Origin of the sequence: Myxococcus dinghuensis (genome assembly GCF_024198235.1) — a bacterium.
GTDB lineage: Bacteria > Myxococcota > Myxococcia > Myxococcales > Myxococcaceae > Myxococcus > Myxococcus dinghuensis.
Map to the genome: position 1 here is coordinate 1 of NZ_JAKCFB010000030.1, position 57,671 is coordinate 57,671.

Sequence of the window (57,671 nt, forward strand, 5' to 3'; positions counted from 1 at the left end):
CCCTCGGAGCCCCCCGCCGCCGGAGCGGCGGCCGGAGCCGGAGCGGCCGCCGGAGCGACGGGCGCGGGGGCCGGGGCGACGGGCGCCGGAGCGGGCGCGGAACCGCCGCCCGCGACCTTCTCCCCCTGCGCGCCGATGTACGCGATGGGCGCGCCGACGGGGGCCGTCTGGTTCTCGCCGATCACGATCTGGATCAGGTAGCCGTCGTCGTAGGCCTCGATCTCGAGGTTGGACTTGTCCGTCTCCAGTTCGGCGATGGCCTCCCCGGAGGAGACCTTGTCCCCTACCTTCTTCAGCCACTTGACGATCTTCCCCTCCGTCATCGTCGGGGACAGGCTCGGCATCTGGATGGGCGTGGCCATACGGGTTCAGGCTCCCTGTCGGTACAGCGCCTTCTTGACGGCCGCGATGATCTTGGGCGCGTCCGGTTGGGTCGCGTTCTCCAGGTTCGCCGCGTACGACATGTTCACATCGAGTCCCGTCACGCGCTCCACCGGCGCGTCCAGGTCGTCGAAGGCCTTCGACTGGATGATGTCCACCACGGACGCGCCGATACCCGCCAGCGCCCAGCCCTCCTCGACGATGACCACGCGGTTCGTCTTGCGCACGCTGGCGAGGATGGCCTCCTCGTCCAGGGGACGCAGCGTGCGCAGGTCGAGCACCTCCGCGCTGATGCCCTCCTTCGCCAACTCCTCGGCCGCCTGCATGCAGAAGTAGTACATGCGGCTCCAGGTGATGATGGTGACGTCCGTGCCCTCGCGCTTGACGTCCGCCTTGCCCAGCGGGACCACGTACTCGCCCTCGGGGACCTCGCCCTTGAGCGCGTAGAGCCGCTCCCCCTCGAACATGATGACGGGGTTGTCGTCGCGGATGGCCGCCTTGAGCATGCCCTTGGCGTCCGCGGGCGTCGCCGGCGCGATGACCTTCAGGCCCGGGAAGTGCGCGTAGTTGGCCTCCAGCGCCTGGCTGTGCTGGCTGGACAGACGGCCGCCCGCGCCACCGGGGCCGCGGAAGACGATGGGGCAGCGCAGCTGGCCGCCGGACATGTGGCGCAGCTTCGCCGCGTTGTTGACGATCTGGTCCATCGCCAGGATGGCGAAGTTCCACGTCATCATCTCCACCACCGGACGCAGGCCCACCATGGCCGCGCCCACGCTCAGGCCGCCGAAGCCCAGCTCGGAGATGGGCGCGTCGATGATGCGCGCGCTCCCGAACCGGTCCAGCAGACCTTGCGACACCTTGAAGGCGCCGTTGTAGCGGCCGACCTCCTCGCCAATCAGGTAGACGTTGGCGTCGCGCTCCATCTCCTCGGCGAGCGCCTGGTTCAGGGCCTCGCGGTACATCAACTCGGGCATCGTCGGCTCCGACTCGGAATCAAGAAAGGGGTTGGACGGGGGGCGGGAGCGCTAGTGGCTCAGGCCCGCCTTCTTGTCGGCCAGCTCGGCCTGCGCACGGGGCTCCAGGTCCCACGTCACCTTCAGCTCCTGGCCGGTCGGGTACTTCGGCCAGTTCGTCACCTTGACGCCGAGCACGCGCTCGCGCGGGCGCACGTCCTCCTCGCCCGGCTCGACGATGGTGTCGCGCCACAGCTCCTCGAGGCTGGGCTCCGGGGACTCGTCCGCGAACTTCACCGCGGCGTCCACCAGCGCCTTCACTTCCTCGTCGATGCGCTCGAAGTCCGCGTCCACCGCCAGGCCCTGCTTCAGCGTGTAGTCGCGCAGCTTGGGAATGGGGTCGTTCTTGCGCTCCTCCTCCACCTCGCTCTTGCTGCGGTAGGTGGCGGGGTCCGCCATGGAGTGGCCACGGAAGCGGTACGTGTTCGCCTCCAGCAGCACCGGGCCCTTGCCCGCGCGGCACCACGCGGCGGCGTCCTTCACCGCCTCGTACATCGTCAGCACGTCCATGCCGTCCACCGGCTCGCCGCGCATGTCGTACGCGCTGGCGCGCTTGTAGATCTCCGGCACCGCGGACGTGCGGGCGATGGCCGTGCCCATGCCGTAGCGGTTGTTCTCGCAGATGTAGATGACCGGCAGCTTCCACTTCGACGCCATGTTGAACGTCTCGTGGAGGGCGCCCTGGTTGGCCGCCGCGTCGCCGAAGTAGCAGACCGTCACGCGGTCCTCGTTGCGGTAGCGGCTGGCGAAGGCCATGCCGGCGGCCAGCGGAATCTGCCCGCCGACGATGCCGTAGCCCCCGTAGAAGTGGTGCTCGATGTCGAAGACGTGCATCGAGCCTCCCTTGCCCTTGCTGTAGCCGGTCCCCCGGCCGAACAGCTCCGCCATCACCATGCCCGCGTCGCTGCCGCGCGCCAGGGGCTGGCCGTGGTCGCGGTAGGCGCTGAGCATGTAGTCGTCCGGACGGATGGCCTCGTTGGGACCCACCGCCACTGCCTCCTGGCCAATGTACAGGTGACAGAAGCCGGCGATCTTCCCCAGCGTGTACTGCTGGCCCGCGCGCTCCTCGAAACGGCGGATGAGGTACATCTTCCGGTACATCGTCAACAGCAGGTCTTTCGAGTACGGGCTGGCCACCGCGGGTGCCTCCATGCAGGCCGCCCCTCCTCTCCAGGGGCGGCGGACGCCGAGCGCCTCTTAGCGCGCGGCAGGGGGACTTCAAAGCCTTTCAAACCCTCTAGGACGCGCCGGACTCCTCAGGCGCGGTGCGTCAGGCAACGAGCGTGAAATGCGGCACGGTGATGATGCCGTCCAGCAGCGTGACGGGCCGACCGGAATGATCCGTCGCGAGATGAATGACGGTGGCATCCGGGAAGCGCCGACGGTAGTCGTTGGCGTGGGTGGGCTCGTTGTCGAAGGCGGCCACCACGGTGCCCAGCCGGCCCAGCCGCGCGTGGGCCTCTCGCTTGAAGGCGTCGTCGTCCTCCTTCAGCGTGGGCTTCATGATGAGGAGCACCTGCGAGTCGTCCGGCGTCACCAGTCCGTGGCGTTGCATGCACCCGACGGAGCCCTCGCGCATGCCCTCGTGGCGGCCGGTGACGTAGACGACCCTCGCCCCCGTGGTCACCACCGCGTGCGTGAAGGCGGCGGCCCCCTCGATGGCCCCGTCGTCCACGCAGTACTCGTTGGTGAAGAAGCGCTCGGCCCAGAAGCGGCGGGCCTCCGGGAAGTGCGCCTCCACCTGTCCCGCGTCCAGCCCGCACGCACGCATCGCGTCGCGCATGTCCCAGCCGGAGGACCAGTGGTCCGGCCCGCAGGCCGCCAGCAGCGGCACGGCGTGGGCCTCGCCGTATTCCCGGAGGATGCGGGCCTGGCGGTGGCGGTTGTCGAAGAGGGTGGAGTCCAGGTCGAACGCCAGGACGGCCTGCGAGCCGAGCGAGCGGGCCCGCGCCAGGATGGCGTTCAGGCTGTCGCGCCAGTCGTCGCGGATGCGCTTCTTGAAGTCTTCGTGGGACATGGGCGCGGCGAAGACTACCCGCGCCCGCCGGTCGATGCCGCCGAAACCGTCCGCCTCAGGCGGCCGACTGCCAGGGCATGGGCCCGGGAGGCATGCCCTGCGCGGATTCCGAGAAGCGCAGCATGCGCTGGATGCCGTTGCGGTCCAGGACCAGGCGCACCAACTGGACGGACTCCTGGCGCCGGTCCGTCTCCTCCTCCAGCACCGTGAAGCGGAACACCACGTCCACCGGATAGCGCTTGGCGCCCCGGATGTGCCCCACGGACAGGTCCGCCAGGTCCACGTACTCCAGCGCCAGCTCCGGCTCGTCCATGTCCCGCAGGAACCGCCCCACGTTGAGCCGCAGGATGTCCGTCACGCCGGACAGGCCCCGCTCCGAGCGCGGCAGCAGGCGCGCGTCCAGGTCGATGTTCTTGCGGTAGCGGATGACCGTCTCCGACACCTCCCCCTGCGACACCGTGAGGAGGTCGTCCTGGTGCCGCAGCGCGGCCACCGAGTCGGGCACCTTGGGGTTGTAGTCCACGCGCTCCTCGCACGTGCCGATGGTGCGCCCCGTCACCGGGTCCACCAGGTCCGCCGTGCGGTCGGAGAGGTGCGTGGCCGCGACCCGGCTGAGCAGCCGCCGCAGGCCCTCCTTGATGCGGTCCTTCATCATGTAGCCGACGACCGCGATGAGGAAGAAGTTGAGGCTCACCTGCGTGAAGCGGATCTGCGCCCACAGCGCCACCGCGGTCGCGAACGCCATGGCGATGCCCGCCGCCAGCGCGAAGAGGATCTCCTCCCAGCCCTGCCGCTTCTGCCGCCGCCGCGACGACAGGAACAGCACGTTCATGCAGAACTTCTTCAGCGCGCCCAGCCGCTGGATGTACTCCTCGTTGTCGCCCGTGGGGCTGAGCACGCTGCGCAGCCGGTGCTCCTTGCGGTAGGCCTCCTCGCGCAGCACCGCCTCCATCAACCCCTTGCGCAGCCCCAGCCAGGGCTCGCCGCGCGGCAGCGCCTTCATGTCCGCCACCGCCCGCCGGAAGCCGTTCTCCACCAGCAGGCTGACGTACTCGTCCACCAGCCGCAGCGACGCGCGCGACTTCTCCTGCAGCCGCAGGTCGCCCACCGCGCGCAGCCAGGTGCGGAAGCGCTCCATCACCTGCGTGACGCCCTTCTGCATCGCGAGGACGTCCGCCTCCAGCGTCGAGCAGGCCTCCATCGGCGGCGTCACCGGCCCCTCGCACCGTGTCTCCACGCCCGTCGCGAAGCGGCGCAGCGCCCCGCGCAGCACGCACGACAACAGCTTCGCCTGGTAGACGACGTCGCGCTCCGCGCCCAGCCCCGTGCGCAGCCACGCCTCCAGCCACACCAGCGGCGACGTGTCCGACGTGAGCAGCTCCTCCACGCCCATCACCGGCGTCTTGAAGCGCACGTAGTTGTGGATGTCCGCGTAGAAGTCCGCGCGCGGGTACGTCTCCGCGTCGATGTTCAGGCTCCCCGGGAGGAACAAGTGCGCCTCCACGAGGTAGCGCGTCTCGTCCGCCCCCGAGGGCTGGTACTCGAGCTTGATCTCGAACTGCTTCCGGTCGTGGACCTCGAAGCGGCTTTGCAGTGGTGCGGATCCCTGGGACACGGCTCCACTCTACGTCACAACGCCGTCACGGGGGAGTGACGCCCCCGTGACGTCGGACGGTCCACAGGGGTATCAGCCCCCGGTGCCGGTCCTGGGCGCCTGCTCCGCCACGGCGACCTGCGGGGGCGCCACCGGCTGCCCCTTGGGCTGCGGCTTGGCGTTCCAGACTCGTGTGGCCAGCAACAATCCCGCGAACGACAGAGGGAGCATCGCGAGGGGCCAGTTGCCCCAGTTGTTGGGGTCCTTGGCGGCCTCCTTCGCCGGGAGGATGGAACCCAGCAGGATGGCCTGGACCGAGGTCCCGCCGTAGACGGCACAATCGATGATGCCCACGGCGAGGCCCGCGTTCTTCTTCCCGCCGAAGTCCATGCTCGCGGTGCCGGACAACATGCCGTGCACGCCGATGACACACAGGGACATGAAGATGACCGTCCAGCCCAGCGCCGGGCTGTTGAGCAGGAACAGCGTGGCGACCGCGCCCACGGACATGCCCGCGTAGAGCACCGCGGACACGGGACCTCGACGCGAGTCGAAGAGCCGGTCGCTGATGACGCCGGCGAACATGCCTCCGGTGATGCCCGCCACGCACAACAGCATGCCCCAGTTGGCCGCGACGAACGTGTCCCCCTGCCCCGTCGCCTTCATGAACTTGGGGTACCACTGCATGATGGCGTTGCGCATGAAGCCGCTGCAGAACTCCACCAGCATGATGATGATGATCGCGCGGTTCGTAATCATCTTCACGAACACGGACCAGATGCTCGCGGTACCCGTGTCGCCGCTGGACGCGTCCGCCGTGTCGAAGTCCGGGTGGCCCGTCTGGCTGGGCGTGTCGCGGATGACGAAGTAGTCCAGCACCACGAAGGCCGCGAGGATGGCCGCGGGTACGAAGAACACCCAGTACGTGGGCGCAGCGTTGCTGATGAAGCGGCTCCAGTCGTAGGCGAAGTAGACGCCCAGCGAGATGAGGATGCCGAACACGCCGCCCAACTGGCCGCGCTCCCGCACGTGGAACCAGGACGCGTTCACCTTGACGATGGAGACCGCGCCGAAGCTCTGGAAGTACATGTTGATGGCGTAGAGCACGGACAGCGTCACCACGAGGCCGCCGGGCGGAACCCAGCCATCGGTCAGCACCTTGTAGACGACGACGCCCATCAACACGTTGGCCACCGACGAGCCCGCAGCCGAAAGGAGGATCGTCTTGCGACCTCCCAGCCGGTCCGTCAGCGGACCATTCAGGAAGAAGGAGGCCCCGTAGACGATCGTGCCCCAGGAGAAGATGGTGCCGAAGTCCGCGTTGGAGCTGAGGGCCTTCATCGCGCTGGTGGCTTCGTTGAGGTTGTAGCGCCCCATGTAGAGGAACGCGTACGTCATCCCCAGCGGGAACCAGTTGAAGAAGCGCCGGCGCCGGAACGCGTCGGTGTGACCCAGCTCGACCTTCGGCAGGCGCGCCAGCACGAGCGAGATGGCGCCCAGGAGGATGAGGATGGGCAACAGGTTGGCCAGCCACGGCGGCAGCGACGACATGCAGCGAACCTCGTCAGTGGAGAACGAAACCGCCGCGCACCCTACCCTGGCGCGCGGCCCGGCGGAACCCCGCGTCCACCCACGTCACCTCGGCTTCACCTTCACCCCTGACGGGCGAGCAGCCGCGTGAGCGCGACCTCCGTCTTCGCGTCCGGGATGTCGCCGCGACGGCACGCGTCCAACACCTCCCCGAGCGGGCGCCAATGCAACAACGTCCCCTCCTCCAATGGCGAGCCGTCTCCCTCCGGCTCCTCCTGCGTCACCGCCGTCACGTCCACCGCGGCCGGGAACACCTTCTCGGAGAGGATGCCCGGCGCGAGGAAGAACGCCCCGCCCAACAACTGGATGTCCTCCGGCCGCACCGGATACCCGGCCTCCTCGCGCACCTCCTCCGCCGCGCGCCGCTTGAGGCCCTCCTCCCCCTTGTCCTCCGGCTCCAGCAGCCCCGCGACGATCTCCTCCACCCGCAGGTAGCCCGCCGCCGGGTCCGGCACCGTCATCGCGTCGCGCTGGTCTTTCCGGAAGTACGCCGCGGGCCGCAGGTTCATCCGCGTCAGCACCTCCAATCCCGCCGCACCGCGTCGATAAACGAGCACCGCCACCGCGTCCAACCGGGGCCGATCCACCACGTCCACTCGATAGACGGGAGAGGAGGATCCGTCCGCGCGCCGGTTGCGGCACCTGAGGCGCTTCACCCGCAAGAAGCCCTCGTCGCAACGCGCCGTAGACGAGAAATCCTCGATGATCTCGATGTCAGTCACACTGGAATGGCTTTGACGCATGTCTTCAGTCTCTCATGGAGTAGGCTGCCCACGCTGAGCGAGTAGGGAATGCCATGGCGGCGTTGCTTGCCCACCAGTGTCCGATCCTCTACCTTGCGCGCGCTTAACTTCTGCCGTCCTACCGGAACACGGAATTTCCTGATGCGTCGCCTTCTGCTCGGCCTCATCTGCGCCCTGGCCTCTGCCTCGTGCATGCCAGTGGTGGAAGGCCAGGATTACAACCTCGAGGGGCAGGAGGTGCGGCTGACGCTCCTCCATACCTCCGACATCCACTCCCGCCTCATCCCCTACGACTTCGCTCCGCTGAAGACGGACCAGGACCTGGGGCTGGTCCCCGAGGCCGGCCCGTTCGGCGGCGCCACCCGGATCGCCGCGATCCTCAAGCGCGAGCGCGAGAAGGGTGAGCGCGTGCTGCACCTGGACTCGGGTGACTGCTTCCAGGGCGCGCCCATCTTCAACCTCAACACGGGTGAGGCGGAGTTCCGCTTCCTGTCCCAGGCGCGCCTGGACGCGGCGGTGGTGGGCAACCACGAGTTCGACGCGGGCGCGCTCAACTTCACCGAGCAGGCCAAGCGCTACGCCTCCTTCCCCCTGCTGGCCGCCAACTACCAGTGGAACGACTGGCGGCAGAACGGCAGCAACGAGACGGCGCTGGAGACCTCGCCGTACACCATCCGCAACATCAAGGGTGTGCGGGTGGGCGTCATCGGCATGGCCAACATCTCCTCGCTCAACTCCATCGTCGAGGGCGGCAACAGCCTGCAAGCCACGCCGCTGGAGCAGAACGAGGTCGTGCGCGCCTACGTCGCCCTGCTGCGCCCGGTGACGGACCTCATCGTCATCGTCAGCCACCTGGGCCTCACCGAGGACCAGGACGTCATCCAGGGCTACGAGGCCTATTACGAGTACGGCCGCGCGCGCTCCTTCATCCGCCGGGCGAACAGCCCGTGGCAGGTGCTCGAGTGGTTCGGCCCGGAGGGCGAGGAGAACTCCGTCGTCCGCGTGTTCATCCCCGGCGTGTCCGGCGTGGACGTCATCCTCGGCGGCCACCTGCACGTGGTGCTCAACCCGCCCCAGCTGCTCAACGACCCCAGCGGCCGCAAGGTCGTGCTCGCCCACTCCGGCGCCTTCGCCAAGTACGTGGGCCGGCTCGAGCTGGTCGTGAAGATGCCCGACCACAAGGGCGAGGGTGAGGGCGGCGAGGTCATCAGCCAGGACTACCGCGTGTTCCCGGTGGACGGCCTGTGGTGCAACGACGCCATGCGGAAGTACCGCTACGACTCGTCCATCTTCTGGGAGGACGGCCAGTTCATCTCCACCCCCTCGGTGCGCGCGGCCATCGACGCGTGCAAGACGCAGGAGGACCGGATGACCACGCAGCTGCTCCAGCCGTACATCATCGGCATGGACATGCGGCTGCAGCTCACCAACATCTTCGCCTACGCCCCCACGGACGTGGCGCGCCGCAACAACTCCACGGGTGGTGACTCGCCGCTGGGCAACATCGCCGCGGACTCCATGCGCAAGCGCCGCCGCGTCGAGGCGCAGATGGCGCTCACCAACTCGCTGGGCATCCGCGACAACCTCTACGCGGGCGTCGTGTCCCAGGAGTCGATGTTCAACGTGTTCCCGTTCGAGAACACCATCAACATCATGTACCTCTCCGGCAAGGAGATGCAGGAGATGTTCGACTTCGTGGCCGAGCGCTCCAGCGAGCGCGGCTGCGTGAGCCAGGCGCAGGTCTCCGGCGCGAAGTTCACCATGGACTGCGCCCAGGTGCAGCTCAACGACCTGCGCATCCCCTGCAAGCGTCCGCTCGCCGGCGCGGACTGCCCCGCGGAGAACCGCGAGGGCCACGCGGCCTGGCAGTGCATCGAGGACGAGTCCACCGCCCCCGGCGAGGGCCGCTGCTACGCCAACCCGGGCACGGACATCGAGATCGGCGGCAAGCCGCTCAACCCGTTCGGCACCTACCGCGTCGCGGTGAACGACTACATCGCCAAGGGCGGCTCGGGCTTCAACGTGCTCAAGCGCAACACCACGCGCCAGGAGACGGGTATCTCCCTGCGCGACTCGCTCATCGGCTACATGCAGGACTTCTGCACCTGCGACGACATCAACGCCGGCTACGCCACGCGCGGCAACAAGGCGGACGGCCAGCGCTGCGGCAGCCTCGTCAACGGCCAGTGGGTGGTCAACGAGCGCCTGCAGGCGGCCTGCCGCGAGATGCAGGACTACGAGAACGAGCTGAGCGCGCAGGTGGGTAGCTGCAGCTGCGGCGACCTGCTGCGCAACGGCTTCGACGCCAGCAAGTGCGGCGTCGCGCTCACCACGCCGGAGCAGGCCCGGGCGGCCTGCATCGCGGCCAAGCCGGTGGGTCAGTGCACCTGCGCGGACCTCGCCTCGCGGGGCTACAACCCGGCGGGCTGCGACATCCCCGGCGTCTCCACCGTGGCGGAGGCCCAGGCGGCCTGCGCCGAGTCCCCGGGCCCGTACACCGGCCGTTGCGGCTGCCGTGAAGTGCTCGCCGGGACCAACCCGACGTGCGGCACGGTGACGCAGCAGCTGCGCAACTTCTGCTCGAATCCGTCGGCGACGCCCATCGCCGATGCCGTGGAAGACGGCCGCATCGGCCGGAGGGTGAAGTGATGAAGCGACTGTTGCTGCTCTCGGCCCTCGCGATGGCCGGCTGTTACACCAAGGAGACCGAGCCGCCGTCCGGCGTGGGCTCCTTCCAGGTGACGGTGAAGGGATTCTACGCCGCGGACTCCAACCCGCGCGCCCAGCTCCCGGTGGTGGCGGCCTGCGCCGCGCGCTACGGGTCGCAGGGACAGGTGCCCCTGGAGGTGCGTGGTACGCAGGAGTGCCGTCTGGCCCTGCCCCGCGCGCCCGTGGACATCGACATGGAGGTCGTCGCGCTCGACGTGAACGGCCAGGTGATGGGGGACTTCAACAACCCCGTCTCCTTCCGCACCGTGCCGGGCAACCTCACCGGCGCGTACCGCTACCGCTGGTCCCAGCTCAACCAGGGCCAGGGCACCGGCACCGTGCGCAGCGGCCAGTTGTACGGCGAGGTCCACGTCTGGGTGGAGGACGAGCCCGTCGAGGTCGACTACTCGAACGGCGAGGTCATCGCGGGGGAGCTGCCGCAGGAGCCCGCCCACCGCAGCTACGCCACCGGCCTGTCGCGCTCCATCTTCTTCGAGGAGCCCACCATCGCCACGGTGCAGGTGCCGCAGAACGGTGACCAGCTCACCGCGTACAACGGCACGTTCATGCGCATCGGCGTCAACCCCGAGGCGGGCGCGGTGCTCAAGCAGAACTGCGACGTGGACGACCCGAACCACGACCAGCCGGTGACGCTGCTGGTGACGGGCACGGACCCGGGCGGCTTCTACGTCACGGACCTGACCGCCTGCCGCATCAAGGAAGGGTCGATCAGCGGCGGCAACACCCAGACGGCGGAGCCCAGCGGCTACTACCCGGGCCGCTTCAACTCCATCTACATCTACAACTACTCCTTCCCGGAGGGGTTGGATCCGGGCGACCTGCTGTGGACCATCGCGGGCTCCGTGCAGGAGTTCACCGCCACCACGCAGCTGACCTTCCCCTCGTGGAGCATCCGCGAGAAGGTCCGCCTGCTGCCCCAGGCCGAGTGGAACAAGTACCTGGCGCTGGCGCCGCCGGTGGAGATCAACGGCCGGCTGTGTGGCTACAGCGCGTCGCCGTACGTCACCGACCCGCTGTGCGGCTACAGCTACGGCAACTACAAGATGGAGAGCCTGGAGTCGTCGCTGGTGAAGGTGCGCCGGGTGAAGTTCCCCCGCGTCTTCAAGAACTGCGACGCCAACGGCAACAACTCCGTCCCCTTCTTCTGCCCGGACACGCGCAGCGGGACGTTCGGCGCCTGCGGCACGGACAACCCCTCCGACCCGGACGTGCCGGAGCGGCAGTGCAACATCGACTGCACGCTGGGCGTGGGCCAGTTCGCCAACCAGGTCTGCGCGGAGAAGAACACCTACGACAGCTTCGGCCAGTTCGTGGTGGAGATGAACCCGCCGGGCCTGGCCGCCGCGGGGTTGGATGCGTCGGTGCCCGCGCGGCTCCAGGCCATCGCCGCGGTGCCCCCGGTCTCCCCCGCCACCGAGGCGTGGACGCGCTCCGCCAACGGCTTCTCCACGGGCGTGACGGTGGCGCTGTCGTGCGACAAGGCGGTGAACGTGCGCTTCGGCGGCACCACCCTCCCCGCCGAGGGGACCACGGAGCTGGCGGCGCTCACGCGGCTGGACCACGCGATGCTCGCGGGCGAGTCCTACGTCTGGGTCTCCGGCAAGGACACCACCACCCAGGCCAACTGCAGCGTTTCGCAGCACCCGCGCAGCCGCATCAACGTGGTGATGAAGGACGCGGTGCCGGACCTCGTCGTCAACTGCAACGAGCAGGACGCGGACGCGGACCGGGCCCTCCAGTGCAAGCACATGCACGAGGCCACGTTCGACGTCACCGGCCACATGCGTCACGTCAGCGCGGCGCGGCCCCGCTGGGTGGTGCAGCCCCGAGACCAGGACGACGTGTGCTGCTACCCGGGTCCGAGCGGTGCGTGCCCGCGTCCCATCAAGCCTTGCGTGAATCCGTAACCAACTTTTTGAAAGAACTCGCTTCCCGGTGACCCCGGGACGCAGGGAGGAGCGATCCCGAGCGGGCCGCTCCGTGGAGAGGGAACTTGAAAACGCTGCAGACGCTGGCCCTGACCGGGCTTATCTCCTTGAGTGCGCCCGCTTGGGCCGGTGACTTCGTTGACACGCGCCTGTCGTTCGTCTTCGCGGACGACAACGTGCTCGCGGGTTCGGGTGAGACGACGCCCAACAGCCCGAACGCACGCTTCGGAGCGGGCAACCAGAACACCCAGTTCTACGACAACTTCAACACCCGCTTCTCCGGCTTCGAGTCGCTGTCGAACGTGGTGCTCTACAAGAAGGCCCCCGCCTTCTTCGAGGGGCTCACGACCGAGGCCGCCCTGACGCTGCTGATGCTGGAGCGTCCCAACGGTGGCGTGGCCATCCAGGACAACTCCAGCTACATCCGCCTCAACTACCAGCCGCCGGGCTGGGGTGAGAAGGAAGGCATCTCGCTGGTCGGCTTCCCGGTGTCCGCGGACCGCTTCCGTCTGGGCTACGCGTACCGCATCTCCTGGGGCGGCAGCGGCGTGTTCACCACGCGCTCCACCGCGAACGGCGTGCCGGGCGCGAAGCTGCAGATCACGCGCGACAAGTGGTACGCGTACATCGGCGGCAAGACGGCGCTGGTGCAGAACGAGCTCATCCTCGAGGAGGAGACGCTCTACGGTGTGATGGCGGGCGCGGGCTGGGACATCCTGGACACGCTGCGCGTCGAGGCCGGCGGCGGCTACTTCCAGAAGGGCCTGGTGCCGGGCCTCGCCACGCTCGGCGTCGAGGCGCCGGTGAACGCGGCGGGTCTGTCCGCGCAGGTCGTCTACCACGTGGGCGTGCCCGTCGGCACGAGCGTGGACTTCCGCCTGTACAAGAACGACCCGGAAATCTACCAGCGCTTCTTCGCGCCGGAGCAGTACCCGGGTGGCCTCTCCTACTCCGTCTCGCTCGAGGGCAGCTACCTGTCCCAGACGCTGGAGAAGCCGGACGAGTTCGGCGCGACCAAGCCCCAGGGCGCCACGGCCGTGGCGCTCCAGGCCCGCGCGAAGTTCGACTTCCTGCGCCTCAGCCTGCTCGGCCTGTACCGCAGCCTGTCTTTCATCCAGTTCGAGGTGCCGGGCTTCCCGCCGTTCCAGGACTTCCCGGAGGGCACGAAGCTGAACCCGGAGATGTTCCTGGCGCTGGGCGCGGACTACCACTTCCCCGCCATGCACTTCACGCCGGGCTTCATCGTCGGCGTGCAGCGTCCGGCGTCGTTCCGCAGCCCCACCACCATCCTGGGCGGCAACAACCCGCCGGACAACCTGGTCGGCACCCGCACCGTGGTGGTGCGTGACGTCAACCAGTTGAGCATCCTGCCGGAGACGTGCGGTGGCTCGGGCGCGTGCGAGGCGGAGCCCATCTACTCCGCCAAGGCGACGTTCCGCTGGGACCTGTCCGACTCCGTCGCCGCGGTGGGCGAGGTCTACTACACGTACGACACCAACCGGACCACGTTCCGCGACGACGTGACGGGCATCGCCCAGCCCACGTTCGAGAAGCCGCACGCGCTGGGCTTCAACACGCTGCTCCAGGCCCGCTTCTAGTCGACGCTCCACGTCACTCGTGACGTGGCCCGCGGCCCGGTCCCTCCCCAGGGGCCGGGCCGTTTGCGTTGCGGGCCCGCCAGGGACGGCATTCCGGGTGTGACGGCCCCGTGGGAGCACCGGACCGACCTGCCACCGCCGGGGAGCGGTGGCTCTCCCCTCCTCGAGGCGCCGAGAGGCCCCCGTCCTGGAGCCGGCCCTCTCGCCGCCCCGGTCGCCGCGCTGGCCACGGGCCGCGCCCCCTTCGTGGGGCTGGACCGCGGGCATCAGGCGGACGTCATCCGCACCACCTCGTCGAACGCGGTGAGCCCCTGGGCCAGCTTGCGAACGGCCGCCTCGCGCAGGGTGCGCATGCCCCCTCGCCGGGCCGTGTCCACGAGCGCCGAATAGGGCGCCTCGCGGGCAATCAGGTCGCGCAGCTCCCCGTTCGTCGTCACGATTTCGAAGACGCCCGTGCGGCCCACGTAGCCGGTGCCCCGGCAGCGCACGCAGCCGGCGCCCTGGAGCAGCCGGACCCCGCTCGGCAGCAGCGGCAACGGTGCCTGGAGCGCGAGCAGCTCGTCCGGCGTCAGCGTCGTCTCCTGCGCGCAATGACTGCACACCCGGCGGAGCAGGCGTTGGGCCATGACGCCGAGCAGGCTTTGGGCGAGCAGGAAGGACGGCACCCCCAGGTCCCGCATGCGCGCCACCGCCCCCAGCGCGTCGTTGGTGTGCAGCGTGGAGAGCACGAGGTGGCCCGTGAGCGCGGACTGAATGGCGTTCTCCGCCGTCTCCGGGTCGCGAATCTCGCCCACCATGATGACGTCGGGGTCCTGGCGGAGGATGTGCCGCAGCGCCCCCGCGAAGTCGAGCCCCACCTTGGGCTGCACCTGCACCTGGTTGAAGGCGTCCCACACCATTTCGATGGGGTCTTCGATGGTCGTCACGTTGACGTCCGGCCCGGCGAGCGCCTTGAGCGCGGAGTAGAGCGTCGTCGTCTTGCCGCTGCCCGTGGGGCCGGTGACGAGGATGAGGCCGTGTGGCTGGTCGATCCACGACTCGAAGGCGCCCTTCTCGTCCGGCTCGAAGCCGAGCTGGGCGATGTCCTGCACCAGCGTCTCCGGGTCGAAGATGCGGATGACCACCTTCTCGCCGAAGGCGGTGGGCAGCGTGCTGACACGCAGCTCCACCTCGCGCCCGTCGCGCTCCGTCTTGATGCGTCCGTCCTGCGGCTTGCGCTTCTCCGAGATGTCGATGCGGGCCAGCATCTTCACGCGCGAGACGATGGGCGGATGCACCGGCGCCGGCAGCGTGTACACCGGGTGCAGCACACCGTCGATGCGCAGGCGCACCACGCTCGTCGAGCGCTTGGGCTCGATGTGGATATCCGACGCGCGGTTGTCGAAGGCGTAGCGCAGCAGGTAGTCCACCGCCTGCACCACGGGCCGGTCGGACGCCTCCAGCTCCTGCGTGTTGCTGAGCGAGACCAACTGCTCGAAGTTGGAGATGGGCGCGTTGGCCCCACCGAAGTCGTCCGCCGCGGCCGCCAGCGTCTTCTTGAAGCCGTAGATGTCCGCGATGGACTTGAGGATGTCCGTCTTCGCGCACAGCACCGGCTCCACCGGCAGGCCCGTCAGCCGGTGGAAGCTCTCGAAGAGCTCACGGTCGAACGGGTTGGCCACCGCCACCAGCAGCCGCCCCTGCGCGGTGCGCTCCAGCGGCAGCAACACGTGCTTCTGCGCGTAGGGCCGCGACACGATGCGCGTGGCCAGCGTCATGTCCAGCTTGAGCGGGTCGATCTTCCGGTAGGTGACGCCCGCCGCGCGCGCGGCGACCTCCGTCACGCGGTCCTCGTCCAACACGCCCCGGCCGTTGGCCAGGGGGACCTGGAAGACCGCCACCACCTCCACCGGGGACACGTCATAGCGGGCCGCGTCCTTGCCCGCGGTCGCCGTCTGGGACTTGAGGACCCGCGCCCGCGCGGCGGACTCCCGCGAGAGCACGTCCTGGGCCTGCTGGGGTGAGAGCAGGCCCTGGCCGACGAGCGCCTCCAACACGAAGAGGGTGGTGAAGTCGTCCCGGCTCCTCGCCGGCCCACCGCTCATGGGGCTCAGTCCTTGTGCCACGTCCGTCTCCTTCCAGCCCACCACAGCAACATCGTCACTCCACCGAAGAACGCCGCCGACGCGGGAGCGCCCTGGCAACCGCAGCCCCCGGGGCCCCCCGTGGTGGGCGCCTTCGTGCCCGCGTCCGGGACGGGCGGCGGCGTCGTGCCGCCGTCGTTGCACAACGCGCACGACCCGGCGTCCGGCTTCGCCTCCGGATCGTAGCAGCTCCCTCCGCTCCCACAGAGCATGCCGGGCGCGCAGTCCTGGTTGGACAGACAGGCCGGCAGGCAGGCCGCGGTGCCCGTCGCCACCGCCGCGCAGCGCAGCGTCGAGTCGCAGGTGCCGGCGGTGCAGTCCCTCACGCACGCCCGCTCGCCCTCCTTGTTGACCGTCTGGCACGTCGTCCCGGAGGGGCAGAAGCACGCGGCCACCGAGCACGTCTGCGCGCACACGCCCTGCGTGCCACCCTCGGCGAAGAGGCAGGACTGGTTGGTGCCGCACTGCGCGTCCGCGGTGCACGCATCGCCAATCTGGCGGCCCACCGTGCCACGCGCCACGCAGACCCGGTCGCAGTTGCGGCACACCGTGTCGCCGTCACAGTCCGCGTTGCCCGCGCAGCTGGGGACACACATGTCGCCCTCCGGCATCGGAGAGCAGGAGTAGCCGGGCCGGCAGTCGCCGGTGCCCGACGCGCACGTCTTCAGGCAGATGCGGCCCTGGCCCGGGACGTCCGTGCACTCCGCGCCCGTGGGACAGGTGCCGGGACCAGCGCAGTTCTCCGTGCAATAGCCCTTGTCCCAGTCGTTGAACTCCGTGCTCCCCGACGGCAACTGCGTGGGCAGGATGCAGCGCCCCAGCGCCGAGCCACACGAGCGGGCCGACGCGTCGCACGCCTTGCCCACGGGCGTGACGCTGTTGGGCGCGGCAGGCAAGCACGCCCGGGAGGAGCCGCTCACCAGCGTGGAGGCGCGGCACACGTAGGGCGCCGGACATTCGCCGTCGGTGGTCCCGGTGCACCCCTTGGCACAGACGCGCACCGGGCGGCCCGTCACGGTGGACTCGGTCGTCACGCACGTCAGGCCACTGCCGCACGTCGTGGTGCAGGGCGAGCCGACGGCGCCCGTCTGCGGATAGAAGCGGCACAGCGCCGTGCGGTCGTAGGAGGCGATGGCGCGCCGGGACTCCCCGGGCTTGAGGTTGAGCGCCATCACCGCGTCCAGCGCCTCGATGGTGTCGCCCAGGCCCAGGCAATGCCCCACCTCGTGGGTCAACACGCTCTGCAGGTCCATGGTCCCCGCGGGCGTGGGCGTCAGCGTCGACCAGCGGAAGTCGCTCGACACGCCGTTGAGGTAGATGTCGCACTGGTACACATAGCCGTTGAACGTCAACGGCCGGGCGGCCCCGGCGCGCTCGCCGCCGTTGAGCGTGTCCAGGTAGCGAGGGTCGCTGCGGTCCGTCACCCAGATGGGGACGACGTTGAAGGCGTCGAAGGGGTCCGCCACGTCCACCATGGGCGAGCCATTGGTGGCGACGCCCGCGTCGGCGACCTGGAACGTGGGCCACGCGCAGTCCACGTCCTGCCAGGCCTTGAACGCGGCGGCCGTCGCCGAGCGGACCAGCGCCAGGTCATTGCCAGCGGGCTGCGCGCTGCGGCCATCCACGTAGTAGATGAACGGATCATCCGGCGTGGCGAGGACCCGGTGCCCCAGGTCCTTGTAGTAATCGCCGCTCTGCGCCGCGGCCGTGGTGGCGGTGGCCACCAGGAACAGACCGAGAGTCACCGCGCACCGCTGAAATCCCCGCGTCATCGAAGGTCCCTTCACGTCGGCTCGGGCGCGACCACGCGGACGTGGCCCGGGCGCCGAGGGAAGGGACAGTCTAGCCGCGAACCGCTCGGACCGTCGCATCCACCAGCGACTCCGGCGTGGGCCGCTCCGCCACCGCGGTGGCGGGGATGCCGAGCTGCTCGAGCGCGGTCGCCGTCGTCGGGCCGATGGCCACCACCCGCGCGGCGCCCAACCGCTCACGGCCCGCGGCCTCCAGGAAGGCCTCCGCGGTGCGCGGCGAGGCGAACACCGCCACGTCCGGCGGCGAGGACTCCAGCGCCTCCAGGGCCTCCGGCGGCAGCGGCGTGGGCGTGGAGCGGTACGCCGTCACGCGCGTGACGAGCACGCCCGCCTCGCGCAGCGAGTCCTCCAGCTCGCGCCTGCCCTCCTCGGCGGCGGGCAGCAACACCTCGTCGCCAGACTGGAGCCCGTCCTTCATCAGCTCGAAGAGCGCGGCCCCCGTGCCCTCCTCGGGCTCGGCGGCCACGTCGAAGCCATGCCCCTTCACGGCGCGCGCCGTGCGGGGCCCCACCGCCGCCAGCTTCAACCGGGACAGGCGGTTCACCGTCCCCGCCTCGCGCAGCGCCTCCATGAGCGCGTCGACGGCGGAGGGGCTGGCGAACACCACCCAGCGGTAGCGCTGGATGTGCTCCGCGGCGGAGGCCAGGGGACGCGGGTCCTCCGGCGGACGCAGCTCCATCAGCGGGAGACCGAGGACCTCGGCCCCCTCGTCCTCCAGGAGGAAACACAGCTCCTCGGCCCGCTCACGCGGGCGAGTCACCAAGACTCGGATGCCTTCCAGTCGCCGTTCCACGCGCGCGGCACTCTAGGGCGCTTGTGCGCCGGGGCGGCGAGCGAAATCGCGGAGGATTTCCGCCGCGCCCCGCGACAGGAGGTCGTCCGCGAGCGACTCGCCCAACGCGTGCGCCCGCGCCACGGGGCCGCGCACCTCGCCCCGCACCACGCGTATCCCATCCGGACGGCCCACGAGTCCGCGCAGGTACACCTCGCCCCCCGACACCGTGGCGTGCCCGGCGAGCGGCACCGTGCAGCCGCCCTCGAGCTTCGCCAGCAGCGCGCGCTCGGCCGTGACGGCGATGCGGGTGGTGGCGTCCTCCAGCGGCGCGAGCAGCCCGCGCACGCGCGCGTCGTCGCCCCGGCACTGGATGGCCAGCACGCCCTGCCCCACCGCGGGGAGGCTCACCTCCGTCGGGAGGACCTCCGTGATGACGCCCTCCAGCCCCAGGCGCTTGAGCCCCGCGTACGCCAGCACCGCGCCCGCGAGTCCCAGCTCCTTCGTCCGCTGCAGTCGCGTCTGCACGTTGCCGCGCAGGCTGACGATCTCCAGGTCCGGCCGGCGCGAGCGCAGGATGCAGCTGCGGCGCAGCGAGGACGTGCCCACGCGCGCGCCCGGCGCCAGCGTGTCCAGCGTCTGACCCGCGGTGCCACAGAAGGCGTCACGCGGGTCCTCGCGGGGAGGCACCGCCGCGAGCACCAGGCCCTCCGGCAGCTCGGACGTCATGTCCTTGAGGCTGTGCACGGCCAGGTCCGCGCGGCCGTCGATGAGCGCCTGTTCGATCTCCTTCACGAACAGGCCCTTGCCCCCCACCGCGGACAGCGGCGCGGACAGGAAGCGGTCTCCCTCGGTGGTCATCTCCACCAGGGACACCTCCAACCCCGGATGGTGTGACATCAGGAGCGCGCCCACGTGGCGCGCCTGCCACAGCGCCAGCGGGCTCTGTCGGGTGGCGATACGCACGACGCTCATCGCTTGGCCCCCGTGGCGGCCTGCGGCGCCAGGTCCTCCGACAGGCCCGCGGCGACCTGCGCCTCCTGCTCGATGAGGCCGAACAGTTCGGCGGCGGCGCCGGCCAGCCGGTTGCCCTCGCCCTCCGGTCCCACGGCGCGCAGCCGCGCGGTGGGCTCGTGCAACAGCTTGTTCACGATGGCGCGCCCCATGGCCTCGATGCTCTTGCGCTGCTTGTCGGAGAGCCCGTCGCCGAGCGAGGCGAGGGTGCGGTCCACCTCCGCCTTCGCGATGGCCTCCGCGCGCTGACGCAGCCGCGCCAGCACCGGCATTCCCTCGCGCAGGGCGCGCTCCTTGACGAAGCGCGCCACCTCCTGCGCCACCAGCACCCCTGCCTTGTGCGCCTCCTCGGCGCGGGCCGCGGCGTTGTCCGCCACGAACTTCTGGATGTCGTCCACGTCGTACGCGTGCACCCACTCGAGCGTGCCCACGCCCGGGTCGATGTCGCGCGGTACCGCCAGGTCCACCATGAACAGGGGCCTTCCCTTGCGCGCCTTCCCCACGGCGCCCACGTTCTCCCGCGTGAAGAGCGGCACGGGCGAGGCGGTGCTGCACACCACCACGTCCGCCGCCGTCAACAGCGAGAACAATTCCTCGAAGGGCCGGGGCGTCCCGCCCACCTCCGCCGCCAACGCCTCCGCGCGGGCCAGCGTGCGGTTGGTGATGAACAGCTTCGTCGCGCCCGCCTGTTGCAGGTGCCGCGCCGCCAGCTCGCCCATCTCCCCCGCGCCCACCACCAGCACCGTCTTGCCCTTCAGCCCGTCGAACACCTTGCTGGCCAGCTGCACGGCCGCGGAGGCCATGGACGTGGCCGCGCGACCGATGGCCGTCTCCGTGCGCACGCGCTTGGCGCAGCCGAACGCCGCCGCGCACGCGCGCGTCAGCTCGCCACGCACCGCGCCCGCGCCCTGCCCCCGCTCGAAGGCGTCCTTCACCTGGCCCAAGATCTGCGCCTCGCCCAGCACCATGGAGTCCAGGCTGGAGGCCACGCGGAACAGGTGCACGAGGGCCGCCTCGCCCCGGTGCTCGTACAGGTGGTCGCGCGCCTCGGCGCCGCCCAGCGACTGCAGCTCCTCCACCACGCGGTCGCGCGCGGCCATCGCGTCCGGCGCGGACAGGTACACCTCCACGCGGTTGCAGGTGGACACCCAGAGCACCTCCACCGGTGACTGCGCCAGGCGCTGGAGCACCTCCACCTGTCGGGTGTCGGAGAGCGCGAGCCGCTCACGCACCCCCAGGGGCGCCGTCCGGTGTGACAATCCGATGCAGACGAGCTCCATGGTCAGGGCATCCTCATGACGGCCGCGGCGCTCGACGCGGGTTCATACGAGGTCAGGAAGGAGACCAACACCAGGCAGAACCCCGCCATGGTCAACAGCGCCACGCGGCGACCGCGCCACCCGGCGAAGATGCGCGCGTTCACCAGCGCGGCGAACACCGCCCACGCCACCACCGTGGCGATGGACTTGCCATCCCACGCCCACCCGCGCGTGGTGGTGACGAAGAACGCGCCGGTGGCCAGGGTGATGGACAGCGCGATGAACCCCCACACCACCAACCGGCGGTTGAGGGTGTCCAGGAACTCGAGCGACGGCAGCCGCGAGAACAACAGCCCGAAGCGCTTGGCGCGCACCTGCCGCTCCATCAGCAGGTACATGACGCCCACCCCCGCGGCCACCGCGAACGCCGCCAGCCCCAGCAGGGCCAGGGTGATGTGCAGCGGCAGCAGCGGCTGTCGCACCCCGGGGGGCAGCGGGGACTGGCCCCCGTGCATCAACAGCCCCGGCAGCAGCACCGCCACCGCCAGCGGCGTGAGGAACGCGCCGATGACCGGCCGGCGGTAGCGCACGTCCAGCGCCAGGAAGATGGCGAGCAGCAGGAAGGCCAGCGTGGAGAACCCCTGCGCCATGCCCACCGGGCGCCCCGCCTGCACGTCCAGGAGCTCGAAGAGCGCGACGCCGTGCAGCACCAGCCCGCCGCCCACCAGCACGCGCCCCGCCATGGCCAACGCCTCCGACTGGCGGACGAGGTAGGCGAGGTACACCACGGCGGCGATGCCGTACGCGTGACAGGCGAGCGAAACGAGCGAGTGGCTCATGGGGTCGGGCACATAACCGCGGATGACGGGCGAATCAGCCCATCTTGTTGAGGAGGAAGGCAGCCAACAGGTCGGTCTCCGAATCCGGCTTCTTGCCCGCCACGCCTTCGGGGCGGGGCACGCCCGCAGGGACGTCCGTCACATACCCCGGAACGACCTCGTAGGCCGTCTCCCCCACCAGGACCGAGTCGGCCATCTGCTCGGCCCCCAGCCGGGAGAGCTGCTCCTCGGTCTTCACCCGGGCCACCAGCCCATGGGTGTCCTCACCCGTCACGAGTTGCACGAAATGCACGGCCGGAGAGACGGAGAAGGTCGTGCCCCCCTCCGCCATCACCACCAGCTTGCCGTCGCGCACGTCCGCTTTGTCGGCCAGGGCCCACTCCTCGAGCTGGGCCTGGGGCAGGAAGAGCTTCGTCACCCCTCCAGCCTACACCAGCCGCCAGGGGCCGGGGGACCTGTTCGGGAATCCGCGCGAAACCCCCGACACCTGTCCGCATCTTTCCGGGCAGAACGGCTGATGAACCACCGGTTCTTGCAGGCCCACGGGGCGCGTACTACACGACCCGCCGTGCAGGCCGGAGAGGGCCCCAAGGAGACACCATGGCAGGCGACCACGTGACGAATGTCGGAGATGGCGACTTCAACCAGGAGGTGCTGGAATCCTCCAAGCCGGTGCTGGTGGATTTCTGGGCGACCTGGTGCGCGCCGTGCCGCGCCATCGCCCCGTCCATCGACGCGCTGGCCAGCCAGTACGGCGACCAGGTGAAGTTCACCAAGCTCAACATCGACGACAACCAGGACACGCCCCAGCAGTATGGCATCCGCTCCATCCCCACCCTGCTCGTCTTCAAGGGCGGCAAGGTCGTGGAGCAGATCGTCGGCGCGGTCCCGAAGTCGCGCATCGAGGACGCCATCAAGAAGGCGCTGTAGGCAGCACCCGCTTCGCGCGTCCGGCTCGCGCGCACGACAGGCCCCCAGGCCTTGCGTGCGCCGCGGCCCGGCGCGGGACGCGGCGGCCCGGTGATTCACGCGCAAGGATTGCGCGACCCGCGCCCGTCCCCTTTCCGGACACACGTGGAACACCCCGCCGCCTCGCGCGGGCTCGTTGTCTCCCGGACACCAATGCGACTGGGTTGCACCCGTTTCCCGATGCCACGTCGCGGTGTCATGCCACGTCGCGGTGTTGCGTCCGGCTCGGGCGTGCGTGCGTTCGACATCCCCCGCTCCCCCAACGATTCCGACCGTCGCGGACAAATCCACCGCACCGGCGTTGCACTGTCCAGCGCGGCTACGGGAACCACGTATCCCTTTGCAGCCTTGTCATCAATTTGCCGCGAAGGTTTGCGAGTCATGAGAGACCCGCCTAGCTTGTATTGACAGCATTGACATCCACCGCCAAATAGGCACATTGGAAGTCTTGTTTGGTTTGACTGTTTTCACATGGAGTATTCATGGCACGGCCGCGTAAGGAGTTGTCGAAAGTCCCGTTGACCCCCGCGTTGGTGAATTGGGCGGAGGCGCTGGGAGACGCCATCGGGCGGGGCGTCCTCCGGGCGATGAATCAAGGCATTCCCTCGGTGGGCGGCACCAACGCCATCTCGGCGAACCGCCGTCGAGGCCGTCCGCCCAAGGCGCTGGTGGGCAATATCGTCGCCGCGGACCGGCGCTGCACGGTGCCGGACTGCATGCGCGAGCTGCGCTCCAAGGGTCTGTGTTCCGCGCACTACCAGGCGGAGCGCCGCCGGCTGCTGGCCGGAGGCAAGCCCGCCTGAGACAAGATGTCACGGTGACGCCCACGGCCCTGGGCGAGCCGGTCTTCCCGTCTTACTTCCCCTGCCAGGGGTTCGCTTCGGTGCCCGTCGCCTTGAGCAGCTCCCAGGCAGACAGCACATCCACCACGCGCTCCAATTCGTTGGGTAGTGAACGCGCCCGCTGGGACTTCAGGTATTCCTCCGCGAAGGCCCTCAGCCGCGCCCCCACGAACAGCCTCGCCAGCGCGACCTCCGTCTGACCGCTGAAGTCGAGGAAGCGGATGCCGAAACCGCTGCGTCCACCGGGGCCATCTCCGCGCTCCTCGCGCACGATCTGCGCGCGGGCCAGCACCGGCGCCGCGCCGGACTCCAAGGAGAAGCGCACCCCCAGCACCGTGCCCAGCGGCAGGTAGAAGGTGCTGCCCAGGAAGGCGCCGCTGACGCTGACGTTGACGGACGAGAGGCTCGCCGCGAAGCGCCGCGCCCCGTCCTCGTCGTCCACCCAGACGTCGAAGCGCGTGGACAACTGCGCGCGAGGGAACTCCCGGTGCTCCGGCTCCCCCTGGTTCATCTCGATGAGGGGCGCCAGCGCCGCGACGCTCGCGCGGGCCTCCTCGCGCTCCGGCTCGGGCCGCCGCACCACCACCGGCGCCGCCGGCTTCAGCTCCCTGGCCGCGGCCACGTCCGCCACACGGACACTCCCGCTGCCCTTCTGCCCACCCTTCCTCTGCATGACTGACCTCCACCGGCCCGAGAGGGACTCGCCCTCCCCCCGGAATTGGTGGGGTCGTTCATACACCAGCGCAGGGCGGTCGCCGAGCACCTCACGGCGGTCCCGACCTCGAGACAGGCTCGGCGCCCGTCTCGCGACGTCTCAGAACATGTGACGACGCATGCTGATGTTCACCAGCAAGCCAATGCTGAGCATCACGGACATCATGGAAGAGCCGCCATAGCTCATCAATGGGAGGGTGATGCCCGTCACGGGGAGCAGGCCAATCACCATGCCGATGTTCTCGAACACCTGCCAGAAGAGCATGGCCACCACGCCCACCGCGATGAAGGCGCCGAACCTGTCTCTCGCGTTGAAGCCCACGCCCAGTCCGAAGATGAAGATGGCGCCGTAGAGCACCAGCAGGAGCGAGCACATGATGAAGCCGTGCTCCTCCGCCCACACGGAGAAGATGAAGTCGGTGTGCTGCTCGGGAAGGAAGCGCAGGCCCGTCTGGGTGCCCTCGCGCCAGCCCTTGCCGGACACGCCGCCGCTGCCCACGGCGATCTTCGACTGCGCCGCGTGGTAGCCGCTGCCGCGCAGGTCCGCCTCCGGGTCCAGCCACCCGGAGATGCGCTGGCTCTGGTGCTTCTTCAGGTAGTGCCGGACGATGGTGGGCCGGGGCTCCGGCACGTCGCGGATGTAGTCGTTCCAGATGACGATGGCGCCCGCGAGGACACACGCCAGCAGCGTCGCCACCAGGTACCAGCGCACCTTGCCGAAGAGGATGACGGTGAGCGAGGACAGGCCGATCATCAGCGCGGTGCCCAGGTCCGGCTGCACCAGCACGAGGATGAAGGGCACGCCCACCACGAGCAGCGGCTTCCACAGCCGCACCAGGCCGTATGACGGCTCGTTGGGGCGGAAGTCGTCGTGGTAGACCTTGGCCAGCATCAGCACCACGCCGATCTTCATGAACTCCGCGGGCTGCAGCCGCAGCGGCCCGATGACGAACCAACTCTCCGCGCCCTTGGCGGTGTGGCCCACGAAGCGCAGGGCGATGAGCGCCAGGATGTTCAGGACGTAGATGGGCAGCGCCATGCGCTGGATCCACCGGTAGTCGACCAGGCACACCACCAGCACCGCGCCCACGCCCAGCCCCAGGTACGCGGCCTGGCTGGACCACACCGGCGCGAGCGGTGGACGCGACGCGGAGGCGAGGTTCCAGATGCCCAGCAGGGCCACGCCCAGCACGCAGAAGATGAGGCCCCACGGGACGTGGGGCACCATCCGTCGCTCAATCCGCAGTTGCATTGTTCAGGTCCTCGCCTTCCTCGTCCCCCGGCAGGTGGGACGGCGGCGGCACGGCCCGCGTCATCGTCCCCTCGTCGGGCGTGGGGGCGCGAGACAGCGACGGCGTATAGGGCTGGTTGGGGCGCGGCGGCGGCGCCGTGGCGTCCTGCTGCTTGAGGTCCAGGTACTTCTGGATGACGGCCATCGCCGTGGGCGCCGCGTCCGCGCCGCCGTGGCCACCGTGCTCGTTGAGCACCACCACGGCGATCTCCGGCTTGTCCGCCGGCGCGAAGCCCGCGAACCACGCGTGGTCACGCTCGAAGAAGCTCATCTGGTGCGTCTTCAGGCGCACCGCGCCCAGCCGCGCCACCTGCGCGGTGCCCGTCTTGGCGGCGATCTTCACGTCCAGGTCGCGCATGTACTTCAGGCGCGAGCGCATGGCCGTGCCGCCGGGCTCGTGGGCCACCTTCACCAGGCCCTCGATGACGGCCTTCAGGTGCGCGGGGGGCAGGTCCACCTTGCGCACCACCTCCGGCTGGAACTCCTGCACCACCTGGCCGTCCAGGTTCTCCAGCCGCTGGACGAGCTGCGGCTTGAACAGCGTGCCGCCATTGGCGATGGCCGCGTACATCAGCGCGAGCTGGAGCGGCGTGACGTTGTTGTCACCCTGACCGATGGCGCTGTTGAGCGCCATGCCCTTGGTGTAGCCGCCCGGCGAGGCTTTGTCGTGGTACGCGCTGGTGGGCATGATGCCGGGCACCTCAGCCACCACGCTGATGCCCGTGGGGCTGCCCAGGCCCAGCGACTTGCCCATCTCTCCGATGGGGTCCAGGCCGATGGTGTCCGCGACCTTGTAGAACCACGTGTCGCAGGAGCTCTTCATCGCGTCCAGGCCGTTCACCAACCCGTGGCCCCGGTCCAGGTGGCAGCGCCAGGTGCGCGCGCCGAGCCGGTAGCCGCCGGGGCAGTTGACCACCGTCTCCGGACGGAAGGCGCCGGACTTGAACGCCGCCAGCGCGGTGACGACCTTGAAGGTGGAGCCCGGGCTGTAGTGCTCGGCGGCCACGCGGTTGACCATGGGCTCCAGCGGGTCGCGCGACAACTGCGCCATCTGCGTGGGCGTCACGCGGCCCGTCAGGAGGTTCGGGTCGAAGCCCGGCCGCGACACCAGCGCGCGGATGAAGCCCGTGTGCACGTCGATGGCCACCACCGCGCCCGTCACGCCGGGGAAGGCCCGCTCCGCCTCCTCCTGCAGCCGCATGTCGATGGAGAGCACCAGGTTGCTGCCCGCCTTGGGCTGCACCACGGCGTTGTCGCCCAGCTTGACGTTGAGCTCCTCGATCTTCTGCCCGCGCGCGTTCACCACTTCCTTGCGCACGCCGTCCTCGCCGCGCAGGCGCTGCTCGAAGTAGCGCTCCAGCCCGCGCCGGCCGATGTAGTCCCCCAGCGCGTAGCGCAGGCCGTCCCCGTTGAGCCGCTCCAGCTCCTCCTGGGTGATTTCGTTCATGTAGCCCAGCACGTGCGACAGCACCGCGCTGGTCCGGTAGAAGCGGTGCGGGACGGGCGCGACCTCCACGCCGTCGAGGATGTCGCGCCGCGCCGCCAGCCGGTCGTACTCGTCGCGCGTCAGGTCCACGCGCACGGGCACGGGCTGGAACGGGGCGTTGCGCCGGCCCTGGCGCACCAGGTCCTCCACCTTCTTGCGCTGGTCCGCGTCCCACTGCAGCAGCTCCGCCAGGCGCGGGATGACCTGCTCGGCGCAGTCGGTGCAGAACGCCGGGGTGATGAAGGCGTCGAAGGACGGGCGGCTGTCGACGAGGATGGTGCCGCGCGCGTCCTTGATGACGCCGCGGTCGGCGCGCAGGCGCACCTCCTTGACGAAGTTGGCCACGCTCTTGGCGGAGTACTCCTCGCCGCGGGTGATCTGCAGGCGGTAGAGCTGGATGGACAACAGCCCCATGCCCAGCGTCATGGCCAGGCCCAGCCAGAGGAAGCGGCGCTTGAGCTCGCGTCCGGGCGTCGTGTTGCCCAGCGTGGGGGGCGTCACCGCAGCAACCCCGCCGGCCGGTCCTGCGCCGCCTCGAACCTGCGGAACAGCGGGAACAGCACCACCGCCGCGGCGCCCGTGAGCGCCACCTGCAGCGGCAGCCCCGCCAGCGCCTGGCCCGTGCCGCCGTCCTTCACCGTCAACCAGGTGAAGAACGCGGACAACAGGCCGTGGCCCACGTCCGCGCCCATGGCGAACAGCGCGAAGGACAGCGCGCCGCGCACGTCGACGAAGCTGGAGACCAGCCGCCCGACGAGGAACGTGAAGACGGCCAGGAAGGTGAACAACCCCGTGGGCTGACCGCTCATCAGGTCCAGGAGGTAGCCCACCGCGAACGCGGAGAACGCGCCCTCGAGCAGCGTCGCGCGCAGCGCGAGGAAGGCCACCAGCACCACGGTGACGTCGATGCGGCCGAGCACCAGCCCCGCCTGCTTGACGACCACGGACTCCAGCGTGAGCAGCGCCAGCGCGATGCCCACCGTCACCAGGAACTTCATTTCGCCGCGCCCTCCGCCGCGTTGCCCTGCGCCATGGCGCTGTAGGGGCTGCCCACCACCAGGACCTCCTCCAACTTGGAGGTGTCCACCGCCGGAACGATGTCCGCGCCCTGGAACATGCCGTGCTGCTTCTTCTCCAGGTTCGTCACCCGCCCCACCACCAGGCCCGGCGGATAGATGCCGTCCGTCCCGGAGGTGATGATGAGGTCGCCGTCCTCCACGTCCTCCGTGCGCAGCATGTTCTCCAGCTTCAAGGGGCCACTGCCCGCCCCCGCCGCCGTGCCGCGCGCCCGCGAGCGCTGCACCCGCACCGCCACCCGGCTCTGCGGGTCCGTCACCAGCGCCACGTCCGAATAGCCGCCCGTGGCCCGGATGACCTGCCCGACGATGCCGTCCGGCGTCACCACGGACATGCCCCGGAACACGCCGTCCTTCTCGCCACCGCTGATGCGCACCGACAGGAGCTTGGCCACCGGGTTGACTCCCACCACCCGCGCGGGAATCTCCGGCCCCGGCGCCGCCTCCGCGTACCCCAGGAGCTTGCGCAGCCGCTCGTTCTCCGTGCGCGACTCGCCCAGCGCCTGCACCGTGGCCCGGAGCTGGAGGTTCTCCAGGCGCAGGGCATCATTCTCCTGCCGCACCCCCCGCAGGTCCAGGTAGTGCCGCACCGCGGACACCGAGCCCTCGATGCCCGCGGTGAGCGCCTGCTGGACGGGCGAGCTGACGGCGATGACCGCCCGGTCGATGGGGTTGGGGTCCCTGCCCTTGCGCCCGCTCAACAGGAAGGCGAGCAGCGGGTAGAGCAGCAGCGCGCCCACGATGAGCGGGCGACGATATCGCTTGAGGAGCGACAGCACAGAGGGGAATTCCGGGGTGGGAGGGGCGTGCGGATGAAGGGGGTGCGGCTAAGCTCTCTAAATCGCTTGCATTTTCTGGTGCGTTATCCTAGGCAGTCAAGGCCCTGCGAGGGGGGTGGTCGCGGGTCAGCCACCCTCCGGCCGGGCTACCAACAACACCGCGTCGCGAGACCTTCCGCACGACTTTTCTCGGCGCGTTTGCTCCCGAAGTGACGACAATGGACGGACTGAACCCCCGGAAGGCTCTCTCCCTGCTGTTCATCATCGGCATCGCGGTGGTGTTCACGCTGCAGTTCGGCCCTGGCAGCTCCGGGTTCCGCGCGTCGGGCCCGAGCACGGCGCCCGGCTCCGTGGCCACGGTGAACGGCAAGGAGATCCCGCTGCGTGATTTCGCCACGGCGTGGGCCCGGCAGATGAGCTTCCTGCGCTCGCAGGGCAGCCCCATCCCCGAGTCCGTCGCGCGCCAGTTCGGCATGCACACCCAGGTGCTGGACCGGCTGGTGAACACGGAGCTGCTGGCCCAGGCGGCCGAGCAGCGCGGCATCAACCCGTCGGATGACGAGCTGCGCAAGCTCATCCACCAGAACTCGGACTTCCACAACAAGGAGGGCCAGTTCGACTTCGCGCGCTACCAGCAGGTGCTGCGCGACTTCTACCGGAAGACGCCCCAGGACTTCGAGGCGGAGCTGCGCCGCCAGCTCGCCGCCCAGAAGATGATGGAGGTCGTGCGCTCCAACGCCGCCGTCTCCGACGACGAGGTGTTCGCCCGCTACGAGAAGGACGGCAACACGGCCAAGGTCGTCTTCGCCCGCTTCCTGCCCACCATGTACGCGGACAAGGTCCCGGCGCCCACCGCCGCCCAGCTCGGCGAGTGGAAGAAGGCGCACGAGAAGGAGATCAAGGACTACTTCGAGGCCAACAAGTTCGTGTACCAGCAGCCGGAGCGCATCCGCGCCCGCCAGGTGCTCGTGAAGCTGCCCCCCGAGGCCACGCCCGAGCAGAAGGCGGAGGCGCTGAAGAAGGCGGAGGCGCTGAAGAAGGAGCTCGACGGCGGCAAGGACTTCGCGCTCGTCGCTCGCGAGAGCAGCGAGGACCCCGGCAGCAAGGCGCGCGGTGGCGACCTGGGCTGGGTGGAGCGCGGAAGCTGGGAGCCGGCGCTGGCGGACGCGGCCTTCGCCCTGAAGGCGGGCGAGGTGACGCAGCCGGTGGAGACGAAGTTCGGCGTCCACCTGGTGAAGGTGGAGGAGAAGCAGGCGGCCCAGGACAAGAAGCTGGAGCAGGTCCAGGACGAGATCGCCACCACGCTCTACAAGCAGGAGCGCGCCAAGGAGCTGGCGAAGGCCGAGGCCCAGAAGGCGCTGGCCACCACCCAGGGCGGCAAGACGCTGAAGGAGCAGTTCCCGCCGGAGAAGGAGCAGCCCGCGCTGCTGCGCTTCGAGACGGAGACGCGCCCGGAGGCCGTGGAGACGGACAGCTTCACCGCCGAGGGTGAGGCCGTGCCCCACCTGGGCCCCGCGCCGGAGCTGGTGAAGGCCATCTTCGCGGCCAACGGCCCGCAGGCGCTGGGCGAGGCCTTCCCCGTGGGCGAGGGCTTCGTGGTGGCGCAGGTGGTGGACCGCCAGAAGCCGGACGCCGCGGGCTTCGAGGCGAAGAAGGACACGCTGCGCGCCCAGGCCCAGCAGGCCAAGCAGATCGAGCAGACGGAGTCCTTCCTCAAGGCGCTGAAGAAGAACGGCAACGTGGTGACGAACACCGAGGCCATCGACTCGGTGGTGGGCGCCGGGTAGGTCCTTTTCCGCGCCACGACGCGACGTCCCCACGAGGGCCGGGCCGAGGGTCATCCCCTCCCCGGCCCTCGGCCTTTTTCGCGGGGCCGGGGCGCGGGCTCAGCGCACCGGGAAGTCGGAGCCGTTGCCGTCGTCCGGCACGGGGGCCTCGGCGACGCAGACGGCGTCGCGCCCCCGGGCCTTGGCCGCGTACATGGCGAAGTCCGCGGCGCGGATGAGGTCGAGCGCGGCGGAGGCGTGGTCCGGGAAGGTGGCCACGCCCACGCTGGCGGTGACGCGCACGTCCAGCCCGTGCTCCCGGAGGAAGGAGCGGCCCCGGAAGGCCTCGCACACGCGCTGGCCGATGAGGGCCGCGCCGTCCTGGTCCGTCTCCACCAGGAGGATGGCGAACTCGTCCCCACCGTACCGGAAGACGGCGTCCAGGCCGTTGCGGCCCAGGGACATGAGCAGGTCCCCCACCTCCTTCAAGGTGGCGCTGCCCATCAGGTGGCCGTGGTGGTCGTTCACGCTCTTGAAGTGGTCCAGGTCCAGGAAGACGAGCGACAGCGGGTGGCGGAAGCGCGCCGAGCGCTTCACCTCGTGGTCCAACTGCGCGCGCAGGTGCCGGGCGTTGTAGCAGCCGGTGTGCTCGTCGGTGATCGTGAGCTCCTGCACCCGGCGGAAGTTGCGCGCGTTCTCGATGGCGATGGCCGCGTAGTCCGCGATGGCGGTGAGCGTGGTGAGGTCGTCGCTGGAGAAGGGGGGATCCGTCGGGCCGTTGACCAGCTCGATGACGCCCAGCACGTGGCCCCGGGAGAGCAGCGGCACGGCGAGGATGGAGCGGGTGTGGAAGGCGGAGGCCTCGTCGAAGCGCGGAGAGAAGCTGGGGTCGCCCCCCACGTCGTGGACCAGCCGGGCCACGCCCGAGGAGAAGACGGCGCCGGCGATGCCCTCACCCGGGTTGAGCTGGAGGCCCTTGAGGACCCCGGCCCCCTCCCCCACGGCGATCTCGAAGTAGAGCTTGCCGGTGCGCTCGTCCTGCAGGATGAGCGACCAGTTGCGGGGCAGCAGCAGGCTGCTGACCTTCTGCATGACGAGCGCGAGCACCTCGCGCAGCTCCAGGGTGGAGGTCAGCGCCTTCGCCATCTCGTTGTAGGCGGCCAACTGCTCCACCGTCCGCTTCATGGCCGACAGGAGGTCCGCGGGATTCATCCGTAGAGTCCGCTCCGAGGCGCTAGTCTGCTAGGGCACCGGGAGCCGTAACATGCACACGCACGCTGATCAAACGTTGCTCGTCCTCGCCTCGTCTTCTCCGCGCCGACGGGACTTCCTCACTCAACTGGGCCTCACTTTTACCGTCTCCGCGGCGGACATCGACGAGACACCCCACGCGGGCGAGGAGGCAGCCCCCTACGTGCTGCGCCTGGCCCGTGAGAAGGCCCGCGTCGTGGCCGCGCGCCACCCCGACGCGTGGGTGCTGGCCGCGGACACCACCGTGGCCCTGGGCAACGAGCTGCTCGGCAAGCCCCAGGACGCGGCGGAGGCCCGGGCGATGCTCGGCCGCCTGTCCGGCAAGACGCATGACGTGTTCACCGGCGTCGCGCTCGCCGGGCGGCACGACGAGTCGCTGGTGGTCCACACGCGCGTCACCTTCCGCGCGCTGACGGACGCGGAGATCGCCTGGTACGCGGGCACGGGCGAGCCGTTGGACCGGGCCGGGGCCTACGCCGTCCAGGGCAAGGGCGCCTTCCTCGTGGCGGCGGTGAACGGCAGCCCCACCAACGTCATCGGCCTGCCGCTGGGCGAGACGCTCGCGCTCCTGGAGCGCGCGGGCGTGCCCCTGGCCTGGGGGGCCCAGCGGTGAGCACGTCCGTGGCGGAGCGGTTGGCGGCGGTGCGGCGGCGGGTGGAGGAGGCCTGCGCGCGCGCCGGACGCCCCGTGGAGTCGGTGACGCTGGTGGCGGTGTCGAAGCTCAAGCCCGCGGCGCTCATCCGCGAGGCGTACGCCGCCGGCCAGCGCGACTTCGGCGAGAACTACGCGCAGGAGCTGCGGGACAAGGCCGCGGAGCTGGCGGAGCTGGAGGGGCTGCGGTGGCATGCCATCGGGCCGCTGCAGACGAACAAGGTGAAGTACGTGGCGCGGGTGGCCAGCGCGTTCCACGCGTTGGACCGGGTGGAGGTGGCGCGGGAGCTGTCGAAGCGCCGCGAGGGCGCACCGCCCCTGCCCTGCTACGCCGAGGTCAACGTGGGCGGAGAGGCCACCAAGAGCGGGCTCGAGCCGGCGGCGGTCGGGGACTTCCTCGCCCGGGTCCGGGAGCTGCCCGGGCTGCGGCTGGTGGGGCTCATGTCGCTGCCCCCGCCCACCGACGACGAGGCGCTCGCGCGCGGCGCCTTCCGGACGCTGCGCGAGCTGGCGGCGCGACACGGCCTGCCCGAGCTGTCCATGGGCACCACCCACGACTTCGAGCTGGCCATCGCGGAGGGGGCCACCGTGGTGCGCGTGGGGACGGCCCTCTTCGGAGACCGCGCCTGAGCCGCGCGGCCCCCGCGGCGGACGTCACAGCTCCTTGAAGCGCACCCGACCCTCGGAGTTGATGACGACCTTGAAGTCACAACCGCAGTAGTTGCAGCGGACCTCGTCCTGATCCGCGAAGCCGTCATCCACCGGGTTGTTCGCGTTGCAGGACGGACAGTCGAACTCCTTGTGGGAGCGCCCCGCCGAGGACTCCTTGGCGTCGTCGTCGTCGAAATCGTACTCGCTGGCCATGTGTGTCGGGCTCCTCCGGGAGCGTCCAGGCAGGCAGGGCTCCCCACCCGAGGCTAGCAGCGCCGTCGACCGGTGCACACCCGCCAACCCGCCCGGGCGGCGTGCGGGTCCGGGGGCGGGAATGGGCAGTGTGGAGCCCATCGTGCGAGACTGGACACCCCGAGCCTCGCGCGCCACCCCGGCGGGCAGGTGGACGCCCGTTGAATGCCCCTCGGGCGTGCTCGTCCATGGGAAGTGTGGAGTGGCGGGAAGGGTTCGGGGGCGAAGCCTGGCGGGCAGCAGCCAGGCTTCCTAACGTCCAAGCGAGGGAGTCCGCTCGATGCGTGCGCAGTCCAGATGGGGGTTCGCGGCGGTGCTCGCGGGCCTGATGTGGTCGTCGACGGCCATGGCCCAGGAAGCCATCGCGAATCCCGCGTTCGGCCCCGGCGAGCAGGCCCAATACCGCATCAAGTACCTGGGCATGACGGCGGGCTCCGCGCAGGTGACGGTCGGCGCGCCCATGAAGCAGTGGGGCGAGGACGTGTGGCCCATCGTCGCGGTGGCGCGCTCGGAGGCGCTCATCGGCGTGTGGCCCATCAAGGACAAGTTCGTCTCCTACTGGCAGGCCAGCACCCAGCGCGTGGTGGGCAGCGACCTGCACGCGGACGAGAACGGCAAGCGGCGCCGCCAGCGCATCAAGGTCCAGCCGGACGGCAAGAGCGTGCTCGTCGTGAAGCAGAAGGAGGGCGAGACGCCCCGTGAATCCGTCGCCGAGGTGACGGAGGGAACGTTGGATGTCACGGGCGCCACGTTCGCTTTGCGCAACCGGGAACTGGTCGTGGGCGGCGAGTATGCCTATCCCGTGTTCACGGGAAGCAAGAGCTTCACCATGCGCGCGAAGGTGGAGGCGCGTGAGGTGCTGAACACGGAGCTGGGTCCGAAGGAAGTGTTCCGGATGCGCGTCCAGGCGGAGTTCGGGGGCAACCTGACGTCGAAGCGCGACATGGTCGCGTACTTCACCACCGACGCCCAGCGCGTCCCCGTCCGCATCGAGGCCGACTTCGCGCTCGGCACGGTGGTGGCGGAGCTCACGGACTACTCCCCCGGACGCGTTCCGGCGGTGGCGACCGCGGACAACGGCGGGTAGGGCCCGCCGGGAAGAGAAGGACCGACATGAGCGGAGCGGCCTGGGCGGTGCTGTTGTCGGCGGCGGTGTCCGCGGCCCGTGTCCCGGCGGCCGTGTCCCCGCTCGTCAAGGTGAGGCCGGGGGCGGTGCTGCCGGAGCAGCACGTCGCCCGCCTCAGCCTCGCCCGAGGCGAATGCGAGGGCCTCCAGGTCGTGGTCCCCGGACCGGTGGAGCACCTGGAGGTCTCGCCGCTGTCCCTGCGGGGACCCGGCGCCCCGCTGCGCGCCGACCTGTGGCGGGTGGGCTACCTGAACGTGGCCATCCCCTCCAACAGCCAGGGCGCCACCGGTCCCTGGCCGGACGCGCTGCTGCCGCTGGACGCCCCCGCCCCGGGCCCGCACCTGCCCGTCGTCGTCTACGTCGAGTTCTGCGCCCCGACCTCGCAGGGGGCCGGCACCTACCGGGGCCAGTTCATGGCGAGGATGGACGGCGTGGAGCAGACCAGCCTGTCCTTCTCCGTCGAGGTGCAGCCCTTCGTGCTGCCCATCACGCCCTCGCTGCCCACCAGCTTCGGCATCTCCCGCTACAGCATCGCCCGGGGACATCACCTGCCCGCCGCGAGCCCGGAGGCCCAGGCGCTGCTGCGCGACTACGCGCGCGTCCTGCTGGAGCACCGGCTCAGCGCGCACGGCATGGGCATGGACCCGCCTCCCGTCACGTTCGGACCTGGAGACGAGGCCGAGGTGGACTGGACGGACTACGACGCGGAGATGGCGCCCTTCCTCGAGGGCACCGTGCTCCCGTCCGGCGCCCGCTTCACCACCCTGGAGGTGCGCGACAGCCCCCGGGCGCAGACGGAGGCGCAGAAGGTCGCGTACTACCGCGCCTTCTCCCGCCACGTCCGGCAGAAGGGCTGGCCCGCGCAGCTCTTCTTCTACACGAAGGACGAGCCCAAGCCGGAGGACATCCCCATCGTGCTCGCGCAGTCCCGGCGCGCGCGCGCGGCCGGCGGCATCCTGGTGCTCGTCACCAGTCCGCTGGAGGAGGCGCTCCGGAACGCCGCGGACATCCTCGCGCCCCCCATCAACTGCTTCTACCCCCGCTCCGGCCCCCAGACGTGTCGCACCGTGGTGGAGATGGGCCCGCTGCGCCAGCGACTGCCGTCCGGCACCAAGGTGTGGTGGTACCAGAGCTGTATCTCCCACGGCTGCGGGGGCGGCGGCTCCAAACGCACCGGGTCGGACGAGGCGTACACGGGCTGGGCCTCGTACATGGTGGACCACTCCACCCCGACCAACCGCGCCATGGGCGTGCTCGCCTTCGGCAACGGGGTGGAGGGCGAGCTCTATTTCGACACCGTCTTCGCCTACAACACCAAGCGGGACCCCTGGACGGACCTGTTCGAGTTCGGCGGGAACGGCGACGGCACCCTCTTCTATCCGGGCACGCCCGCCCGCCTGGGACAATCCGGACACCACCCGGTCCCGTCCCTGCGGCTCAAGAACATCCGCGACGGGTTGGAGGATTACGAGTACCTCCGGTTGCTGGCGCAACTGGGAGACGCCACCTTCGCTCGGGACGCGGCATACCGGCTGGCCCGCACCGGTTGGGACATCCGTCAGGATGCGCGAGAATGGGAGCAGGTCCGACAGGTCGTGACGGCCCGCCTCAGGCAGCGGTGGACCGCGTCCGAATTTGCGAAGCGCCCGAGCCGTCACACGCCCGGGAGCACCCCGTAGTCCCTCTGGAAGGATGAAGGATGAGCTCGATGCGCCCCCTCCTCGCGGCCTGCCTGATGCTGGCCACCAGCACCGCCGCGTGGGCCCAGCTTCCCGACGTCGAGGCCGACAAGCTGGAGACGGACAAGCCCGCCTCCGAGCCCGGCCCCGCGCCGGACAAGACGCCGGACGAGCCGCCCATCACCGTGGCCCCCTGCGCCCAGGCCCTGCCGAACCTGCGCACCCCGCTGGCCTTCATGCCCGGCGAGGTGCTCGAGTTCGACCTCGACGCCATGGGCGCCCAGGCCGGGAAGATGACCATGCGGGTGCAGAAGCAACAGGATGGCCAGATCCCCGTCCAGGTGGAGGCGCAGACCAACTCCTTCTTCTCCAAGGTGCGGCGCGTGCACGGCACCGCCACGACCTACCTGCACCCGCGCACGCTCAGGCCCAAGCGCTACGTCGAGGACGCCACGGAGAACGAGATGCGCCGCAAGGTGGAGGTCGCCTTCACGCACAAGGAGCGCGCGGTGAAGGTGGACTACCAGGTCGGCAAGCGCGCCAAGGGCCAGTACAACTACACCTACGACAAGGACGGCCTGGACGTCGCCGGCTCCATCTACCTGCTGCGCCAGCTCCCGCTCGAGGAGGACATGTCCGTCTGCTTCGACGTGTACGGCGTGCGCCGCATGTGGCGGATGCAGGGCCAGGTCCTCAAGCGCGAGGAGGTCACCACCCCCCTGGGCCAGTTCAAGGCCTGGCACCTGAGCGGCACCGCCGTGCGCCTGGACCGCCCCAAGCAGAAGCGGGAGATCCACGTCTGGCTGTCCGACGACGCGCGCCGCCTCCCGCTCGCCGCCGTGGGCACCCTGGACCTGGGCGCCGTGCGCGCCACCCTCACCGGCGTCACCCGGCCCGGCGAGAAGCGGCAGCAGGCCGCTGGCGGCAAGGAAGACATGAAGTGGTGAGGGCCCCACCCTCCGCGCGTGGGTGAAACCCGGTGAGCGCTGCTCCCGGGTTTTTCGTAATGAGCGGAAATTGAAAGTGGTTTGCAAAATCAGAATCGCGAGCGTAGGGTGCGCGGCGTTCCGATGCATCCACTCACTCGATTCCGCTCCTGGACACTGTTGCTGAGTGCCCCGTTGTTGTTCTCCGCCGTGACGGCCCGGGCCGAAGCGCCCGTGACGCCCGAGCCCACAGTGGCTCCCGAGCAGGCGCCTCCGGCGGCCCCCGAGAAGACGCCCGAGCCGCCCGCGCCCGTGGCGGCGCCGCCCCCGGTCCCGGAGAAGGCGGTGCTGCTGCCCAGCCGCCCGCTCCTCGAGACGAAGCTCGCGGCGTATGGCGACCTCCAGTTCGCCTACTTCAACTACGGCCTGAACCAGAACCGCGCGGGGGGCTCGCAGCGCGACTCGCGCGTGGAGTTCGACACCTCGCGACTGGTGATGGAGCTGAAGGGCATCCTGCCCGAGTACGGGTTGGAAGCGGAGATGGAGGTCGAGTTCGAGCACGGCGGCACCGGCACCGCGATGGAGCTCGAGTACGAGGAGTTCGGCGAGTTCGACCAGGAGCTCGACAAGGGCGGTGAAATCCTGGTGGAGGAGCTGTTCCTCCAGAAGAAGTTCGGCCCGGACCTGGCGGTCGCGGTGGGCCGCTTCTACGTCGCGGTGGGCACGTTGTCGGACTGGTCGCGCCCCACCGACTACCTGGGCACGCTCCGCGACGAGGCGGAGACGGCCATCATCCCCAACACGTGGGACGAGATGGGCCTGCGCGTGCGCTGGCGGATTCCGTGGGGCCTGCGCCTGACGGGGCAGATCGTCAACGGCCTGGACTCCACCGGCTTCAGCTCCCAGATGTGGGCCGTGGGCGGCCACCAGCGCCGCTTCGAGGTGCAGCGCGCCACCGACCTGGCCTACGTGCTGCGCGCGGACATCACCCACTTCGAGGGCATCAGCTTCGGCGCCTCCGCGTACTACGGCAACACCTCCCGCAACCGCCCCAAGCCCGACCTGGTGAAGCAGTGCGAGGCGGCGAACGACAGCGTGGTGGCGCCGTGTGGCTACGTGAACGCGCCGCTGACGCTGCTCGACGCGCACCTGTCCGTGAACAAGGGCCGCTGGAGCGCCAAGGGCCTGATGATGTACGGCCACCTGGAGAACGCCGAGCAGGTGTCCCAGCGCAACTCGCGCCTGTCCAACCTGCTGGGCGTGATTCGCACGCCGGTGTCCGACAACGCGCTCGCCGCGTGGGCGGAGCTCGGCTACGACGTCGCGCCGTGGCTGGGCCTGCACGAGTCCCACCACCTGTACCCCTTCGTCCGGTACGACTACGTCGACTCGCAGTTCAAGCCCCGCAAGGAGCTGTTCGACAACCCGCGCTTCCGCCGCACCATCTACACGGTGGGCGCGTCGTACCAGTTCCTGGGCATGGCCTTCGCGAAGGTGGACTTCGCGCACCGCCGCCTGGGCTCCGACGAGTTCCGCCCGGAGAACGCCCTCCGGGCCTCCACGGGCTTCGTCTACTGAAGCCCCCTTCCCCCAACCTCCCCTTCCCAGAACGAAAGGTCTCATCATGAAGCGACTGCCTCTGTCCCTCCGCCTCGCGCTCGCCCCCGCGCTCGTCTCCAGCGCGCTGCTGCTCGGCGCCTGCGGCTCCGACGACGACAACTGCTGCGACACGAGCGACGACAAGGTGACGTCGGAGCTGGTCGCCGACTTCGCGGACAACGTCGTGGTGCCCACCTACGCCAAGCTCGCCACCCGGCTGACGGAGCTGGACGCGGCGTCCGTGGCGCTGCGCAACGCCCCGTCCGCGGCGAACCTGGCCGCGGCGAAGGCCGCGTGGCAGGCGGCGCGCATCCCCTGGGAGCAGAGCGAGGGCTTCCTCTTCGGCCCCGTGGACAGCTTCGGCTTCGACCCGGCGCTGGACAGCTGGCCGGTGAACCGCACGGACCTGGACGCGGTGCTCGCCAGCAACGACACGCTGACCCAGGAGTACGTGCGCAACCTCCAGGAGACCCAGAAGGGCTTCCACACGCTGGAGTACCTCATCTTCGGCGACGGCGGCACGAAGACGGTCGCGGACTTCACGCCGCGCCAGTACGAGTACCTCACCGCCATCTCCGCGGAGCTGAAGTCGGTGGGTGGCTCGCTGCACGATGCGTGGACGAAGACGGTGGACGGCCGCGCGCCGTACCGTGACACGCTGGCCAACGCGGGCAAGTCGGGCAACACGGCCTACCCGTCCGTGCACTCCGCCGCGCAGGAGATGGTGAACGGCGCCATCAACATCCTGGACGAGGTCGCCAACGGGAAGATCGCCGACCCGTACGACGCGAAGGACCCGGACCTGGTGGAGAGCCAGTTCGCCTACAACTCGCTGAGCGACTTCACCAACAACATCCGCAGCGTGGAGAACGTGTACCTGGGCCACCAGCAGGGTGAGACGGCGAAGGGCCACTCGCTGCAGGCCGTGGTGGGCGTGGACAGCGCGCTGGACAAGAAGATCCGCGAGCAGATCGCCGCGGCCGTCACCGCGCTCGCCGCCATCCCGGAGCCGTTCCGCCAGTCCATCCGCGACCCGAACTCCGCCGATGAGATCGAAGCCGCGCAGGCCGCCATCATCACCCTCCACAACACCTTCCAGGCCGAGGTGTTGCCGATCGTCAGCAACTGACGACGTGGCAGGATGAGGTCCTGAACGCCATGCGACGCGCATTCCTCCTGGGCACCTTGCTGTTGTGGACCACCGGATGTGGAGAAGACGCACCCGGGGCGCCACCGCCTCCGCCTCGCGCGGGGGGTGAGATGACCGTCGATGACCGCACGTCGCTGGCGTTCATGCAGCCCGCGGCCAACCTGCTGGCGGAGAACGACCGCAAGCACCGCGACGGAGATTCCGCCTTCGAGGCCATCTTCGTCCCCAGCCCCTCCCCGGTGAACCCGGGGTTGGGGCCCGTCTACAACAACACCTCCTGCAACAGTTGCCACCTGCGCAACGGGCGCGGCATGCCGGTGATGGGCCCCGGCCCCCAGCGCACGCAGTTGCTCGTGCGCGTGAGCCTGCCGGACGGGACGCCGGAGCACCCGGGCGGCGCGGTGCCGGTGCCGGGACTGGGCCTCCAGGTGCAGGACCAGGCCAACTACGGCGTGAAGCCGGAGGCCAGCGTCACGTTGAGCTGGGACGAGACGACGGGCAGCTACCCGGACGGGTCGCCCTACTCGCTGCGCGCCCCGCGCGTGGCCATCGTCCCCACGGACGGCTCGGCGCTGCCGGCGGGCATGCTCGTGTCCCTGCGCCTGCCGCCGCCGGTGTTCGGGCTGGGGCTGCTCGAGGCGGTCGACATCGCCACGCTGCAGGCCATGGCCGACCCGGACGACCGCGACAGGGATGGCATCTCCGGCCGCGTCAACGAGGTCTGGAACGTGGTGACGCGCACGCTGACGCCCGGTCGGTTCGGGTGGAAGGCGAACAGCCCCAACCTCAAGCAGCAGTCCGCCGAGGCCTACTTCAACGACATGGGCATCTCCAGCCCGCTCTTCCCGGAGCCGGATGGCACCCACGAGTTGGAGGCGAAGACGCTCGACGCGGCGGTGTTCTACGCGCAGTCGCTCGGTGTCCCCGCACGCACCGCGCTCGACGACGCCGAGGTCCAGCAGGGCGAGCGCCTCTTCCGGTCGTTGGGCTGCGTCCAGTGTCACCGCGAGGAGCTGACCACGGGCGAGCACGAGGTGAAGGAGGTCGCCCACCAGCGCATCCATCCCTATACGGACCTCCTGCTGCACGACATGGGGCCCGGGCTCGCGGACGGGAGGCCGGATGGCGCGGCCACGGGCACCGAGTGGCGGACGCCGCCGCTGTGGGGCCTGGGCCTGACGCACACCGTGCTGCCCTTCACGGGGTTCCTGCACGACGGCCGCGCGCGCTCCATCGAAGAAGCCATCCTCTGGCACGGCGGCGAAGCGGAGAAGGCCCGTGAGGGGTTCCGCGCGCTGAAGGCCGCGGAGCGCGCGGCGCTGCTGAGGTTCCTCGGTTCGCTCTGAGGACGCTCGGGCCCGGGTGTTCACGGTCCGGCGCGAGAGGCCCGTCACGCCGATGGCGGGCCCGCGCTGAACCGCATCACACGCGGCGCTCCTACCCCGTGCCGCACGGGTCGCGAGGCGCTTCGAGGTCCACGCTCGAGCGCGGCTCGCAATCACTCCCACACGGCGCGTGCCGTCGCGACGGCGGCGATCGGACGAGGCGGACACACCCTGTGTCGCCCCCCCTCGCGGCGAGTCCGCTCGGGAGGGAAAATTGACGGAGCGCTACAGGACTGTAGCGTCGAGGCATGCCCCCTCTCGCCCTCGCCGTCTCCGCGCCGTCGCGTCAGGCTGATCCGGTTCGTGTGGCCACCGAGAGGCTGGCCCGGGCGCTCCCCTCGCGTACGGACGCCACCGTCCTCGTCGACCTGCTCGAGGACGATCTGCGAGAGGGCATGGACGCGCTCGGGGACGTGGAGGCGCACTTCACGGACCTGATCGAAACGCTGCGAGCGGGCTCGCTGTCCCCCGCGAGTCTGGTGAACTCGGGCGACGATGTGCGCGTCCTCGAGCGGCTCGACGACCTCCACGACCTGGTCCTCCAGGTCCGCAAGCGGCTGTCGCAGGCCGCCGCGCTCGCGAGGCAGAGCCACACCGCGCGCCCGGTACGCTGACCGCCGCGGCACCCCCCTGCCCTGGCGGCACGCCGCGTGGAGCCACCACGCCCATCCCCCAAAGGGACCTTGGCTTCGCGGACCTCCATGCATCGGGGGGGGGAACGACCCGTTGCACTCTCCCCCCCCGTGGGCAGCCGGGCCCGTGACGTCAGTCACGAGTCCGTGCCTCGGCGACAGGGCCTGCACGCCCATCCTCGGCCGAGCCCCTGGCTTCTCGAGGCTCAGTTCGTCGGTGGGATGGCTCCTGGTGCCGTCACGCCCACCGAGGGCGCCGCAGGCGTCGCCGCGGGGCTCGCGCCTGGCGACACGTTGCCGGGCACTGGCGTCGCGGGGAGCGTCACGGCGGGCGTCGCGTTGAGTGGCGTGGGTGTGCCGAACAGCGGGCTGGCGGGAGCCGCGTTGAGCGGCGCGGGCGAGCCCAGCAGCGCCGCCGGGGGAACGCCCGGGTCCGTGTTCAGCGGCTGCGCCGTGGCGATGATGCCCGGGCTCACCTGCGCGGTCCCCAGGAACGCATCGAAGTTGCCCGCGGGCAGCGGCACCACCGCGAACGAGCCCGCCGTCACCACGTTGCTCTGCACGTCCGTCACCGTGCGCACCGCGCCCAGCGTGGGCGAGGTTCCGGGAGGCGCCGTCCCGGGGGTCAAGAACCCCTCGGCCGCCGCCAGGGAGCCGGGCGCGGGCGTCCCGGGAACGAACCCCGAGATGTTCACGGGCGGATTCGGCGCATCCGGCGTGGTGGGGAACGCCCCGCTCGTCACCACGGGCTCCACCGGCGTGGAGAGGACGCTCGCGCCCGTGGCAATCGTCGCGCCCCCCTCCGTCACCACCGAACCCGCGGGCCCGCCCACGAAGACGCGCTCACCGCCAGCGACCGCGACGGTATCGCTCGTCGTCGGCATCCCCAGGACCGTCGGAGGTGTCGCCAGGACTCCCGGACCGCTGCCTCCCGTCGCGGCCTCCACGGGCAACGGGGGCGTGAGCACGGGCGCCACGCCGTAGTAGACGGTGGGCGGCACCGGCGTCAGCCAGCGTGGATCCACCGTGATGTTGCCGGTGTTCTCCACCACCGCCACCCACGGCAGCGAGCGGCCATCCAGGTCGATGCCCACGTCCTCGAAGACGAACTGGATGAAGCCCCTCGGCTCCAGCCGCGCCGGGAGGTTGTACGCGAGCACCACCAACTCCGTGTCCTCGAAGCGCGCCTGCCGCAGGAGCCGGTGCGTGTCGTCATCCGCGAACGCCCCCGCGTCGAGCGCCGCCACGTGGATGAAGGCCGCGTCCGTCAGCAGCGTCCCGTTGCGCCACACACGGCCCACGCCCCACACCGCGATGGCCGCATGGCTCCGCGTCATCGCCGCCCAGCCCAGGCCGCTGTCACCATAGAGCGGCACGCTCAGGAGCACGCCCCCACCCACCGTGTGCGGTGGTGGCGCGGGGAGCGGCAGGGAAGGCGCTGGCTCGTAGCGCTGGAGGGGCGGGAAACCGGCCTGGGACAGCTCGACCCTGTACTCCGTCACCCCCAACCGGAACGTCGCGGAGAAGGTCGCCTGGTCGCCGTACGTGGCTTCGGGCGCGGACACCCGGTCGTCGACGCTGAGCGTGGCGCTCCCCGTGCCCGATTCGGCCAGGTCGGTGAACGGCAGAGGTCCCTGGATGAAGAAGCCGTCTGGCTGCTCGGTCCTCGCGCTGGCCTGACGGCCCTCGAACGTGAACCCGCCTGGCGCTGCGGCCAGCAAGCCGGACAACAGAAGCGTGGTGAGAGGTCCCGCCATCGACGCTGCCTCCTTGTGGAACAAGGTAGGCAGCGGAGCGGGGAACGGCAGTCCCCTCTCCCCAGAAGAACTAGATGAGACCCCGAGCGCGGCGGATCTGCTCCACCGTCTTGTTGTACTCGATGTCGAAGGCGCTCGTGCCCTCCTGCAGGTGCTTCAGGCGGGAGCGGGCCTCCTTGTCGATCTCGTCGTCCACGTCCAGGTGCTTCTTCATGACCTGGAAGATCTTCTGACGCAGCGAGTTGTCCGGCGAGAAGACCTCCTCGACGTTGCGGCTGATGAGCAGGAACTCGATCATCTGGTTGATGACGTACTCGATGCCCTCGTCCCCCATCTTGAAGCCGCGGACATCCGCCATCTCGCGCTTCACCTGGTTGAACTTCGAGTAGTCATATCCGCGACGCTCCAGTGCCTCGCGCGTCGCCTGGTTCACACGCTCTTCATTCGCAAGGTATTCGCGCATGATGGCCGACAGGTCCATCTCGGCGTCCGCCACGCGCATCGGCTCCACCTCGATGTCCCCATCCTGCATGAGCTGCTGAATCGCCTCTCGCGAGATGATCGGGATCACCTTCGGATACAGCCTCATGTCGGTCCCTCGCCCTCTTTGGACGTGCTCGAATCGTCAACCGCTATAAATCAGCGCCGAGCCCAGTCGCAATTAAAAACCCCAGGAACGTCGCGGTTCCAGCGCACTTCCCCCGCAGTCTGGAGCGGAAATTAATCACGCCGCTCCGGGTGGCGACCCTCCCTGCGATTTTTCGTTCACCGGTTCGGCGGCGTCGTCCAACGAGGCCTCCCGGACGGGGTCCTCCGCCTCCTCGTCCGGGTGTCCGTGGAGCCCCGCATGCACCCGCTCCGCGACGGCCGGGCCCACCACCTCCGCCAGCTCCTCGATGCTCGCCTCGCCCACGCGCTTGAGCGAACCGAAGTGCCGCAGCAACGCCTTGCGCCGCACCTCGCCCACGCCCGGGATGTCCTCCAGCGCCGAGCGCACCCGGCTCTTGCGCAGCACCGTCTTCTGGAAGGTGATGGCGAAGCGATGCGCCTCGTCGCGCATGCGCGTGAGCATGAACAGCTCCGCGGAGTTCTGCGCCAGGACGATGGGGTCTTTTCGCCCCACGACGAACACACGCTCGGGGCTGCGCGCGCTCTCCGCGTCCCGGTCGAAGACCTCCAGGTCGCGGCTCTTGGCCAGGCCCACGACGTCCACCGTGGAAACCCCCAGGTCCTTCATGGCCGCCTGCGCGCTGGCGAGCTGGCCCTTGCCACCGTCGATGACGAGCAGGTCCGGCAGGTCGTGCTCCTCCAGCCCGCGCTTGAGGCGCCGCGTCACGACCTCGTACATGCTGGCGAAGTCGTCCTGCTTCTCCAGCGTCTTGATCTTGTACTTCCGGTAACGGGACTTGTCCGCGTCGCCGTCCGTGACGGCCACCTGTGACGCGACGATGGCGGACCCCTGGAAGTGGGAGATGTCGAAGCACTCCATCCTGCGTGGAAAGTTGCGCAATCCCAGTCGCTGTTGGAGGCGGGAGAGGACCTGGTCCGTCTCGTCCTTGGTGCGGCGGCGTTCGATGAAGGCCTGCTCGGCGTTCTTGGCGCCCATGAGCACCAGGTCGTGCTTCTCGCCGCGCTTGGGGATGAGCACGCGCACGCGCTCGCCCTTGCGTTCGGACAGGAGGGACTCCAGGCCCTGGATGCCGTCCTCGGGCTCCAGCGGGAGGAGGACCTCCTCGGGCACGAAGCTGCCCTGGTCGTAGTAGAGGTTCACGAAGGACGCGAGCAGCTCCCCGTCCGGGAACTCCTGGCTGCCGAAGGGGAAGGCCTGGCCTCCGTTGATGCGGCCCTGACGGACCCACAACACGTAGAACAGGATGCGGTCCGCCTCGCGGTGGAAGGCGAAGACGTCCTGGTCCTTGAAGTCCGTCGTCGCGACCTTCTGCCGCTCCAGGCTGCGCTCGATGGCCTGGAGCTGGTCGCGCACGCGCGCGGCCTCCTCGAACTTCAGGTCCAGGGAGGCGCGCTTCATGCGCAACCGCAGGCCCTCCACCAGCTCCGACGCCTTGCCCTCCAGGAACATCACCACCTCGTCCACGCTGCGGTGGTAGTCCTCCTCCGGCACGGGGTAGACACACGGCGCCGGACAGCGGCCGATCTGGTACAGCAGGCAGGGCCGCTTGCGGTTGGCCAGCACGTGGTCCGTGCAGGTGCGCAGGCGGAAGTAGCGGTTGATGATGCGCAGGGTCTCCCGGATGGCGCCGGCGCTGGAGTACGGGCCGAAGTAGCGGGCACCGTCGCGCTCGTACTTGCGCACCACCTCCAGGCGCGGGAACGCCTGGGTGCGGTCCAGGCGCAGGGAGATGAACTGCTTGTCGTCCTTGAGCAGGACGTTGAAGCGCGGCTTGTGCTTCTTGATGAGCTCGTTCTCGAGGAGCAGCGCCTCCTTCTCGTTGTGGACGAGCACCGTCTCCAGGTCGCCGAGCATCTCGTCCAGCAGCGACACGAACACGCGCGTGTCGCCCGTGCGCGTGAAGTACGAGCGCACCCGGCTGCGCAGGTTCACCGCCTTGCCGACGTAGATGATCTGCCCCCGGCGGTCCTTCATCAGGTACACGCCGGGTTCGGTGGGCAGGGCGTCGAGCTTCTCCTGGAGCCTGGCGTCCATGGGCCGCGCCTCCTACCGACGACTCCGGGCGCGCGACGAGCGCCCGCCCTTGCCACCCCGGCCGCGCCTGGGAGGCTCCGCGTCCTCCGCCTTGGGGGGCGCCTTGAGCAGCGAGCGCGACGCGGGCTTGAGCCCCAGGTCCATGTCCTTGAGCAGTTGGACGCGGTCGCGGTACTCGGCGGCCTTCTCGAACTGCATCTCCTCCGCCGCCTCGAGCATCTGCTTCGTGTACTCCTCGATGAGGCGTTTGATCTCCTTCGTCTCGAGCGCGTCGTCCTCGCCCTCGGCCGCCATGGGCAGCGCGGCCGCGTCGGACGCGTCGTAGGCGATGTGCTCGGAGAGGTCGGTGATGTTGCTCTTGACGGAGCGCGGGGTGATTCCGTGCGTCTTGTTGTGCTCGCGCTGGATCTCCCGGCGGCGCGTCGTCTCCTCCAGGGCCTTCTTCATCGAATCGGTGACGTGGTCCGCGTACATGATGACGCGGCCGTTCAGGTTTCGAGCGGCGCGGCCGATGGTCTGGATGAGCGACACGTGGCTGCGCAGGAAGCCCTCCTTGTCCGCGTCGAGGATGGCCACCAGCGACACCTCGGGGATGTCCAGGCCCTCGCGCAGGAGGTTGATGCCCACCAGCACGTCGAACTCGCCCTTGCGCAGGTCGCGGATGATGGCGGTGCGCTCGATGGCGTCGATGTCCGAGTGCAGGTAGCGCACGCGCACGCCCACGTCCGCGAAGTACTCGGTGAGGTCCTCCGCCATGCGCTTGGTGAGCGTCGTCACCAGGACGCGCTCCCTGCGGCTGACGCGCAGGCGCACCTCCTCGAGCAGGTCGTCCACCTGGTTGCCCACCGGACGCGTCTCCACCTCCGGGTCCGTCAGGCCCGTGGGGCGGATGATCTGCTCCACCACCACGCCCTGGGACTTCTGCAGCTCGTACTCGGACGGCGTCGCGGAGACGAACACGGCCTGGGGCACCAGCTCCTCGAACTCACCGAACTTGAGCGGCCGGTTGTCCAGCGCGCTGGGCATGCGGAAGCCGAAGTTGACCAGCGTCTCCTTGCGGGCGCGGTCACCGCGGTACATGGCGCCGATCTGCGGCACCGTCTGGTGGCTCTCGTCGATGAGGACCAGCAGGTTGCGCGGGAAGTAGTCGATGAGGCACGGCGGCGGCTCACCCGGCGAGCGCCCGGAGAAGTGCCGCGAGTAGTTCTCGATGCCGTTGCAGTAGCCCACCTGTTCGATCATCTCCAGGTCGAACAGGGTGCGCTGCTCCAGCCGTTGCGCCTCCAGCAGCTTGCCCTCGCGCTTGAAGGTCTGGAGCTGGTCGGTCAGCTCGTCGCGGATGGTCTGGAGCGCACGCTTGCGCACGTCCTCGCCCGCCACGTAGTGGCTCGCGGGGAAGATGACGATCTTCTCCAACGTGCCCAGCGTCACGCCGCGCAGCGGGTCGAATTCGGTGATGCGCTCCACCTCGTCGCCGAAGAAGCTGACGCGCACCGCGCGCTCCTCCTCGTAGGCGGGGAACACCTCGACGGTGTCGCCGCGCGCGCGGAACGTCCCGCGGTGGAAGTCCATGTCGTTGCGCTCGTACTGGCCCTCCACCAGCCGGCGCATGAACGCGTCGCGGCCCATGTCCGCGCCCGTGTCCACGCGCACCGCCAGGTCCACGTAGCTGCGGGCCGCGCCCAGGCCGTAGATGCAGGAGACGCTGGCGACGATGACCACGTCGTCGCGGATGCGCAGCGAGTGGGTGGCCGAGTGGCGCATCCGCTCGATGTTGTCGTTGATGGACGAGTCCTTCTCGATGAAGGTGTCCGTCGACGGGACGTAGGCCTCCGGCTGGTAGTAGTCGTAGTAGGAGACGAAGTACTCGACGGCGTTGTTCGGGAAGAGCGACTTGAACTCGCCGTAGAGCTGGGCGGCCAGCGTCTTGTTGTGCGCGATGACCAGGGTGGGCCGCTGCACCTGGGCGATGATGTTCGCCATGGTGAACGTCTTGCCCGACCCCGTGACGCCCAGGAGGGTCTGGTAGCGGTCGCCGCGCTGCACGCCCTCGGTGAGTTCGGCGATGGCCCGGGGCTGGTCGCCCTCGGGCTGATGGTCACTGACGATCTGGAACCCCGGCATGGCCGGAAGATCTAACACCCGCCGCGCCAGAACACTGCACGTTTGTATCCGTCCGTCCGGCGACGGACGGAGCCCCCGGGACTACTTCGAGGCGCCCTCCGAGGGAGGGGGCGTCCGGGGGGCCTTCAGCGCCTCCAGGGCCGCCAGGCGGGCGGCCTCGAACTCGTCCCCCTTGTTCCACCGGGGCAGCTCCGGGTTGCGCGCCACGTGGGCCCCCAAGAGGAAGAACAGGCGCACGTCCTCCACGGCACCGGACCAGTCCCAGTCCGGGCGCAGCTCGTCGGAGGGCTGGTGGTAGTGCTTCGCCTCCCACGTCTCGCGCTGCTGGCGGCCCCACCCCTCCGGCCGCCCCACGAAGTCCATCCCGCTGCCGAAGTAGGCGGCGGGGATGCCCCGCCGGGCGAAGTTGAACTGGTCGGAGCGGTAGAAGAAGCCGCGGTCCGACAGTTGATCCGCCTTCACCACCCGGCCCTGCGTCTTGGCCAGCGCGGTGATGACGCCGTCGAGGTCGGACTTGCCCAGGCCGATGACGGTGATGTCGCGCGTGCGCCCGTGGATGTTGGCGCCGTCGATGTTGACGTTCGCGGCGATGCGCCCCGCGGGGACGGGCGGGTGCTCCGCGAGGTACTGCGAGCCCAACAGCCCCTGCTCCTCCGCGGCCACCGCGGCGAAGAGGATGGAGCGCCGGGGCGGCTGGGGCAGCGCGCGGAAGGACTTCGCCACCGCGAGCATCGCGGAGACGCCGGCCGCGTTGTCGAGCGCGCCGTTGTAGACGAGGTCCTCGCCCGGCGCGCCCTCCTCCTTGCGGCCCAGGTGGTCGTGGTGCGCGCTGTAGAGCACCACCTCGCTGCCCAGCTTCGGGTCGGAGCCGGGCAGCATGGCCAGCACGTTGGCGGTGGGCCGGCGGCGCACCTCGTTGGCGAAGCGCGTGGACACCGTCACGCCGAGCGGCACCGGCTGGAAGTCCCGCGACTGCGCGGCGGCGCGCAGGGACTCCAGGTCCCGCCCCGCCATCTGCAGCACGCGGCGCGTGGCGGACTCCGTCATCCACGCCTTCACCTGGAGCCGGGGGCCGGACGCGGCGGGCAGTTCGAACTGCTCCCCCGTCCACGACGACTGCACCACCTGCCACGGGTAGCCCGCGCTGGCCGGGGTGTGGAGGATGATGGCGCCGGCCGCGCCCATCTTCGCGGCCTGCTCGTACTTGTAATCCCACCGGCCGTACCAGAGCCGCGTGCGCCCCGCGAAGAGGGCCGGGTCATCCTCCGGGTCGCTGTTGAGGATGAGCAGCGTCTTGCCGCGCACGTCCATCCCCTTGAAGTCGTCCCACGCGTACTCGGGCGCCTGGATGCCGTAGCCCACGAAGACGATTTCGGACGCGTCCAGCTTCGCCTCCGCCTCCTGCACGCCGGACACCGCGATGAAGTCCTCGTGGAACTTCAGGTCCTCCACGCCGCCCGGAGCCCGGACGGACAACGTCCGCGGGTGCCCGGTGACGCCCACCAGGTCGAACGGCTGGAAGTACGTCCCATCCACGCCCGCGGGCTTCAGGCCCAGCGACTCGAACTGCGAGGCGATATAGGCCTGTCCCAGCGCGTCCCCACGCGTGCCGGGGCCACGGCCCTCCAGCAGGTCGTGCGCGAGGAAGCGCACGTGCGCGCGGAGCACGTCCGGTTCGATGTGGGCGGAGGCGGCCTTCTCCGCCGACGTGACGAGCGGCACCCGCTGCGCGAGCGCGGGCACCGGGGACAGGGCGAGGAGCAGTGGCAGCAGGCGCTTCATGGTGACCCGAGCCCTAACACGAGGGCCCGGGTCCATGCAGCCCTACGCCGAGGGCGCGGACGCCACCTTCCACGACGTCCCGGTGGGCGTATCCATGATTTCCACGCCCTTCTCCTTCAGCGTCGCGCGGACGCGGTCCGCGGCGGCGAAGTCCTTCGCGGCGCGCGCGGCGGTCCGCTCGCCCAGCAGCCGGTCCACCTCCGCCACGTCGATGCCCCGCTCACGCACGGCGCGCTCACGGCGGCGCAGGAGCCACGCGCCGGACGCGTCCTCGAAGAGGCCGAGCACGCCGGACACCTTGCGCACGTCGTCGCGCAGCGCCTGGAGCGTGCGCCCCACGAGCGCCTTGTCCTTCACCGGCGGCTTGTCGGCCAGTTCGTTCATCAGGCCGAACAGGCCGGAGAGCGCGCCCAGGCCTCCCGCCGAGTTGAAGTCGTCGTCCATCGCCGCCTCGAACTCCGCGAGGAAGCGGTGCGGGTCGCCGTGCAGCGGCCCCTGGCCGAAGTCCTTGCCGGCCACGCGCTCGTCCACCTTGCGCAGCGTCTCGTAGAAGTACTCCATGCGCGTCTCGGCGTCCGCGAGCGCCTTGTCGGAGAAGCTGAGCGGGTGGCGGTAGTGCGTGGACAGGAAGAAGAAGCGCAGGGCCTCCGGGTCCACCTTCTCCAGCGCGTCGCGCAGGCGCACCACGTTGCCCAGCGACTTGGACATCTTCGCGCCTTCCAGGTCCAGGAAGCCGCAGTGCATCCAGTACTTGGCGAACTGCTGGTCGTGCGCGGACTCGCTCTGGGCGATCTCGTTCTCGTGGTGGGGGAAGATGAGGTCGAGCGCGCCGCCGTGGATGTCGAACGTCTCGCCCAGGTACTTCTCGCTCATCGCGGAGCACTCGATGTGCCAGCCCGGACGGCCCGGCCCCCAGGGGCTCTCCCACGAGGGCTCCCCCGGCTTGGCGGCCTTCCACAGCGCGAAGTCCAGCGGCTCGTGCTTCTGCTCGCCGGGCTGCACGCGCTCGCCCACGCACAGGTCGTCGAGGTTGCGCTTGGACAGCTTCGCGTAGTCCTTGTCCGCGCTGACGGAGAAGTACACGTCGCCCTGGGACGGGTACGCGAAGCCCTTGTCCACCAGCTTCTGGATGATGGCGATGATTTCCGGGATGTGGTCGCTCACCTTCGGGGCCACGTCCGGCTCCACGAGGTGCAGCGCCGTGACGTCCTCGCGGAAGCGGTCCACGAAGCGCTGCGCCAGCGCCACCGGGGCCTCGCCCGTCTCGTTGGCCGCCTTGATGATCTTGTCATCCACGTCCGTGAAGTTGCGGACGTAGCGCACCGTGTAGCCCCGGTAGCGCAGGTAGCGGACCACCACGTCGAACGACGTGAAGGTGCGAGCATTCCCGATATGAATGTAACTGTAGACCGTGGGCCCACAGACATAGACTCCCACACACCCCGGGACGGCAGGCTCCAGCAGTTCCTTCTGCATGGACATGGTGTTGAAGAGCCGGATGGGTGGGGGGGTCACTTGCGCCATTCCTCCTGGGTTCCTTCGGGTGAGTGTGGCCATCACTCTAGGGTCGCGGTCCTGGATCAGGCCAGCTTTCACGGGCCCCGTGGGCTGGATGGCCTGGGGCCGTTAGAATCCCCGCCCTGGACAACTTCGGACGCCTGGGGCCTGAGAACCTTCCAGCCGGTCCCCAATCAGCGAGAATGGCCTCATGGCTCCACCGAACCCGAAGCGCCCGCCCCGCCCTCCCCGTCCCCCGGGCACGCCGGCGCCGAAGGATTCGGACGTGGAGCTCCCGTTCGACGACGACGAGGTGGCGCCGCTCCAGGCGGACGACCCGCGCCCCCAGCGCGTGCCGCAGTTCCCGGCGGGCTCGCGCAAGAAGTCCCGCCAGGGCAGCGGGCGGGGGCGGGACCGGGACCGGGAGCTGTCCCCGAAGTTCGAGTGGGGCCGGGAGTATTCGAATCCAGGACATCCCCCGGCCTTCGTGTACGTGGAGCGGGGACCGGGCGCCGGCCAGCTCGTGCCGGTGCAGCAGGGCCCGCTGGTGCTGGGGCGCTCCTCGTCGTCGGACCTGCGGCTGCAACACCCGTCCATCAGCCGGCGGCATGCGCAGCTCACCCGCCAGGGCGATGACTTCTTCCTGAAGGACCTGGGCAGCCAGAACGGCACGTTCATCAACCGCGTCCGCGTCACCGCCGAGGTGCAGGTGATGCCCGGTGACGAGATTTCGCTCGGCAACGCGGTGCTGCGCCTGCGCGGGCCCGGCACCCCGTCCGCCACCAACATCCCCGCGCCCGCCCCCGCCGCCGTCCTCGAGCCCGCGCCCCGCCGCCCGCGGATGAACCGGCTGACGGTCGCGCTCGTCGCCGCGGGGCTGGGGTCGACCGCCGCCGCCCTGTTCACCGTGCTCGTGGTGGGGCTCGCCTCGAACGACAACGGCTCCGGCGCGCAGGCGCGCGAGGAGGCCTTCGCCCCCGTGGAGCAGAACGGCGCGCCCCTGCTCGTCGACGCGCCCCCCAGCCGAGGCCCCGGGGGCGCCAGGAGCGCCCCCGCGACGACGGAGGAGCCCGCTGGTGTCGTGACGTCCCCGGGCGTGCGGGACACGGCGACGGAGAACCGCCCCCCGCGCACCGCCACCCCGAAGGGCTCCGACACGAACGAGGTCGCGAGCGGTTCGCCCGCCACGAGGGAGCCCGCCCCCGGAAGCAGGAGCCGGGTGGCCCCCGTCGGCATGAGCGCGCGGGACATCGCGTCCGGCCGGGTCGGGCCCCCGCCCTCGGGCGCGCCCGACATGCCCCCGTCCTCCAACCCCACCACGCCCTCCCTGAACGCGGCGGACATCGCGGCGGGGCGAGGCGGCACGGGGACGGGCGTTTCGCGCGGCGCCCCCACGATGAGCGCGGCGGACATCGCGGCGGGTCGCGGCGTCGCCAGCGGCGGTCGCACCAGCACGCCTTCCCTGAACGCGGCGGACATCGCCTCGGGCGCCACCGGGTCGAAGACCCAGTCCCCCCCCGTCAGCCGGCCCGTCGAGTCCTCCACGGGGGCCCGCGACGTCGCCATGGGCGGCACGCGCGCCGAACCCAATCTCGCGTCGAAGCCCGTCGCCGCCCCCATGCAGACGGCGGAGGTCCGCCCCGCGGTCGAGCCCGGAACCGAGGCGGACGTCTTGCGCCGCTACGAGACGGGCGACGTGACGGGAGCGGTGGAGATGGCGCGCGTCTCGAAGCTCCCCGCCCTGCAGGCGCAGTTGCAGCGCGTCGAAGCCTCCCAGTCGGAGGCGCGCAAGGCGGTCGCCAAGGGGGACCTGCCGCGCGCCATCGCCCAGCTCACCACCGCCGTCGCCGTGGACCAGGAGCTGTCCCATGGCTGGGGCACCCAGGGTCCCCGGCTCCGAAAGCAGCTCGGAGACCTGCACGTGCAGGTGGGCGTCGAGGCGATGAAGACGGGGGATCGCGACGCGGCTCGCACCGCGTTCAACCAGGCGCTCCAACACGACTCGGGCAACCTGAAGGCCCGTGAAGGCCTCAGGCGGCTCTCCGCCGGATCAGCCCCTTGAAGAGCAGCACCCCGTTCAGGGCGATGAAGGCGAGCAGGCCGAGCGCCACCAGCACCAGGCCCCAGTCCTCCGCGGGGCGCTCTCCCTCCACGAGCAGCCACAGACGTCCGGCCCTGGGCTGCACCTCCCCCATGCCGCGGAGCATCGCCAGCGCCTCCCGGTAACGCGGCGCCTCCTCCTCCGACAGGAGTCGCCCCCGTATGGCGAAGGGGGTGGCGTCCGGAGGGGGCGGCGGCCGTCCCGGAACCCAGTCCTCGCCGGGCAGCGCGCGGCGCCGCACGACGAACGGCGACTCACGCAGCCCCACGAGCACGAACAGGCCCGAGGAATCCCGCTCATAGGCACCTCGCGACGTGGGCAGGCCGTGCACCTGCGCGTAGCGATTGGAGGCGAGCGCCTCGAGGCGGTAGTCCCCTTCCGCGCCCAGCGTCAGCGGATCACCGGACGAGAAGAAGTACGCGACGTCCCGCCGCACCATGCCCAGCAGGACGAGGGCCACGGCGATGGCCAGGGTCGCCGCCAGGGGCCGCACCCCCACACGGCGGCGCGCCAACCGGGACTCCAGCTCTGCGATGCGCCGCTCGCGCTCCTCACGCGCGGACTCGAGGGAGACAGGCTCGTTCATGAAGGGGCTTGGAAAGACGATGCCCCGAGTCCCCTCGAAGGGAACCCGGGGCACGGGAGTCTCGGGCGAGGCCCGCGATGCTCAGGCGAGGTTGAAGATCTTCTTCAGGTCCGACTCGATCTCTTCCTCGGAGCAGTCCTTCGCCAGCGACAACTCCTTGATCAGCAGGGAGCGCGCGGTGTCGAGCATCTTCCGCTCGCCGAAGGACAGGTCCTTGTCGCCCTTGAGGAGGTACAGGTCGCGAAGCACCTCGGCGATCTCGAAGACGGAGCCCGTCTTGATCTTCTCCATGTACTCCCGGTAGCGCCGGTTCCAGGTCGTGGAGTCGACCGAGATGTCCTTCTCCTTGAGGATGGAATAGACCTGCTTGACGTCCTCCTCGCTGATGATCTCCCGGAGGCCGACCGACCCGACCTTGTTGATCGGGATCATGATCCGCATCCCGTTCTCCAGGATGCGCAGCACGTAGAACGACTGGCGCTGCCCGGCCACCTCGGTGTGCTCGATACCCATCACCTCACCGACGCCCTGGCCTGGATAAACCGCCTTGTCACCAGTCTTGAAGCTGGTCTGCACTAACTGCCTCCTTGAAAGACGCTCCCGGCCTTCCAAACAAACGCCGGGCACAACTACCACAAACCACATGCGCGGGCAACGATAACGCCTTGACCACCCAGGACGCGCCCGACTACGTTGTCGGTTTTCGTACGCGGTATCGCGGAGTGTGCGAGCCGGCGTGACGGACGGTGTTGGGTGGGGTGGGCGTGGATCGTTACGCGTGGCGCGACCTGGGGACGCGTCCCCTTTTCTTTCCCTCGTTGAGCTTGCTGCTGGGCGCTCTCTGGCTTCCAGGAACGAGCAGCTCCACTTCGCTATTTCTGGTCTGCGGGGTTTTCCTGGGAGTGGCCGGCTTGGCGCTCGCCCGCCTGCCTGGTGCGCATCTGGCGGTGCTCGCGGCGCTGGGTCTGGCTGGTGCGGGGTTGGCGGCCTGGGAGGCGCGGGTGGAGGTGCCCCCGGAGCTGGCCGCTGGTGGTGACGTGGTGATCGAGGGTGACGTCGAGCGGGTGGATCCGTTCGACGACGTGGTGCGGATCCGCCTGGCGGTGGCGAGCGCGGGCCCGGATGCACGGACGCAGCGGCCGGTGCGCTTCCGGGCGACCCTCTCGCTGCGGGGTGGAGGAGCCCCGCCCCTGCCCGGGCAGCGCGTGCGGGCCACGACGCGGCTGGCGCCGGACGTGCCCGCGGCCAATCCCGGCGAGAAGGACTTCACGCCCGCGCGACGACGCCAGGGCATCGTCTTCAACGGCAGCGTGAGTGCGGGCAAGGCCCTGGTCCTTTTGCCCGCACCGACGTGGCGGCGCGTGCTCGAGGCGATGCGCGAGCGGCTGGCGGTGGCGGTGCGCGCCGTGGCGCCGACACCCGACGCCGCGGCGCTGTTCCTCACGCTGGCCGCGGGGCAGCGCGCGGCGCTGGACGCGAGCTGGGAGGAGGCCTTCTCTCGCTCGGGGCTCGCGCACGTGCTGAGCGTCAGCGGCCTGCACGTCGCGGCGCTGGCGCTGATGACCCTCGCCCTGCTGCGGCGCCTCCTGGTCCGCGCGGGCGCGCGGTGGCGGCAGTGGGATGCCCGGCGGGTGGCGGCTCCGGCGGCGGTGCCCTTCGTCTGGGCCTACGTCCTGTTCACCGGCAACCAGCCACCGGCGGTGCGCTCGGCGGTGATGGCGACGGTGGTGCTGCTGGGGCTGTGCCTGTGGCGACGCGCGGACGGGTTGAACAGCCTCGCCACCGCGGCGGTGGCGATGGTGGCGTGGGCGCCCTCCAGCGTGGAGGACCTGTCGTTGCGGCTGTCGTTCCTCGCGGTGTTGGGGCTCGTGCTGCTGGTGCCGCCGATGCGCGCCGCCCTTCCGCTCCCTCCTCCCGACCCGAGCGAGCCCCGGCGCTGGGTGCGCGTGCTCGCGCAGGCGCGAGAGACGGTGGCCCAGACGCTCTGCGCGAGCGCGGCGGCCACGCTGTCCGGGCTGCCCATCGCGGCGGCGGCCTTCGGGCGGGTGAGCCTCGCGGGCCTCCTCTCCAACGTCGTCGCCCTGCCACTGTGCGGCCTGCTCACCGGACTGGCCGCGGGAGGCGCCGCGCTGTTCGTGGTGTCGCCCTGGTTGGCCACCCCGGTGCTGTGGGCGGGGGCCTGGGCTTCGCGGGTGTTGCTGTGGCTGACCGAGTTCTTCGCCGCCGCGCCGCTGGCGTCCGTGGAGGTCACGCCGCTGGGTGGCTGGGCGGCGCCGTACGCGGTGGGACTGCTGACGTGGGCGCTCGGAACGGGGCGGTGGCGCTGGGCGGGCGCGCTCGTCCCCCTCGCGCTCGTCGGCGCCACGCTCACGCCCTGGCTGCGGCCGGAGCCCGGGCTGCGCGTGACGTTCCTGTCCGTGGGCCAGGGCGACGCGGTGGTGTTGAGCTCGCGTGGCCATCACGCGCTGGTGGATGGGGGCGGCGCGCCCGGAGGCACGGACACCGGGGCCCGCTACGTCGTCCCCTTCCTGCGGCACCAGGGCGCCTCCCGGCTGGACCTCGCGGTGTTGTCACATCCGCATCCGGACCATGCGCTGGGCCTCGTCTCGACGCTGGCCCAGGTGCCCACCGAGCGGCTGTGGCTGCCCGCGGGCGACGAGGGAGGTCCGCTGTCCCGGCAGGTCGTCGCCGCCGCGCGCGACGCACACGTGGAGGAGGTCGAGGACGGCCACCCTCCCCTCGCGCTGGGCGAGGCGACGTTGGAGGTGCTCGGTCCACCGGGGCTGCCCGAGCGCGAGCTGCTCGAGGGCGTGAACGACCGGAGCATCGTGCTGCGCGTGCGCCACGGAGACGTCACGCTGCTGCTCCCCGGGGACGTGGAGGCGGACGCGGAGGCGGAGCTGGCTCCCAGGCTCGGGGCGGTGACGGTGATGAAGGCCCCACACCACGGCTCGCGCACGTCGTCCACGCCGGCCCTGCTGGAGGAGACGCGCCCCCGGCACGTCATCTTCTGCGTGGGACGGCGCAACCGCTTCGGCTTCCCCCACCCGGAGGTGGAGGCCCGCTACCGGGCCCAGGGCAGCGAGTGTTGGAGAACGGACGTGGACGGGGCCGTCACCGTCGAGAGTGACGGGCGGGATGTCCGGCTGGTTCCCCACCTGGCGCGCGAGCCTCCACCCGAGGTCCCCCGGGTTGCGGCGGACGCGGAGCGGTCCCAGGTTCGTGCCGATGATTCCCGAGGACATCGACCTGCGTCAGCTCACGGCGGACCTGAAGGACGCCCTCGGCCCTGGTGAGCCGGTGGGCTACTTGCGTGGCAAGTCCGTGATGCGCGACCTGCTCGTGGACATGAAGGGCTTCTCCCAGCAGGAGGCGGAGGAGCTCATCGACACGATGGAGCTCCAGGGCTTCTTGCGCTTCCTGGGTGACCCCACCGAGCGCTCCGTGGCGGACGCGCAGTGGGACATCACGCCGCACGCCTGAGCGCGGCGGACGCGGCGCGGCTCACTCGAACGTCAGCCA

Annotated in this window: 48 protein-coding genes (1 of these 48 running past the window's edge); 18 read left to right on the forward strand and 30 right to left on the reverse strand. The window is 70.2% G+C overall.

The genetic code is table 11. From position 1 onward, the window contains the following. From LZ198_RS30155 to LZ198_RS30185, 7 genes are all read right to left on the reverse strand, one after another. Window positions 1-362: biotin/lipoyl-containing protein (locus LZ198_RS30155; RefSeq protein ID WP_323383048.1), on the reverse strand; the 362-nt coding region annotated here is incomplete at its 3' end. 6 nt (window positions 363-368) lie between these two features. After that, entirely contained in the window at window positions 369-1,355 is a 987-nt protein-coding gene (locus LZ198_RS30160) for a pyruvate dehydrogenase complex E1 component subunit beta (RefSeq protein ID WP_253975562.1), read from the reverse strand. 51 nt (window positions 1,356-1,406) lie between these two features. Beyond that, window positions 1,407-2,531: a pyruvate dehydrogenase (acetyl-transferring) E1 component subunit alpha gene (gene pdhA, locus LZ198_RS30165; protein WP_253975641.1), complete on the reverse strand. Its 1,125-nt coding sequence runs from the start codon at window positions 2,529-2,531 to the stop codon at window positions 1,407-1,409. A 133-nt stretch (window positions 2,532-2,664) separates the two neighbouring features. Continuing rightward, window positions 2,665-3,411: an HAD family hydrolase gene (locus LZ198_RS30170; protein ID WP_253975563.1), complete on the reverse strand. Its 747-nt coding sequence runs from the start codon at window positions 3,409-3,411 to the stop codon at window positions 2,665-2,667. A 55-nt stretch (window positions 3,412-3,466) separates the two neighbouring features. Next, complete coding sequence (locus LZ198_RS30175) at window positions 3,467-5,026, reverse strand: hypothetical protein (RefSeq protein WP_253975564.1); 1,560 nt, start codon at window positions 5,024-5,026, stop codon at window positions 3,467-3,469. A 72-nt stretch (window positions 5,027-5,098) separates the two neighbouring features. Further along, the gene (locus LZ198_RS30180) at window positions 5,099-6,556 is read right to left on the reverse strand and encodes an MFS transporter (RefSeq protein ID WP_253975565.1); all 1,458 of its coding nucleotides are present in this window, start codon (window positions 6,554-6,556) and stop codon (window positions 5,099-5,101) included. 101 nt (window positions 6,557-6,657) lie between these two features. After that, window positions 6,658-7,338: an NUDIX hydrolase gene (locus tag LZ198_RS30185; RefSeq protein ID WP_253975566.1), complete on the reverse strand. Its 681-nt coding sequence runs from the start codon at window positions 7,336-7,338 to the stop codon at window positions 6,658-6,660. Window positions 7,339-7,479: 141 nt separating this feature from the next. Between LZ198_RS30185 and LZ198_RS30190 the strand changes: the two genes are divergently transcribed. The 3 genes from LZ198_RS30190 to LZ198_RS30200 all read left to right on the forward strand — a co-directional run bounded on the left by LZ198_RS30190 (window position 7,480) and on the right by LZ198_RS30200 (window position 13,594). Further along, a complete protein-coding gene (locus tag LZ198_RS30190; RefSeq protein ID WP_253975567.1) occupies window positions 7,480-9,987 on the forward strand; it encodes a bifunctional metallophosphatase/5'-nucleotidase in 2,508 nt (835 codons plus the stop codon). Further along, a complete protein-coding gene (locus LZ198_RS30195) occupies window positions 9,987-11,975 on the forward strand; it encodes a hypothetical protein (protein ID WP_253975568.1) in 1,989 nt (662 codons plus the stop codon). Before LZ198_RS30190 ends, LZ198_RS30195 begins: the two co-directional genes overlap by 1 nt. Window positions 11,976-12,061: 86 nt before the next feature. Beyond that, window positions 12,062-13,594 (forward strand): hypothetical protein, encoded by a 1,533-nt coding sequence (locus LZ198_RS30200; protein WP_253975569.1) that lies wholly within the window; start codon window positions 12,062-12,064, stop codon window positions 13,592-13,594. A 266-nt stretch (window positions 13,595-13,860) separates the two neighbouring features. Here the strand turns inward: LZ198_RS30200 and LZ198_RS30205 are convergent, their stop codons facing one another. The 7 genes from LZ198_RS30205 to LZ198_RS30235 form a co-directional block, all read right to left on the reverse strand. Further along, a complete protein-coding gene (locus LZ198_RS30205; protein ID WP_253975642.1) occupies window positions 13,861-15,678 on the reverse strand; it encodes a GspE/PulE family protein in 1,818 nt (605 codons plus the stop codon). A 5-nt stretch (window positions 15,679-15,683) separates the two neighbouring features. Beyond that, entirely contained in the window at window positions 15,684-17,462 is a 1,779-nt protein-coding gene (locus tag LZ198_RS30210; RefSeq protein WP_253975570.1) for a zinc metalloprotease, read from the reverse strand. Window positions 17,463-17,559: 97 nt separating this feature from the next. Next, window positions 17,560-18,291, reverse strand: a complete 732-nt coding sequence (locus LZ198_RS30215; RefSeq protein ID WP_256560043.1) for a uroporphyrinogen-III synthase — start codon at window positions 18,289-18,291, stop codon at window positions 17,560-17,562. Window positions 18,292-18,333: 42 nt separating this feature from the next. Continuing rightward, entirely contained in the window at window positions 18,334-19,275 is a 942-nt protein-coding gene (gene hemC, locus LZ198_RS30220) for a hydroxymethylbilane synthase (RefSeq protein WP_253975572.1), read from the reverse strand. Then, complete coding sequence (hemA, locus tag LZ198_RS30225; protein WP_253975573.1) at window positions 19,272-20,594, reverse strand: glutamyl-tRNA reductase; 1,323 nt, start codon at window positions 20,592-20,594, stop codon at window positions 19,272-19,274. The genes hemC and hemA overlap by 4 nt, the downstream gene beginning before the upstream one ends. 2 nt (window positions 20,595-20,596) lie before the next feature. Next, a complete protein-coding gene (locus LZ198_RS30230) occupies window positions 20,597-21,412 on the reverse strand; it encodes a cytochrome C assembly family protein (protein ID WP_253975574.1) in 816 nt (271 codons plus the stop codon). Window positions 21,413-21,446: 34 nt separating this feature from the next. Beyond that, window positions 21,447-21,830 (reverse strand): hypothetical protein, encoded by a 384-nt coding sequence (locus LZ198_RS30235; protein ID WP_253975575.1) that lies wholly within the window; start codon window positions 21,828-21,830, stop codon window positions 21,447-21,449. A gap of 182 nt (window positions 21,831-22,012) precedes the next feature. Between LZ198_RS30235 and trxA the strand changes: the two genes are divergently transcribed. Further along, complete coding sequence (trxA, locus tag LZ198_RS30240) at window positions 22,013-22,342, forward strand: thioredoxin (protein WP_253975576.1); 330 nt, start codon at window positions 22,013-22,015, stop codon at window positions 22,340-22,342. A gap of 521 nt (window positions 22,343-22,863) precedes the next feature. Next, window positions 22,864-23,184, forward strand: a complete 321-nt coding sequence (locus LZ198_RS30245; RefSeq protein WP_253975577.1) for a hypothetical protein — start codon at window positions 22,864-22,866, stop codon at window positions 23,182-23,184. Between the two features lie 52 nt (window positions 23,185-23,236). Here LZ198_RS30245 and LZ198_RS30250 read toward each other — a convergent pair whose 3' ends face one another. From LZ198_RS30250 to mreC, 5 genes are all read right to left on the reverse strand, one after another. Further along, window positions 23,237-23,896, reverse strand: a complete 660-nt coding sequence (locus LZ198_RS30250) for a PilZ domain-containing protein (RefSeq protein WP_253975578.1) — start codon at window positions 23,894-23,896, stop codon at window positions 23,237-23,239. Between the two features lie 141 nt (window positions 23,897-24,037). Continuing rightward, the gene (rodA, locus tag LZ198_RS30255) at window positions 24,038-25,189 is read right to left on the reverse strand and encodes a rod shape-determining protein RodA (protein ID WP_253975579.1); all 1,152 of its coding nucleotides are present in this window, start codon (window positions 25,187-25,189) and stop codon (window positions 24,038-24,040) included. Next, complete coding sequence (mrdA, locus tag LZ198_RS30260; protein ID WP_253975580.1) at window positions 25,173-27,215, reverse strand: penicillin-binding protein 2; 2,043 nt, start codon at window positions 27,213-27,215, stop codon at window positions 25,173-25,175. Before mrdA ends, rodA begins: the two co-directional genes overlap by 17 nt. Next, window positions 27,212-27,712, reverse strand: a complete 501-nt coding sequence (locus LZ198_RS30265; protein ID WP_253975581.1) for a hypothetical protein — start codon at window positions 27,710-27,712, stop codon at window positions 27,212-27,214. Before LZ198_RS30265 ends, mrdA begins: the two co-directional genes overlap by 4 nt. Further along, the gene (mreC, locus tag LZ198_RS30270) at window positions 27,709-28,569 is read right to left on the reverse strand and encodes a rod shape-determining protein MreC (protein ID WP_253975582.1); all 861 of its coding nucleotides are present in this window, start codon (window positions 28,567-28,569) and stop codon (window positions 27,709-27,711) included. The genes LZ198_RS30265 and mreC overlap by 4 nt, the downstream gene beginning before the upstream one ends. A gap of 218 nt (window positions 28,570-28,787) precedes the next feature. Here mreC and LZ198_RS30275 point away from each other — a divergent pair, with 218 nt between their 5' ends. Further along, entirely contained in the window at window positions 28,788-30,356 is a 1,569-nt protein-coding gene (locus LZ198_RS30275; RefSeq protein ID WP_253975583.1) for a peptidylprolyl isomerase, read from the forward strand. Between the two features lie 99 nt (window positions 30,357-30,455). Here the strand turns inward: LZ198_RS30275 and LZ198_RS30280 are convergent, their stop codons facing one another. Next, complete coding sequence (locus LZ198_RS30280; protein ID WP_253975584.1) at window positions 30,456-31,547, reverse strand: GGDEF domain-containing protein; 1,092 nt, start codon at window positions 31,545-31,547, stop codon at window positions 30,456-30,458. Between the two features lie 52 nt (window positions 31,548-31,599). Between LZ198_RS30280 and LZ198_RS30285 the strand changes: the two genes are divergently transcribed. Then, on the forward strand, window positions 31,600-32,199 hold the full coding sequence (locus LZ198_RS30285) for a Maf family protein (RefSeq protein ID WP_253975585.1): 600 nt from the start codon (window positions 31,600-31,602) through the stop codon (window positions 32,197-32,199). After that, the gene (locus LZ198_RS30290) at window positions 32,196-32,867 is read left to right on the forward strand and encodes a YggS family pyridoxal phosphate-dependent enzyme (protein WP_253975586.1); all 672 of its coding nucleotides are present in this window, start codon (window positions 32,196-32,198) and stop codon (window positions 32,865-32,867) included. The genes LZ198_RS30285 and LZ198_RS30290 overlap by 4 nt, the downstream gene beginning before the upstream one ends. 24 nt (window positions 32,868-32,891) lie before the next feature. Here LZ198_RS30290 and LZ198_RS30295 read toward each other — a convergent pair whose 3' ends face one another. Continuing rightward, on the reverse strand, window positions 32,892-33,101 hold the full coding sequence (locus LZ198_RS30295; protein WP_253975587.1) for a hypothetical protein: 210 nt from the start codon (window positions 33,099-33,101) through the stop codon (window positions 32,892-32,894). Between the two features lie 319 nt (window positions 33,102-33,420). Between LZ198_RS30295 and LZ198_RS30300 the strand changes: the two genes are divergently transcribed. The 7 genes from LZ198_RS30300 (at window position 33,421) to LZ198_RS30330 (ending at window position 41,619) form a co-directional block, all read left to right on the forward strand. Then, window positions 33,421-34,227 (forward strand): DUF3108 domain-containing protein, encoded by an 807-nt coding sequence (locus tag LZ198_RS30300; RefSeq protein WP_253975588.1) that lies wholly within the window; start codon window positions 33,421-33,423, stop codon window positions 34,225-34,227. A 26-nt stretch (window positions 34,228-34,253) separates the two neighbouring features. After that, window positions 34,254-35,945 carry a DUF4091 domain-containing protein gene (locus LZ198_RS30305; protein WP_253975589.1) on the forward strand — a complete coding sequence of 564 codons (1,692 nt, stop codon included), beginning with the start codon at window positions 34,254-34,256 and terminating at the stop codon, window positions 35,943-35,945. 20 nt (window positions 35,946-35,965) lie between these two features. Then, complete coding sequence (locus tag LZ198_RS30310) at window positions 35,966-36,892, forward strand: DUF3108 domain-containing protein (RefSeq protein WP_253975590.1); 927 nt, start codon at window positions 35,966-35,968, stop codon at window positions 36,890-36,892. A gap of 174 nt (window positions 36,893-37,066) precedes the next feature. Continuing rightward, window positions 37,067-38,449 carry a hypothetical protein gene (locus LZ198_RS30315; protein ID WP_253975591.1) on the forward strand — a complete coding sequence of 461 codons (1,383 nt, stop codon included), beginning with the start codon at window positions 37,067-37,069 and terminating at the stop codon, window positions 38,447-38,449. Between the two features lie 46 nt (window positions 38,450-38,495). Then, window positions 38,496-39,599, forward strand: coding sequence for an imelysin family protein (locus LZ198_RS30320; protein WP_253975592.1), 1,104 nt, complete (start codon window positions 38,496-38,498; stop codon window positions 39,597-39,599). Window positions 39,600-39,628: 29 nt separating this feature from the next. Then, complete coding sequence (locus LZ198_RS30325) at window positions 39,629-40,966, forward strand: di-heme oxidoreductase family protein (RefSeq protein ID WP_253975593.1); 1,338 nt, start codon at window positions 39,629-39,631, stop codon at window positions 40,964-40,966. A gap of 287 nt (window positions 40,967-41,253) precedes the next feature. Continuing rightward, entirely contained in the window at window positions 41,254-41,619 is a 366-nt protein-coding gene (locus LZ198_RS30330) for a hypothetical protein (protein WP_253975594.1), read from the forward strand. 224 nt (window positions 41,620-41,843) lie between these two features. Here the strand turns inward: LZ198_RS30330 and LZ198_RS30335 are convergent, their stop codons facing one another. From LZ198_RS30335 to cysS, 6 genes are all read right to left on the reverse strand, one after another. Next, window positions 41,844-43,394: a hypothetical protein gene (locus LZ198_RS30335; RefSeq protein ID WP_253975595.1), complete on the reverse strand. Its 1,551-nt coding sequence runs from the start codon at window positions 43,392-43,394 to the stop codon at window positions 41,844-41,846. 70 nt (window positions 43,395-43,464) lie between these two features. After that, window positions 43,465-43,983 (reverse strand): DUF507 family protein, encoded by a 519-nt coding sequence (locus LZ198_RS30340; protein ID WP_256560044.1) that lies wholly within the window; start codon window positions 43,981-43,983, stop codon window positions 43,465-43,467. A gap of 135 nt (window positions 43,984-44,118) precedes the next feature. Further along, entirely contained in the window at window positions 44,119-46,059 is a 1,941-nt protein-coding gene (gene uvrC, locus LZ198_RS30345) for an excinuclease ABC subunit UvrC (RefSeq protein ID WP_253975597.1), read from the reverse strand. A 12-nt stretch (window positions 46,060-46,071) separates the two neighbouring features. Further along, the gene (gene uvrB / locus LZ198_RS30350) at window positions 46,072-48,183 is read right to left on the reverse strand and encodes an excinuclease ABC subunit UvrB (RefSeq protein ID WP_253975598.1); all 2,112 of its coding nucleotides are present in this window, start codon (window positions 48,181-48,183) and stop codon (window positions 46,072-46,074) included. 81 nt (window positions 48,184-48,264) lie between these two features. Then, complete coding sequence (locus LZ198_RS30355) at window positions 48,265-49,965, reverse strand: M28 family peptidase (RefSeq protein WP_253975599.1); 1,701 nt, start codon at window positions 49,963-49,965, stop codon at window positions 48,265-48,267. A gap of 42 nt (window positions 49,966-50,007) precedes the next feature. Further along, entirely contained in the window at window positions 50,008-51,489 is a 1,482-nt protein-coding gene (gene cysS, locus LZ198_RS30360) for a cysteine--tRNA ligase (RefSeq protein WP_253975600.1), read from the reverse strand. A 259-nt stretch (window positions 51,490-51,748) separates the two neighbouring features. Here cysS and LZ198_RS30365 point away from each other — a divergent pair, with 259 nt between their 5' ends. Further along, on the forward strand, window positions 51,749-53,524 hold the full coding sequence (locus LZ198_RS30365) for an FHA domain-containing protein (protein ID WP_253975601.1): 1,776 nt from the start codon (window positions 51,749-51,751) through the stop codon (window positions 53,522-53,524). Here the strand turns inward: LZ198_RS30365 and LZ198_RS30370 are convergent. Next, window positions 53,493-54,149: a hypothetical protein gene (locus LZ198_RS30370; protein ID WP_253975602.1), complete on the reverse strand. Its 657-nt coding sequence runs from the start codon at window positions 54,147-54,149 to the stop codon at window positions 53,493-53,495. The two genes, LZ198_RS30365 and LZ198_RS30370, sit on opposite strands and share 32 nt — an antisense overlap. Window positions 54,150-54,230: 81 nt before the next feature. Continuing rightward, window positions 54,231-54,725 carry a CarD family transcriptional regulator gene (locus tag LZ198_RS30375; protein ID WP_013939202.1) on the reverse strand — a complete coding sequence of 165 codons (495 nt, stop codon included), beginning with the start codon at window positions 54,723-54,725 and terminating at the stop codon, window positions 54,231-54,233. Between the two features lie 188 nt (window positions 54,726-54,913). Here LZ198_RS30375 and LZ198_RS30380 point away from each other — a divergent pair, with 188 nt between their 5' ends. Then, window positions 54,914-57,445, forward strand: a complete 2,532-nt coding sequence (locus LZ198_RS30380; protein ID WP_253975603.1) for a DNA internalization-related competence protein ComEC/Rec2 — start codon at window positions 54,914-54,916, stop codon at window positions 57,443-57,445. After that, on the forward strand, window positions 57,378-57,632 hold the full coding sequence (locus tag LZ198_RS30385) for a hypothetical protein (protein ID WP_253975604.1): 255 nt from the start codon (window positions 57,378-57,380) through the stop codon (window positions 57,630-57,632). The genes LZ198_RS30380 and LZ198_RS30385 overlap by 68 nt, the downstream gene beginning before the upstream one ends. A gap of 21 nt (window positions 57,633-57,653) precedes the next feature. Here the strand turns inward: LZ198_RS30385 and LZ198_RS30390 are convergent, their stop codons facing one another. After that, window positions 57,654-57,671, reverse strand: partial view of a carbohydrate-binding family 9-like protein gene (locus LZ198_RS30390; RefSeq protein WP_253975605.1) — the 3' portion only. It continues 1,185 nt past the right edge of the window; the window shows 18 of its 1,203 coding nt (coding positions 1,186-1,203); its start codon lies beyond the right edge, outside the window — the gene reads right to left on this strand; it ends in the stop codon at window positions 57,654-57,656.

Excerpts from the sequence above, each read along its gene's own strand:
- LZ198_RS30160 (WP_253975562.1), bottom strand. The coding sequence starts at position 1,355 with ATGCCCGAGTTGATGTACCGCGAGGCCCTGAACCAGGCGCTCGCCGAG.
- LZ198_RS30170 (WP_253975563.1), bottom strand. The coding sequence starts at position 3,411 with ATGTCCCACGAAGACTTCAAGAAGCGCATCCGCGACGACTGGCGCGAC.
- LZ198_RS30180 (WP_253975565.1), bottom strand. The coding sequence starts at position 6,556 with ATGTCGTCGCTGCCGCCGTGGCTGGCCAACCTGTTGCCCATCCTCATC.
- LZ198_RS30185 (WP_253975566.1), bottom strand. The coding sequence starts at position 7,338 with ATGCGTCAAAGCCATTCCAGTGTGACTGACATCGAGATCATCGAGGAT.
- LZ198_RS30190 (WP_253975567.1), top strand. The coding sequence starts at position 7,480 with ATGCGTCGCCTTCTGCTCGGCCTCATCTGCGCCCTGGCCTCTGCCTCG.
- LZ198_RS30195 (WP_253975568.1), top strand. The coding sequence starts at position 9,987 with ATGAAGCGACTGTTGCTGCTCTCGGCCCTCGCGATGGCCGGCTGTTAC.
- LZ198_RS30205 (WP_253975642.1), bottom strand. The coding sequence starts at position 15,678 with ATGAGCGGTGGGCCGGCGAGGAGCCGGGACGACTTCACCACCCTCTTC.
- hemC (WP_253975572.1), bottom strand. The coding sequence starts at position 19,275 with ATGAGCGTCGTGCGTATCGCCACCCGACAGAGCCCGCTGGCGCTGTGG.
- hemA (WP_253975573.1), bottom strand. The coding sequence starts at position 20,594 with ATGGAGCTCGTCTGCATCGGATTGTCACACCGGACGGCGCCCCTGGGG.
- LZ198_RS30230 (WP_253975574.1), bottom strand. The coding sequence starts at position 21,412 with ATGAGCCACTCGCTCGTTTCGCTCGCCTGTCACGCGTACGGCATCGCC.
- trxA (WP_253975576.1), top strand. The coding sequence starts at position 22,013 with ATGGCAGGCGACCACGTGACGAATGTCGGAGATGGCGACTTCAACCAG.
- LZ198_RS30245 (WP_253975577.1), top strand. The coding sequence starts at position 22,864 with ATGGCACGGCCGCGTAAGGAGTTGTCGAAAGTCCCGTTGACCCCCGCG.
- LZ198_RS30250 (WP_253975578.1), bottom strand. The coding sequence starts at position 23,896 with ATGCAGAGGAAGGGTGGGCAGAAGGGCAGCGGGAGTGTCCGTGTGGCG.
- rodA (WP_253975579.1), bottom strand. The coding sequence starts at position 25,189 with ATGCAACTGCGGATTGAGCGACGGATGGTGCCCCACGTCCCGTGGGGC.
- LZ198_RS30265 (WP_253975581.1), bottom strand. The coding sequence starts at position 27,712 with ATGAAGTTCCTGGTGACGGTGGGCATCGCGCTGGCGCTGCTCACGCTG.
- LZ198_RS30275 (WP_253975583.1), top strand. The coding sequence starts at position 28,788 with ATGGACGGACTGAACCCCCGGAAGGCTCTCTCCCTGCTGTTCATCATC.
- LZ198_RS30280 (WP_253975584.1), bottom strand. The coding sequence starts at position 31,547 with ATGAATCCCGCGGACCTCCTGTCGGCCATGAAGCGGACGGTGGAGCAG.
- LZ198_RS30285 (WP_253975585.1), top strand. The coding sequence starts at position 31,600 with ATGCACACGCACGCTGATCAAACGTTGCTCGTCCTCGCCTCGTCTTCT.
- LZ198_RS30295 (WP_253975587.1), bottom strand. The coding sequence starts at position 33,101 with ATGGCCAGCGAGTACGATTTCGACGACGACGACGCCAAGGAGTCCTCG.
- LZ198_RS30300 (WP_253975588.1), top strand. The coding sequence starts at position 33,421 with ATGCGTGCGCAGTCCAGATGGGGGTTCGCGGCGGTGCTCGCGGGCCTG.
- LZ198_RS30305 (WP_253975589.1), top strand. The coding sequence starts at position 34,254 with ATGAGCGGAGCGGCCTGGGCGGTGCTGTTGTCGGCGGCGGTGTCCGCG.
- LZ198_RS30310 (WP_253975590.1), top strand. The coding sequence starts at position 35,966 with ATGAGCTCGATGCGCCCCCTCCTCGCGGCCTGCCTGATGCTGGCCACC.
- LZ198_RS30320 (WP_253975592.1), top strand. The coding sequence starts at position 38,496 with ATGAAGCGACTGCCTCTGTCCCTCCGCCTCGCGCTCGCCCCCGCGCTC.
- LZ198_RS30325 (WP_253975593.1), top strand. The coding sequence starts at position 39,629 with ATGCGACGCGCATTCCTCCTGGGCACCTTGCTGTTGTGGACCACCGGA.
- LZ198_RS30330 (WP_253975594.1), top strand. The coding sequence starts at position 41,254 with ATGCCCCCTCTCGCCCTCGCCGTCTCCGCGCCGTCGCGTCAGGCTGAT.
- LZ198_RS30335 (WP_253975595.1), bottom strand. The coding sequence starts at position 43,394 with ATGGCGGGACCTCTCACCACGCTTCTGTTGTCCGGCTTGCTGGCCGCA.
- LZ198_RS30340 (WP_256560044.1), bottom strand. The coding sequence starts at position 43,983 with ATGAGGCTGTATCCGAAGGTGATCCCGATCATCTCGCGAGAGGCGATT.
- uvrC (WP_253975597.1), bottom strand. The coding sequence starts at position 46,059 with ATGGACGCCAGGCTCCAGGAGAAGCTCGACGCCCTGCCCACCGAACCC.
- uvrB (WP_253975598.1), bottom strand. The coding sequence starts at position 48,183 with ATGCCGGGGTTCCAGATCGTCAGTGACCATCAGCCCGAGGGCGACCAG.
- LZ198_RS30355 (WP_253975599.1), bottom strand. The coding sequence starts at position 49,965 with ATGAAGCGCCTGCTGCCACTGCTCCTCGCCCTGTCCCCGGTGCCCGCG.
- cysS (WP_253975600.1), bottom strand. The coding sequence starts at position 51,489 with ATGGCGCAAGTGACCCCCCCACCCATCCGGCTCTTCAACACCATGTCC.
- LZ198_RS30370 (WP_253975602.1), bottom strand. The coding sequence starts at position 54,149 with ATGAACGAGCCTGTCTCCCTCGAGTCCGCGCGTGAGGAGCGCGAGCGG.
- LZ198_RS30385 (WP_253975604.1), top strand. The coding sequence starts at position 57,378 with ATGATTCCCGAGGACATCGACCTGCGTCAGCTCACGGCGGACCTGAAG.